Annotated in this window: 52 protein-coding genes, 2 tRNA genes and 1 pseudogene (2 of these 55 cut by a window edge); 40 read left to right on the top strand and 15 right to left on the bottom strand. The window is 70.0% G+C overall.

Annotated features, from left to right (window positions below; all coding sequences use genetic code 11):
* The 3 genes in view from yidD to rpmH are tightly spaced (at most 59 nt apart) and all read right to left on the bottom strand, a layout consistent with a single transcriptional unit that may run on beyond the window.
* Positions 1–90 carry the 5' end (the start) of a membrane protein insertion efficiency factor YidD gene (gene yidD / locus KME78_RS48295; protein ID WP_246653492.1) on the bottom strand. Its footprint begins 168 nt before the window's first position, so the window shows 90 of its 258 coding nt (coding positions 1–90); the start codon lies at positions 88–90; its stop codon lies off the left edge, out of view.
* A 17-nt stretch (positions 91–107) separates the two neighbouring features.
* Positions 108–473 carry a ribonuclease P protein component gene (gene rnpA, locus KME78_RS48290; RefSeq protein ID WP_281429083.1) on the bottom strand — a complete coding sequence of 122 codons (366 nt, stop codon included), beginning with the start codon at positions 471–473 and terminating at the stop codon, positions 108–110.
* A gap of 59 nt (positions 474–532) precedes the next feature.
* On the bottom strand, positions 533–670 hold the full coding sequence (rpmH, locus tag KME78_RS48285) for a 50S ribosomal protein L34 (RefSeq protein ID WP_093172456.1): 138 nt from the start codon (positions 668–670) through the stop codon (positions 533–535).
* A 585-nt stretch (positions 671–1,255) separates the two neighbouring features.
* On the opposite strand from rpmH, the gene dnaA reads away from it, so the two are divergent.
* The 22 genes from dnaA to KME78_RS48175 all read left to right on the top strand — a co-directional run bounded on the left by dnaA (position 1,256) and on the right by KME78_RS48175 (position 25,830).
* A complete protein-coding gene (dnaA, locus tag KME78_RS48280; RefSeq protein ID WP_219536725.1) occupies positions 1,256–2,827 on the top strand; it encodes a chromosomal replication initiator protein DnaA in 1,572 nt (523 codons plus the stop codon).
* Positions 2,828–3,349: 522 nt separating this feature from the next.
* Positions 3,350–4,489 carry a DNA polymerase III subunit beta gene (gene dnaN, locus KME78_RS48275; protein WP_219536736.1) on the top strand — a complete coding sequence of 380 codons (1,140 nt, stop codon included), beginning with the start codon at positions 3,350–3,352 and terminating at the stop codon, positions 4,487–4,489.
* 48 nt (positions 4,490–4,537) lie between these two features.
* Entirely contained in the window at positions 4,538–5,476 is a 939-nt protein-coding gene (gnd, locus tag KME78_RS48270) for a phosphogluconate dehydrogenase (NAD(+)-dependent, decarboxylating) (RefSeq protein ID WP_219536724.1), read from the top strand.
* Between the two features lie 71 nt (positions 5,477–5,547).
* Entirely contained in the window at positions 5,548–6,780 is a 1,233-nt protein-coding gene (gene recF, locus KME78_RS48265; RefSeq protein WP_219536723.1) for a DNA replication/repair protein RecF, read from the top strand.
* Entirely contained in the window at positions 6,770–7,267 is a 498-nt protein-coding gene (locus tag KME78_RS48260) for a DciA family protein (RefSeq protein ID WP_308127408.1), read from the top strand. Before recF ends, KME78_RS48260 begins: the two co-directional genes overlap by 11 nt.
* A gap of 321 nt (positions 7,268–7,588) precedes the next feature.
* The gene (gene gyrB / locus KME78_RS48255) at positions 7,589–9,532 is read left to right on the top strand and encodes a DNA topoisomerase (ATP-hydrolyzing) subunit B (RefSeq protein ID WP_219536722.1); all 1,944 of its coding nucleotides are present in this window, start codon (positions 7,589–7,591) and stop codon (positions 9,530–9,532) included.
* A gap of 34 nt (positions 9,533–9,566) precedes the next feature.
* A complete protein-coding gene (gene gyrA / locus KME78_RS48250) occupies positions 9,567–12,074 on the top strand; it encodes a DNA gyrase subunit A (RefSeq protein WP_219536721.1) in 2,508 nt (835 codons plus the stop codon).
* 309 nt (positions 12,075–12,383) lie between these two features.
* Positions 12,384–12,803, top strand: a complete 420-nt coding sequence (locus KME78_RS68265; RefSeq protein ID WP_372455105.1) for a DUF3566 domain-containing protein — start codon at positions 12,384–12,386, stop codon at positions 12,801–12,803.
* Between the two features lie 146 nt (positions 12,804–12,949).
* Positions 12,950–13,026 (top strand) — tRNA-Ile (locus tag KME78_RS48240).
* Between the two features lie 208 nt (positions 13,027–13,234).
* The gene (locus KME78_RS48235; protein ID WP_219536719.1) at positions 13,235–13,741 is read left to right on the top strand and encodes a hypothetical protein; all 507 of its coding nucleotides are present in this window, start codon (positions 13,235–13,237) and stop codon (positions 13,739–13,741) included.
* 361 nt (positions 13,742–14,102) lie between these two features.
* On the top strand, positions 14,103–15,149 hold the full coding sequence (locus tag KME78_RS48230; RefSeq protein WP_246653473.1) for a ketoacyl-ACP synthase III family protein: 1,047 nt from the start codon (positions 14,103–14,105) through the stop codon (positions 15,147–15,149).
* A 237-nt stretch (positions 15,150–15,386) separates the two neighbouring features.
* Positions 15,387–15,824: an RrF2 family transcriptional regulator gene (locus tag KME78_RS48225; protein WP_219536718.1), complete on the top strand. Its 438-nt coding sequence runs from the start codon at positions 15,387–15,389 to the stop codon at positions 15,822–15,824.
* A 109-nt stretch (positions 15,825–15,933) separates the two neighbouring features.
* The gene (locus KME78_RS48220; protein WP_219536717.1) at positions 15,934–17,124 is read left to right on the top strand and encodes a globin domain-containing protein; all 1,191 of its coding nucleotides are present in this window, start codon (positions 15,934–15,936) and stop codon (positions 17,122–17,124) included.
* A gap of 79 nt (positions 17,125–17,203) precedes the next feature.
* Complete coding sequence (locus KME78_RS48215) at positions 17,204–17,761, top strand: CGNR zinc finger domain-containing protein (RefSeq protein ID WP_219536716.1); 558 nt, start codon at positions 17,204–17,206, stop codon at positions 17,759–17,761.
* A 137-nt stretch (positions 17,762–17,898) separates the two neighbouring features.
* Complete coding sequence (locus KME78_RS48210; protein ID WP_219536715.1) at positions 17,899–18,327, top strand: organic hydroperoxide resistance protein; 429 nt, start codon at positions 17,899–17,901, stop codon at positions 18,325–18,327.
* Positions 18,328–18,424: 97 nt separating this feature from the next.
* On the top strand, positions 18,425–19,126 hold the full coding sequence (locus tag KME78_RS48205; protein WP_219536714.1) for a molybdopterin-dependent oxidoreductase: 702 nt from the start codon (positions 18,425–18,427) through the stop codon (positions 19,124–19,126).
* Positions 19,083–19,724: a cytochrome b/b6 domain-containing protein gene (locus tag KME78_RS48200; protein ID WP_219536713.1), complete on the top strand. Its 642-nt coding sequence runs from the start codon at positions 19,083–19,085 to the stop codon at positions 19,722–19,724. Before KME78_RS48205 ends, KME78_RS48200 begins: the two co-directional genes overlap by 44 nt.
* Before the next feature lie 41 nt (positions 19,725–19,765).
* The gene (locus tag KME78_RS48195; protein ID WP_219536712.1) at positions 19,766–20,293 is read left to right on the top strand and encodes a PadR family transcriptional regulator; all 528 of its coding nucleotides are present in this window, start codon (positions 19,766–19,768) and stop codon (positions 20,291–20,293) included.
* Positions 20,290–20,982: an ABC transporter ATP-binding protein gene (locus KME78_RS48190; RefSeq protein ID WP_219536711.1), complete on the top strand. Its 693-nt coding sequence runs from the start codon at positions 20,290–20,292 to the stop codon at positions 20,980–20,982. Before KME78_RS48195 ends, KME78_RS48190 begins: the two co-directional genes overlap by 4 nt.
* Entirely contained in the window at positions 20,979–23,198 is a 2,220-nt protein-coding gene (locus KME78_RS48185) for an FtsX-like permease family protein (protein ID WP_219536710.1), read from the top strand. Before KME78_RS48190 ends, KME78_RS48185 begins: the two co-directional genes overlap by 4 nt.
* A gap of 7 nt (positions 23,199–23,205) precedes the next feature.
* The gene (locus KME78_RS48180; RefSeq protein WP_219536709.1) at positions 23,206–25,530 is read left to right on the top strand and encodes a penicillin acylase family protein; all 2,325 of its coding nucleotides are present in this window, start codon (positions 23,206–23,208) and stop codon (positions 25,528–25,530) included.
* Between the two features lie 36 nt (positions 25,531–25,566).
* A complete protein-coding gene (locus tag KME78_RS48175) occupies positions 25,567–25,830 on the top strand; it encodes a hypothetical protein (protein WP_219536708.1) in 264 nt (87 codons plus the stop codon).
* Here KME78_RS48175 and KME78_RS48170 read toward each other — a convergent pair.
* Genes KME78_RS48170 through KME78_RS67615 form a run of 3 tightly spaced genes read right to left on the bottom strand, consistent with a single transcriptional unit; the run spans position 25,812 to position 27,885 of the window.
* A complete protein-coding gene (locus KME78_RS48170; protein WP_219536707.1) occupies positions 25,812–26,096 on the bottom strand; it encodes a DUF3303 domain-containing protein in 285 nt (94 codons plus the stop codon). The two genes, KME78_RS48175 and KME78_RS48170, sit on opposite strands and share 19 nt — an antisense overlap.
* Positions 26,081–26,758 carry a response regulator gene (locus KME78_RS48165; protein ID WP_219536706.1) on the bottom strand — a complete coding sequence of 226 codons (678 nt, stop codon included), beginning with the start codon at positions 26,756–26,758 and terminating at the stop codon, positions 26,081–26,083. Before KME78_RS48165 ends, KME78_RS48170 begins: the two co-directional genes overlap by 16 nt.
* Positions 26,755–27,885, bottom strand: coding sequence for a sensor histidine kinase (locus KME78_RS67615; protein ID WP_219536705.1), 1,131 nt, complete (start codon positions 27,883–27,885; stop codon positions 26,755–26,757). The genes KME78_RS48165 and KME78_RS67615 overlap by 4 nt, the downstream gene beginning before the upstream one ends.
* A 178-nt stretch (positions 27,886–28,063) precedes the next feature.
* Here KME78_RS67615 and KME78_RS48155 point away from each other — a divergent pair, with 178 nt between their 5' ends.
* The 7 genes from KME78_RS48155 to KME78_RS48125 all read left to right on the top strand — a co-directional run bounded on the left by KME78_RS48155 (position 28,064) and on the right by KME78_RS48125 (position 37,234).
* The gene (locus KME78_RS48155; RefSeq protein WP_246653471.1) at positions 28,064–28,471 is read left to right on the top strand and encodes a hypothetical protein; all 408 of its coding nucleotides are present in this window, start codon (positions 28,064–28,066) and stop codon (positions 28,469–28,471) included.
* On the top strand, positions 28,468–29,982 hold the full coding sequence (locus KME78_RS48150; protein WP_219536703.1) for a multicopper oxidase family protein: 1,515 nt from the start codon (positions 28,468–28,470) through the stop codon (positions 29,980–29,982). The genes KME78_RS48155 and KME78_RS48150 overlap by 4 nt, the downstream gene beginning before the upstream one ends.
* Positions 29,983–30,167: 185 nt before the next feature.
* On the top strand, positions 30,168–30,614 hold the full coding sequence (locus KME78_RS48145; protein WP_219536702.1) for a hypothetical protein: 447 nt from the start codon (positions 30,168–30,170) through the stop codon (positions 30,612–30,614).
* Complete coding sequence (locus KME78_RS48140) at positions 30,614–32,008, top strand: hypothetical protein (protein ID WP_219536701.1); 1,395 nt, start codon at positions 30,614–30,616, stop codon at positions 32,006–32,008. Before KME78_RS48145 ends, KME78_RS48140 begins: the two co-directional genes overlap by 1 nt.
* Complete coding sequence (locus KME78_RS48135; RefSeq protein WP_219536700.1) at positions 32,005–33,351, top strand: VWA domain-containing protein; 1,347 nt, start codon at positions 32,005–32,007, stop codon at positions 33,349–33,351. Before KME78_RS48140 ends, KME78_RS48135 begins: the two co-directional genes overlap by 4 nt.
* 11 nt (positions 33,352–33,362) lie before the next feature.
* Positions 33,363–34,478 carry an ATP-binding protein gene (locus KME78_RS48130; protein ID WP_219536699.1) on the top strand — a complete coding sequence of 372 codons (1,116 nt, stop codon included), beginning with the start codon at positions 33,363–33,365 and terminating at the stop codon, positions 34,476–34,478.
* On the top strand, positions 34,475–37,234 hold the full coding sequence (locus KME78_RS48125; RefSeq protein ID WP_219536698.1) for a DUF5682 family protein: 2,760 nt from the start codon (positions 34,475–34,477) through the stop codon (positions 37,232–37,234). The genes KME78_RS48130 and KME78_RS48125 overlap by 4 nt, the downstream gene beginning before the upstream one ends.
* A gap of 35 nt (positions 37,235–37,269) precedes the next feature.
* Here the strand turns inward: KME78_RS48125 and KME78_RS48120 are convergent, their stop codons facing one another.
* On the bottom strand, positions 37,270–38,046 hold the full coding sequence (locus tag KME78_RS48120) for an SGNH/GDSL hydrolase family protein (protein WP_219536697.1): 777 nt from the start codon (positions 38,044–38,046) through the stop codon (positions 37,270–37,272).
* The gene (locus KME78_RS48115; RefSeq protein WP_219536696.1) at positions 38,043–40,325 is read right to left on the bottom strand and encodes a xanthine dehydrogenase family protein molybdopterin-binding subunit; all 2,283 of its coding nucleotides are present in this window, start codon (positions 40,323–40,325) and stop codon (positions 38,043–38,045) included. The genes KME78_RS48120 and KME78_RS48115 overlap by 4 nt, the downstream gene beginning before the upstream one ends.
* A 164-nt stretch (positions 40,326–40,489) precedes the next feature.
* On the opposite strand from KME78_RS48115, the gene KME78_RS48110 reads away from it, so the two are divergent.
* Complete coding sequence (locus tag KME78_RS48110; RefSeq protein ID WP_219536695.1) at positions 40,490–42,763, top strand: hypothetical protein; 2,274 nt, start codon at positions 40,490–40,492, stop codon at positions 42,761–42,763.
* On the opposite strand, the gene KME78_RS48105 is transcribed toward KME78_RS48110, so the two are convergent.
* On the bottom strand, positions 42,753–43,049 hold the full coding sequence (locus tag KME78_RS48105; RefSeq protein WP_219536694.1) for a hypothetical protein: 297 nt from the start codon (positions 43,047–43,049) through the stop codon (positions 42,753–42,755). The two genes, KME78_RS48110 and KME78_RS48105, sit on opposite strands and share 11 nt — an antisense overlap.
* 57 nt (positions 43,050–43,106) lie before the next feature.
* Between KME78_RS48105 and KME78_RS48100 the strand changes: the two genes are divergently transcribed.
* The gene (locus KME78_RS48100) at positions 43,107–43,601 is read left to right on the top strand and encodes an MSMEG_6728 family protein (protein WP_219536693.1); all 495 of its coding nucleotides are present in this window, start codon (positions 43,107–43,109) and stop codon (positions 43,599–43,601) included.
* On the opposite strand, the pseudogene KME78_RS48095 reads toward KME78_RS48100, so the two are convergent.
* A pseudogene (locus KME78_RS48095) lies at positions 43,594–44,079 on the bottom strand (Dyp-type peroxidase); the annotation flags it as partial. The gene KME78_RS48100 and the pseudogene KME78_RS48095 overlap by 8 nt on opposite strands.
* Positions 44,080–44,213: 134 nt before the next feature.
* Here KME78_RS48095 and KME78_RS48090 point away from each other — a divergent pair.
* The 3 genes from KME78_RS48090 to KME78_RS48080 are packed head-to-tail and all read left to right on the top strand — an operon-like array spanning position 44,214 to position 45,950.
* Positions 44,214–44,813 carry a TetR/AcrR family transcriptional regulator gene (locus tag KME78_RS48090; RefSeq protein WP_246653470.1) on the top strand — a complete coding sequence of 200 codons (600 nt, stop codon included), beginning with the start codon at positions 44,214–44,216 and terminating at the stop codon, positions 44,811–44,813.
* Positions 44,810–45,184 carry a VOC family protein gene (locus KME78_RS48085; RefSeq protein WP_219536692.1) on the top strand — a complete coding sequence of 125 codons (375 nt, stop codon included), beginning with the start codon at positions 44,810–44,812 and terminating at the stop codon, positions 45,182–45,184. Before KME78_RS48090 ends, KME78_RS48085 begins: the two co-directional genes overlap by 4 nt.
* A gap of 43 nt (positions 45,185–45,227) precedes the next feature.
* Complete coding sequence (locus KME78_RS48080; protein WP_219536691.1) at positions 45,228–45,950, top strand: hypothetical protein; 723 nt, start codon at positions 45,228–45,230, stop codon at positions 45,948–45,950.
* A gap of 20 nt (positions 45,951–45,970) precedes the next feature.
* Here KME78_RS48080 and KME78_RS48075 read toward each other — a convergent pair whose 3' ends face one another.
* Genes KME78_RS48075 through KME78_RS67610 form a run of 3 tightly spaced genes read right to left on the bottom strand, consistent with a single transcriptional unit; the run spans position 45,971 to position 52,050 of the window.
* A complete protein-coding gene (locus tag KME78_RS48075) occupies positions 45,971–48,562 on the bottom strand; it encodes an ATP-binding protein (protein WP_219536690.1) in 2,592 nt (863 codons plus the stop codon).
* A 48-nt stretch (positions 48,563–48,610) separates the two neighbouring features.
* Positions 48,611–48,772, bottom strand: a complete 162-nt coding sequence (locus KME78_RS48070) for a hypothetical protein (RefSeq protein ID WP_219536689.1) — start codon at positions 48,770–48,772, stop codon at positions 48,611–48,613.
* A 35-nt stretch (positions 48,773–48,807) separates the two neighbouring features.
* The gene (locus KME78_RS67610; protein WP_219536688.1) at positions 48,808–52,050 is read right to left on the bottom strand and encodes an ATP-binding protein; all 3,243 of its coding nucleotides are present in this window, start codon (positions 52,048–52,050) and stop codon (positions 48,808–48,810) included.
* A gap of 113 nt (positions 52,051–52,163) precedes the next feature.
* On the opposite strand from KME78_RS67610, the gene KME78_RS48060 reads away from it, so the two are divergent.
* A complete protein-coding gene (locus KME78_RS48060) occupies positions 52,164–52,682 on the top strand; it encodes a universal stress protein (RefSeq protein ID WP_219536687.1) in 519 nt (172 codons plus the stop codon).
* Here KME78_RS48060 and pdxR read toward each other — a convergent pair.
* Positions 52,679–54,037, bottom strand: coding sequence for a MocR-like pyridoxine biosynthesis transcription factor PdxR (gene pdxR / locus KME78_RS48055; RefSeq protein WP_219536686.1), 1,359 nt, complete (start codon positions 54,035–54,037; stop codon positions 52,679–52,681). The genes KME78_RS48060 and pdxR overlap by 4 nt on opposite strands.
* A 68-nt stretch (positions 54,038–54,105) precedes the next feature.
* On the opposite strand from pdxR, the gene KME78_RS48050 reads away from it, so the two are divergent.
* The 5 genes from KME78_RS48050 to KME78_RS48030 all read left to right on the top strand — a co-directional run bounded on the left by KME78_RS48050 (position 54,106) and on the right by KME78_RS48030 (position 56,898).
* Complete coding sequence (locus KME78_RS48050; RefSeq protein WP_219536685.1) at positions 54,106–54,555, top strand: carboxymuconolactone decarboxylase family protein; 450 nt, start codon at positions 54,106–54,108, stop codon at positions 54,553–54,555.
* On the top strand, positions 54,555–55,754 hold the full coding sequence (locus tag KME78_RS48045) for an MFS transporter (RefSeq protein ID WP_219536684.1): 1,200 nt from the start codon (positions 54,555–54,557) through the stop codon (positions 55,752–55,754). The genes KME78_RS48050 and KME78_RS48045 overlap by 1 nt, the downstream gene beginning before the upstream one ends.
* Positions 55,755–55,946: 192 nt before the next feature.
* Positions 55,947–56,066 (top strand): DLW-39 family protein, encoded by a 120-nt coding sequence (locus KME78_RS66730; protein WP_214635294.1) that lies wholly within the window; start codon positions 55,947–55,949, stop codon positions 56,064–56,066.
* A gap of 16 nt (positions 56,067–56,082) precedes the next feature.
* On the top strand, positions 56,083–56,811 hold the full coding sequence (locus KME78_RS48035) for an HAD-IA family hydrolase (protein ID WP_219536683.1): 729 nt from the start codon (positions 56,083–56,085) through the stop codon (positions 56,809–56,811).
* A gap of 14 nt (positions 56,812–56,825) precedes the next feature.
* Positions 56,826–56,898 (top strand) — tRNA-Ala (locus KME78_RS48030).
* An 89-nt stretch (positions 56,899–56,987) separates the two neighbouring features.
* On the opposite strand, the gene KME78_RS48025 is transcribed toward KME78_RS48030, so the two are convergent.
* A protein-coding gene (locus KME78_RS48025) for a site-specific integrase (protein WP_219536682.1) crosses the window boundary here: on the bottom strand, positions 56,988–57,056 show its end. The gene runs 1,488 nt beyond the window's last position; only the last 69 of its 1,557 coding nucleotides appear in the window; the start codon falls outside the window, past its right edge; the stop codon is at positions 56,988–56,990.

Genomic DNA, 57,056 nt, shown 5'->3' with positions numbered 1-57,056 from the left:
GAAACGACAGCGCGGACCGAGCATCGGGCTGATGAAGGCCCGGTAGAACCGGATCGGGATGATCAACGCCCGAGCGGCGAGGCTCGGCATCCCTTGCGGCTGCTCGGTCATCTGTGTCCATCCATCGCGGACTCGCGCCGCCTGAGCAAACGATCCAACGCGAGATCGAGCTCGGCGGCTAGGTGCTCGTATCGCGCTGACGCGGCCGGTGGATTGGCGCGTACCACCAGCAGGCTACCTCGCGGGAGCCGGTCGAGACGGTCCCGCATCAGGTGTCGGAGCCGTCGCTTGACCTTGTTCCTGACGGCGGCGCCGCCGACGGCTCGGCTCACCACGAAACCAACCAGAGGCGTCGAATCCCCAGAAATGCCGAGATGCACTACAAGAGTGGGACGACCCGCGCGCTTGCCACGCTTGACGGCCGCCTCGAACTCCTCCCCGCGTCGCATGCGGGAATGACGGGAAAGCACCATATACGCCTATCGCCCGCCGGCGGACTTCACCGGCGGGCGGACTATCGGACGCGAGTCGATCAGGCCGACAGCGTTTCGCGGCCCTTACGGCGGCGAGCGGCCAGGATGGCGCGACCGGCCCGGGTGCGCATCCGCAGCCGGAAGCCGTGGGTCTTCGCGCGGCGACGGTTGTTCGGCTGGAAAGTACGCTTGCTCACGGGTGGGCTCCAGGCTTGAAGGTGCGCCGCAAGGGCGCTGATACACACATGGCTGGCTTGCCAAGAGAGCGAGGGCACGCGAAATAGCCGTCGCGTGACAAGCCGACCATGGCACGTTACGGGGCAAGCATGCCTCAGGTCAAACTGGCGACCGGCCCCAACGAGTTATCCACTAATCCACATGCGGGTTTTCCACCGCCCCGGCCGCGTCCACAGTATGTGGGTCCAGGTGCCACTAGGCTGTGGACAACGCTTGAACACAGCTGTGCACAGGGCTAGTGTCGGCCCTTCCCGGAGCCGCTCAGGGCCTGTGCACAACCTGTGGATCCCCTGTGGATGATCTGGGTGTCCAGCTCGGACACCACGCTGTGGACGAAGGCGCCGGCCGCCCCACGGGGCGGGAGCTCCATGTGGATAACCGACTGCGGTGGACAACCGGCCACGGCGCACCGACAACCTAGACGTACGTGCGCGAATCAACCAGCAGCTCAATCAGCGACAGGCCGCAGCGGACCGATGGCCGCGGCGGATAAGCGGTGGACGATCGATCGCGGGGGGCCGCGAGAGGAAGGAGGGGTACCGCACATGAACGGTGTCGACCTCGGCACGGTATGGCAGAGGGCCCTGAGCAACTTCCTCAACGAGAACGTCCCCATACAGCAGCGCACCTGGCTGTCCATGGTGCGCCCGATCGCCCTGGCCAACGACACGATCGTGCTGGGCGTCCCCAACGACTTCCTGAAGGACCTCATCGAGGGCAAGCTGCGTTCCCTCGTGGCCCACGCGCTCTCCCAGGAGCTCGGCCGGGCCATGCGCCTGGCCGTGATGATCGACACGACGGCCCCCGAGCAGCAGATGCCGGACCTTCATCCACAGCCTGTGGCTCAAAATTATCCCCAGGGCCCGGATCAGCAGCCACGTTATGCACAGCCCCCATCGGTGCAGCACTACCAGGCTTCCGAGCCTCCGCAGTTCTATTCTCCACAGCCGGACGCGGCCCAGATATCCACCGAATATCCACAGCCCACGTTCTCTTTTGAACAGGCGCAGTCCCCTGTGGAGAAACTGCCGGAGCCGACGCAGAACCGCTGGGAAGCGAAGAGCAACAAGCCCAGCGAACCCGCCCGGCTCAACCAGAAGTACACCTTCGAGACATTCGTCATCGGGGCCAGCAACCGATTCGCCCACGCGGCCGCGGTGGCCGTAGCCGAATCCCCCGCAAAGGCGTACAACCCACTCTTCATTTACGGCGACTCCGGCCTGGGGAAGACCCACCTCCTGCACGCGATCGGGCATTACGCCCAGAGCCTGTACGACGGCGCGCGGGTGAGGTACGTGAGCTCGGAGGAGTTCACCAACGACTTCATCAACAGCATCCGCGACCACAAGGCCGACGGCTTCCGCGGCCGCTACCGGGCGATCGACATCCTGCTCGTGGACGACATCCAGTTCCTGGAGGGCAAGGAGCAGACGCAGGAGGAGTTCTTCCACACGTTCAACACCCTCCACAACGCCAACAAGCAGATCGTGATCTCCAGCGACCGGGCGCCGAAGCAGCTGATCACGCTGGAGGACCGGCTGCGCAACCGGTTCGAGTGGGGCCTGATCACCGACGTCCAGCCCCCTGAGCTGGAGACTCGCATCGCGATCCTCCGGAAGAAGGCCATCCAGGAGGGCCTGGCCGCGCCGCCCGAGGTCCTGGAGTACATCGCCAGCCGCATCTCCACCAACATCCGCGAGCTGGAGGGCGCCCTGATCAGGGTGACCGCGTTCGCCAGCCTCAACAGGCAGGGTGTGGACCTCCAGCTGGCCGAGGTGGTGCTGAAGGACCTGATCACCTCCGACGGCGGGGGCGAGATCACGATCGCCACGATCATGGCCAAGACCGCCGAATACTTCGGCATCAGCATCGACGACCTGTGCGGCAGCTCGCGCAGCAGGGCTCTGGTCAACGCCCGGCAGATCGCGATGTACCTCGTTCGGGAGCTGACGGAGCTGTCGCTGCCGAAGATCGGGCAGCAGTTCGGCGGCCGCGATCACACGACCGTCATGCACGCCGAGCGCAAGATCCGCTCGCTCATCGCGGAGCGCAGGTCGATGTACAACCAGGTCAACGAGCTAACAATGCGTATCAAACAGACGTCGCGTGGATCCTGACCGTCATGCACAGCCTGTGGATAACACTGTGGATCAGGGGAAACGCCGGAACGCGGCGGCCGTACGTCCTATCTTCGCCAGAAAAATCCCGCACAGAGCCTGGGGATAAATCTGGGGACATCCTGAGGACAACTTGGGGACGACCTGTTGATGACTTGTGGACGGCCTGTGCACAGTCTTTTGAGGGGTCGCCGCGAGGCCGTTTACCCCGTGGACAACCTGTGGAAACCTCGTGGATAGCCGGTGGATGAACGCACCATGATCTGGGGACGAGCTGTGGGCAACGAACGTTCATCCCCAGGCAGCGAAGTTTCCCCCAGGCTCCACCCACATCCTCAGTGGATGACGCCACGCACATTGACCTGCGGAAACGCTGGTTGTCCACACTATCCACACCCCCTAGTGTGAAGACCACCTATCTCTCTAACTAAGAAACTCAAGACCCATAGAGGGGTTCTCCCGGAACTCAGGTGCGGGAGAGGCGACACTTGGGTCAACGACGAAATCAGGAGGCTGATGACCGTGATGTTCCGAATCGAGCGAGACGTCCTCGCTGAGGCGGTGGCATGGACGGCACGCAGCCTCCCCGCGCGGCCGTCGGTGCCCGTCCTCGCGGGCATGCGCATGGAGGTCACCGAGGACCAGCAGCTGAAGCTGTCGGGCTTCGACTACGAGGTCTCCGCGGAGGTGACGCTCGAACTCCACACCGGTGAGGCCGGCGTCGTCCTGGTCTCCGGCAAGCTGCTCGCCGAGATCACCCGCGCGCTTCCCGCACAGCCTGTGGACTTCGTCGTGGAGGGAGCCAAGGCGGTCGTCACGTGTGGCAGCGCCCGGTTCACCCTGTTGACCATGCCTGTGGAGGACTACCCGTCGCTCCCGGCCATGCCGCCGGCCGCCGGCCGGGTGGGCAGCGACGTCTTCGCCTCCGCCGTCGGCCAGGTCGCCGTCGCCGCCGGCCGGGACGACACGCTGCCCATGCTCACCGGCGTACGGATGGAGATCGAGGGCGACACCGTCACCCTCGCCGCCACCGACCGCTACCGCCTGGCCGTACGCGAACTGAAGTGGCAGCCGGACCAGCCCGACTTCGCGGCGATCGCGATGATCCCCGGCAAGACACTCGCCGACTCGGCCAAGGCGCTCGGCGCGACCGGCGCCGAGGTGGAGATCGCGCTCAGCTCGGCGGGCGGCACCGGAGAGGGCATGATCGGCTTCTCCAGCGCCGGACGGCGGACCACCACGCGGCTGCTCGACCCGGAGTTCCCCAAGTACCGCTCGCTGCTGCCGACGGAGTTCTCGGCGCGCGCGGACTTGTCCACAGCCTCGTTCGTCGAGGCGGTCAAGCGCGTGGCGCTGGTCGCCGAGCGCAACACGCCGGTACGCCTGGCGTTCAAGAGCGGCGAGGTCGTGCTGGAGGCGGGCAGCGGCGACGAGGCGCAGGCCGTCGAGGCGCTGCCTGTGGATTACGAGGGCGAGGAGATGAACATCGCCTTCAACCACCAGTTCCTGCTGGAGGGCCTGGGCGCGATCGACTCCGACGTCGCCCGGCTGCAGATGACCACGTCCACCAAACCCGCCATCCTCACCGGCGGCAAGCCTGTGGATGACGGCGGGGTTCCGGACTACCGCTACCTGATCATGCCGATCCGCCTGTCGAGCTGAAAATCCCATCGGGGATTATTGAGCTCTGACTAGGGGAGTTGGTACATCATGCAGATCGGGATGGTCGGACTTGGCAAGATGGGCGGCAACATGGCCGAAAGGCTGCGCCGCGGGGGTCACGAGGTGGTCGGCTACGACCACCATCGGGAGGCCAGTGACGTCGGCAGCCTGAAAGAGCTGGTCGACAGGCTGGAGACCCCGCGCGCGGTCTGGGTCATGGTCCCGGCCGGCGCGCCCACCCAGCAGACGGTCGACGAGCTCGGCAAGCTCCTCTCCGAGGGCGACGTCGTCATCGACGGCGGTAATTCCCACTATGTGGATGACCAGAAGCACGCCGCCGAGCTGGCCGAGAAGGGCATCCGCTTCGTCGACTGCGGCGTGAGCGGTGGCGTCTGGGGCCTGCAGAACGGCTACGCGCTGATGTGCGGCGGCGACGACAGCGTCGTCCAGCACATGATGCCGATCTTCGAGACGCTCAAGCCGGAAGGCGAGGACGGCTTCGTCCACGCGGGCGCCGTCGGGGCGGGCCACTTCGCCAAGATGGTCCACAACGGCATCGAGTACGGCATGATGCAGTCCTTCGCCGAGGGCTGGGAGCTCCTGGAAGCCTCCGACATCGTCACGGACGTCAAGGGCTGCTTCAGCAGCTGGCGCACCGGCACCGTGATCCGCTCCTGGCTGCTCGACCTGCTGGTTCGGGCGCTCGACAGCGATGAGCACCTCGAGGAGCTGCGCGGTTACGCACAGGACTCCGGCGAGGGCCGGTGGACCGTCCAGGCGGCGGTGGACCACGCCGTGCCGCTGCCGGTGATCACCGCCGCGCTGTACGCCAGGTTCGCCTCGCGCCAGGAGGACCCGCCCGCGATGAAGGTCGTGGCCGCGCTGCGCAACCAGTTCGGCGGCCACGCGATCGCCTCGGCGGAGGGCTCGGTGGGCATGGGCGCCGACTCCCCCGGCGCCGACGTGACACCGCCGAAGGTGCGGTGATCCCCCACCGGTTTTCCACAGGCGCAAGCCGGTGACCCCAGTGACGGGCGCGGCGCACTAACCTTCTTGGGGTGCACGTCGCCCACCTGTCGCTGACCGACTTCCGGTCCTACGCATCCGTGGAGCTCGGCCTGGAGCCGGGCGTCACGGCGTTCGTGGGACCCAACGGCCAGGGCAAGACCAACCTGGTCGAAGCCCTCGGCTACGTCGCGACGCACTCCAGTCACCGGGTGGCCTCCGACGCGCCACTCGTACGGCAGGGCGCGAGCAGGGCGATCGTGCGCTGCGCCATCCAGCGGGACGACCGGCGCGCGCTGGTCGAGCTGGAGATCAATCCGGGGCGGGCCAACCGCGCGCGGCTCAACCGCTCCCCCGTGTCCAGGCCGCGTGACGTCATCGGCCTGCTGCGCACGGTGCTGTTCGCCCCCGAGGATCTGTCGATGGTCAAGGGCGACCCCTCCGAGCGGCGGCGTTTCCTCGATGAGCTGCTGGTGAGCCGCACCCCGCGGTTCGCCGGCGTACGCGCCGACTACGACCGGGTGCTGAAGCAGCGAGGGGCGCTGCTCCGTGCGGCCTCGCAGGCCCGCAGAGGGGCCAGGAGCGCCCGAAGGGCCGAGAGTGACACCGGATTCTCGGCGGCGGGCGCCGGCGACGTCCTGAGCACTCTGGAGGTCTGGGACGCGCATCTGGCGCGGCACGGCGCGGAGCTGCTTCAGGCGCGGCTCGATCTCATCGACGCGCTGCGTCCGCTGGTCGCCGGAGCCTATGCCGCGCTGGCCCCCACGAGCGCCCCCGCGACCCTGGCCTATCGCAGTACTTTGTCCACAGGCACCGACGCGGCTGAGGATGAAATCCCCGGTGAGACGGGATCTTCCGATACACAGACGTTATCCACAGACTTGGGGAAAACCCTTGAACAACGGCTCCGCGAGCGGCTATTGGAGGTCCGCGCGGCCGAGCTGGAGCGGGGTGTCACGCTCGTCGGCCCGCACCGCGACGACCTGATCCTCGGCCTCGGCGAGCTGCCCGCGCGCGGCTACGCGAGTCACGGGGAGTCGTGGTCGTTCGCCCTGGCGCTGCGGCTGGCCGCCTACGACCTGCTCCGCGCCGAGGGCGGCGACCCGGTGCTGATTCTCGACGACGTCTTCGCCGAGCTCGACAGCCAGCGCAGACGCCGTCTGTCCGAGATCGTCGCCCCCGCCGAGCAGGTGCTCATCACCGCGGCGGTGGCCGACGACGTGCCCGCCGAGTTGATCGGATCCAGGTTCGATGTCGCCGAGGGGAGCGTGACGCGTGTCCGCTGAGGACAACCCCACCACCAGGGGCGCCGCGATGGCCAGGGAGAAGCTCGCCCAGGCCAAGGCCGACGCCGCCAAGCGCGGCCAGCTCCCCCGCCGCGCGCCCAGACGCAAGGCGGGCCCGAGCAGGGACGCCGGCGATCCACAGCTTTTCGGACGCGCGATCATGGACTTGCTCGCCGAGCGGGGCTGGGAGCGGTCGGCGGCCGTCGGCGGGGTGTTCGGCCGGTGGCCCGACATCGTCGGTCCCGATCTGGCTGCGCACACCAAACCGGACTCGTTCGAGGACGGTGAGGTGCTGATCATCGCCGACTCCACCGCGTGGGCGACCCAGGTGCGCCTGCTCGCGCGCACTCTCGTACGCCGGCTCAACGAGGAGCTCGGCCACGGGACGGTCACGAAGGTGAAGGTCAGAGGCCCGCAGAACGCACCGCGCACGTCCGGTGGGCTCAGAGTGACCGGCAGCAAGGGTCCCGGAGACACGTACGGCTGAGCCATATCGGCGAGAAAACCCATCAGAGAGCCGCAGGCGCGATGACCCCCCTTCCTGTGGGGGGATGCTTGAAGCGGGGGAAATCGAGCGACAGGCCGTTACAGGCGCGTTCAATGCCACCTTGGGCCCTCAGAGCCGGTAGAATGAAACTGGATTCCGGACACGTCCGTTTGCGTGTCACCCCCGGCACGTATACGGCGCCGATTCCCCCGGGTGACCATCGCAACGGGGCACTCACGACGGTGACGGGCACGGCAGGGGCAGCAAGCTTGGCAAGTGTCGCCTCCCCAGCCGCGTGTCCGCGGCAGGAGGATTTGGCACTTGTCCTACGACGCTAGCTCAATCACCGTACTCGAAGGGCTTGAGGCGGTTCGCAAGCGCCCGGGTATGTATATCGGCTCGACCGGTGAGCGCGGTCTGCATCACCTGGTCTACGAGATCGTCGACAACGCGGTGGACGAGGCCCTCGCGGGTCACGCCGACCGCATCGACGTCACACTGCTCGCCGACAACGGCGTGCGGGTCATCGACAACGGCCGTGGCATCCCGACCGGTATCCACCCGGTCGAGAAGCGTTCCGCCGTCGAGGTCGTACTGACGACCCTGCACGCCGGCGGCAAGTTCGACAGCAAGTCGTACGCCGTCTCCGGCGGTCTGCACGGCGTCGGCTCGGCCGTGGTCAACGCGCTGTCCACCGCCTTGGAGGTGGAGGTCAAGCAGAACGGCCACATCTGGCGGCAGCGCTACGAGCACTCCAAGCCGACCGCGCCCCTGGCACAGGACGGGGAGACCGCCGAGACCGGCACCACGATCACCTTCTGGGCCGACGAGGACATCTTCGAGACCACCACCTGGAACTTCGAGACGCTCTCGCGGCGCTTCCAGGAGATGGCCTTCCTCAACAAGGGCCTCACGATCGTGCTGCGCGACGAGCGCCCCGACCACGTCAACGGCGAGGCCGTGAAGGTCGAATACTGCTACCAGGGCGGTCTGTCCGACTTCGTGACGCACCTCAACTCCAAGAAGGAGGCCGCGCACGCGTCGGTCATCGACTTCGAGGAGCACGGCGACGGCGTCTCCGTCGAGATCGCCATGCAGTGGAACAACTCCTACAGCGAGTCCGTCTACACCTTCGCCAACACCATCAACACGGCTGAGGGCGGCACCCATGAGGAGGGCTTCCGCGCGGCGCTGACGTCGATCGTCAACCGCTACGCGCGCGAGCAGAAGTTCCTCAAGGAGGGCAAGGACGACAACCTCTCCGGCGAGGACGTCCGCGAGGGCCTGACCGCGATCGTCTCGATCAAGCTGGCCGACCCGCAGTTCGAGGGGCAGACCAAGACGAAGCTCGGCAACACCGAGGCCAAGTCGTTCGTCCAGAAGGCCTGCAACGACCATCTGCGCGCCTGGTTCGAGCGCAATCCCGGCGAGGCCAAGGACATCATCAACAAGTCGCTGCAGGCCGCCAGGGCCCGCCTCGCGGCTCGCCAGGCGCGCGACCTCACGCGGCGCAAGTCGCTGCTGGAGTCGGGCAGCGGCCTGCCGGGCAAGCTGGCCGACTGCCAGTGGAACGACCCGGACAAGTGCGAGCTGTTCATCGTCGAGGGCAACTCGGCCGGCGGCTCGGCCAAGGGCGGCCGCGACTCCCGATTCCAGGCCATCCTGCCGATCCGCGGCAAGATCCTCAACGTCGAGAAGGCCCGGGTCGACAAGGTCCTGCAGAACACCGAGGTCCTGTCGCTGATCACGGCCATGGGCACCGGCGTGCACGACGAGTTCGACATCAGCAAGCTGCGCTACAACAAGCTGATCCTGATGGCCGACGCCGACGTCGACGGCCAGCACATCACCACGCTGCTGCTGACCCTGCTGTTCAGGTTCATGCGCCCGCTGATCGAGGGCGGTCACGTCTACCTGTCGCAGCCGCCCCTGTACAAGATCAAGTGGGACCGCAAGGGCGACGACGCTTCCTACGCCTACTCCGACCGCGAGCGCGACGCGATCATCGAGGACGGCATCAGCCGCGGCAAGCGCGACCCCCGCGCCCACGACGGCGTCCAGCGGTTCAAGGGTCTCGGCGAGATGAACGCCAACCAGCTGTGGGAAACCACCATGAACCCTGACAGCCGCATCCTCCTGCAGGCCACGCTCGACGATGCCGCCCAGGCCGACGAGATGTTCAGCGTGCTCATGGGTGAGGACGTCGAGGCGCGCAGGGCCTTCATCATCCGCAACGCGCGCGATGTCCGTTTCCTAGACGTGTAGCGCTCGGCCGTACAGTAGAAAAGGATCTTCACACGTGACGGAAGTGAACACTCCGCCTCCACCGTCTTCGGACCGCATCGAACCGGTCGACATCCAGACCGAGATGCAGCGCAGCTACATGGACTACGCGATGTCGGTCATCGTCTCGCGTGCCCTGCCGGACGTGCGTGACGGTCTCAAGCCGGTGCACCGCCGCGTGCTCTACGCGATGTACGACGGCGGCTACCGCCCTGACCGCGGTTACTTCAAGTGCTCGCGCGTCGTCGGTGACGTCATGGGTTCCTACCACCCCCACGGCGACACCTCGATCTACGACGCCCTCGTCCGGCTGGCGCAGCCATGGTCGCTGCGCCATCCGCTGGTCGACGGGCAGGGCAACTTCGGCTCTCCGGGCAACGACGCGCCCGCGGCGATGCGCTACACCGAGTGCAAGCTCGCGCCCATCGCCATGGAGATGCTGCGCGACATCGACAAGGACACCGTCGACTTCCAGCCCAACTACGACGGCCGCTCGCAGGAGCCCGTCGTACTCCCGGCGCGCTTCCCCAACCTGCTGGTCAACGGCTCGGGTGGCATCGCGGTCGGCATGGCGACCAACATCCCGCCGCACAACCTGCGCGAGGTGGCCGAGGCCGTCAAGTGGGCGCTGGAAAACCCCGAGGCCACCGACGAGGAGCTGCTCGAGGCGGCCATCGCCCGGGTGAAGGGCCCCGACTTCCCGACCAAGGCCCTGATCGTCGGCCGCCGGGGCATCGAGGACGCCTACCGCACCGGCCGCGGCTCGATCACGATGCGAGCCGTCGTCGAGGTCGAGGAGGACAACAAGGGCCGCCAAGCCCTCGTCATCACCGAACTCCCCTACCAGGTCAACCCGGACAACCTCTCCTACAAGATCGCTGAGCTGGTCAAGCAGGGCAAGGTCACCGGCATCGCCGACGTCCGCGAGGAGTCGTCGTCCCGGGTCGGCCAGCGGCTGGTCATCGTGCTCAAGCGCGACGCCGTCGCCAAGGTCGTCCTGAACAACCTGTACAAGCACACCCAGCTCCAGGACACCTTCGGCGCCAACATGCTGGCCCTGGTCGACGGGGTGCCGCGTACGCTGCGGCTCGACCAGTTCATCACGTACTACGTGGCGCACCAGATCGAGGTCATCGTCCGCCGGACGCGCTACCTCCTGCGCAAGGCCGAGGAGCGGGCCCACATCCTGCGCGCGCTGCTCAAGGCGCTCGACCGGATGGACGAGGTCATCGCGCTGATCAGGCGCTCGCCGTCGGCCGCGGAGGCCCAGGGCGGCCTGATGACGCTGCTGGACATCGACGAGATCCAGGCCCAGGCCATCCTCGACATGCAGCTGCGCAAGCTCGCCGCACTGGAGCGCCAGGCGATCCAGGACGAGTACGACGCGCTGATGACGGCGATCGCCGACTACCAGGACATCCTGGGCTCGGAGTCGCGGCAGCGGCAGATCGTCGGTGACGAGCTGACCGAGATCGTCGCCCGCTTCGGCAACGACCGGCAGACCGAGATCGTCGCGTACGACGGCGACATGTCGATCGAAGACCTCATCGCCGAGGAAGAGATCGTCGTCACCATCACCCGCGGCGGCTACGCCAAGCGCACCCGTACCGACCTTTACCGGGCGCAGAAGCGTGGCGGCAAGGGCGTCAGGGGCGCGCAACTGCGCCAGGACGACATCGTCGACCACTTCTTCGTGACGACGACCCATCATTGGTTGCTGTTCTTCACGAACAAAGGCCGCGTTTACCGCGTCAAAGCGTACGAACTGCCCGACGCCGCGCGTGACGCGCGGGGCATGCACCTGGCGAACCTGCTGGCAATGCAGCCCGACGAGACCGTTATGGAGGTCCTCGACCTGCGTGACTACGACGTCGCTCCCTACCTCGTCCTGGCCACCCGCAGTGGTCTGGTGAAGAAGACTCGCCTGTCCGAGTACGACTCCCCCAGGTCCGGCGGTCTGATCGCGATCAACATCCGCGACGACGACGAGGTCATCGGGGCTCGCCTGGTCTCCGAGGAGGACGATCTGCTGCTCGTCTCCAAGGGCGCGCAGTCCGTCCGGTTCACCGCCTCGGACGAGGCGCTGCGCCCGATGGGCCGGGCGACGAGCGGCGTTATCGGCATGAGGTTCCTGGAGGGTGACGAACTTCTCGCCATGAATAGAATTGCCGATGGTCAACATGTGCTTATCGCGACCAAGGCTGGGTACGCAAAGCGGACACCCGTCGAGCAGTATCCAGTTCAAGGACGTGGCGGTAGGGGCGTGCTGACTGCGAAAATCGTCAGTTCCCGTGGCAAGCTGGTCGGAGCAGTCATGGTCAACCCAGAGGATGAGGTCTTCGCGATCACGTCCGCCGGCGGGGTGATCCGGACGAGTGCCGGCGAGATCAAGCAGTCCGGCCGCCAGACCATGGGAGTGCGTTTGATGAATCTCGCTGAAGGCGACAGCGTGGTGGCCCTCGCCCGGAACGCGGAGTCCATGGAGACTTCGGTGGAGAGTGAGGAAGACGGGGGAGGAGAGTAGGTCATGAGCGCCCAGGGTGGTGGCTCCGCCAGGACCAAGGCGGCCCGGGACAACGGCCAGCAGCCGAAGAAGCCCAACGAAACCGAGATCCTTGACGCGGTCGACGAGAAGGCCACGCCTCCGCAAGGAGTCACGCCTCCACAGGGACCCGCGCCTTCACAGGGTCCTGCGCCTGCGCAAGGTTCTGCGCCTGCGCAGGGACCGGTGTTGCCGCTCACGGGTCAGCCAGGAGGGGAGCAGCAGTCGGAGGGCAACGAGACGGTCCGACTGCGTCCGTCGCTCACCTCCGAGGCCCCTCCGCTTGTCGAGATGCCTAAGAAGAAGTCCTCCAACTCCTCGGGGGCCCGTCTCCCCCGTAAGGCCCATTTGGTGCTGCGTCGCGTCGAGCCGTGGTCGGCCATGAAGTTCAGCTTCGTGGTCTCCCTCGTCTGTTTCGTGGTGCTGTTCGTGGCGGTGGCCGTGCTGTACGGCGTGCTGTCTGGCTTGGGCGTTTTTGACTCCCTGGTGGACCTGGTCAACCAGCTCGGCAAGGGGGAGCAGGGGCAAAACTCGATCCCGATCGACATCGCCTCCTGGTTCGAGCCGGTCCGCATCCTCGGCTACACCGCCCTCATCGGCGCGGTGAACGTGGTGCTCATCACGGCACTGTCCACGCTGGGGGCGGTCATCTACAACGTCGCCTCCGATCTGGTGGGCGGCGTCGAGGTGACGTTCAGCGAGGCCGAGTAGCTTTCCGGTTTATGGCATTCTGAGCTCGCGTCGCCGCCGATCTTTCGGGGGCGGCGCGAGCAACGCGGGAGAGGCGGTAAGCTTTTCCTCGTCCGAACAACTGGTTCGCCTTCCCTTGTGGGGATGCGATACCGTTCGTGGTGCGCGGGGCTATAGCTCAGACGGTTAGAGCGCTTCCCTGATAAGGAAGAGGTCCCAGGTTCAAGTCCTGGTAGCCCCACCAACGAAAGCCTCGAAGCGATCAAGCTTCGGGGCTTCTTTGCTGCAACGGCCCTGCTTGAACTTGGATCGCGTCCAGGGGCAGGGCGCGCGGGCCGGGTGCCGCTACGCGGTCTCGCTGGATGGTTGTGCACGGCCGCTGTCGCACCCGCAACCTGGCCGGTGCATCACCGCGGTGGAGGCAGGCTCGTACCATCTGCACAATGGTCGCCATGGACGAGAACGTAGCGGACGAAGCGTGGTGGAGGCGGCAAGCTGCCGCACAAGGGGAATGGTGGAGGAAACGGGCTGCGGGACAGCAGGAGGAGACCCTCCGGCAGAACAACCTGATGTACGGCGGCTTGATCGCTATCGGAGTCGTCTTGGTGCAGCCGTTCCTGACCCCGGGAGGCGCTGCCCTTGATCTGTCCGCCCAGATCTGCGTGGTCGCTTTCTCCTTGGCCATCCCGCTCTTGTCTGCTCTCATCATGTTGAACCGGCACGAAACCTATCGTCGGCGCATGACGAGTTCCGTTGTCGTGCTGGTGGCGCAGCAGGCTGCGCTCGGACTCGGGTATGTCGGGGTGGTCGCCGGTTTCTGGCACATCATGACGATCGCCGGGATCGCGATCCTGGTTGGCACGATCTTGGGTCTGGCCGTTCATTCCGCGGGTTATGTGCGGGTGGAGGAAGACGACGCCCAAGCCACACCAGGTGCGGAGCAACCACCTCCACTGTGAAGCCGGTGTGCTTCTGGCCGGTGGCCGGAACCTGGTTTTGGGACATGGATGGGCTGCTTTCCGGCGTGCGGTCGTCGGCTCCGCTTCAGTACGCCGATGATCAACGGCGGTGAAGATTATGCATGGTTCGACCGAAGAATGACACCACTAGTCATGGATAATTCATTCGATTAGCATCGGCCCGACCGCCCCCGGACATATCCGTCACGTTCAGGTTGCGAGGGCCTGCCGTACGTATCGCCGGTCTGTGCTTGGCAACCTGACAGCTCTTCCAGCAGGCTCGCTTTTCCCTAGCAGTGGGTTATTCGTTCCACCACGCCCCGCGCCGCGGCATGCCGCGCTGCTTCAGCAAGGAGGACGGTTGCACACACCTGACATTTACCTGCGCAGTATCGGCGTTCATCTGCCGCCGGTGGTCAGCATCGAGACGGCGGTAGCGGAGGGCCGTTATCCGGCCGACGACGTGGAGTACTTCCGGCTCGGCGGTGCGGCGGTAGCCGGCGACGTACCGGCTCCGGAGCTGGCGCTACGTGCGGCGCGGCACGCGTTCGAGCGCTCGGGCGGGATGTCGCCGCGTGAGCTGGACGTCATGCTGTACGCCGATGTCTGGCATCAGGGGCCGGAGGGCTGGCAGCCGCAGTACTACCTGCAGCAGCACCTGGTCGGCGGCGACGTCCTGTCCGTCGAGGTGCGGCAGGGGTGCTGCGGGCTGTTCAGCGCGCTGCAGCTTGCCGCCGGCTACCTGCGGCCGGGTGGCGCGGCGCTACTGGTCGGTGCCGACAATCATGGCACCCCGATGGTCGACCGGTGGCGCATGATCGAGGGCAACGTGGTAGGTGACGCCGGGTGCGCGCTGCTGCTCACTACGGACACGGGCTTCGCGCAGGTGCGGTCGGTCAACGTGGTCGTGCTGCCGGAGGCCGAGTCGGTCAACGACGGTGGTGTGCCGCTGTTCCCGCCGGACGCGACCGTGGGGCGGCCGCTCGACTTCGCCTCCCGTCACCGAGGGTTCCGCAACCGGCTGCTGGCCGGCGACGGTGCCGGTGTCATGCTGTCGATCCAGTCGACGCTGATGGGGCTGGTCGAGCGCACGCTCAAGGAGGCGGGGATCACGCTCGACGAGGTGGCGCGCGTCGCCTTCCCGCACGGGCGCTGGGACAACCTGGAGGAGCGGCTGAGCTGGCTGGGGCTGACCATGGCCGACACCACCTGGGAGTACGGTGCCGGGATCGGGCATCTCGGGGTCAGTGACCAGTTCGTCGCCCTGGACCACCTGCTGGCCGGCGGGGAGCTGGCTGCCGGCGACTACGTGCTGCTCGTGGGGGTGGGTGCCGGCAAGACCTTGGCCTGCGCCGTCCTGCGGATCCTCGACATCCCGGGGGAGTACGCCTCCGACGGGGCCGCCTGAGCGCGTGCGCTACGACGATGTGCTCGGTTCCCTTCGAACGGCCTACGACGGCAGCGGCAAGCAGCCGTGGAAGCCGGCTGAGCGGGCAGCGTTCCTGAGCCGGGTGCAGGAAGGCGGCTGTTGGAGATCGGTGCCGGGACCGGCCAGGACAGGAGGGTCGGATGAACTTCGGTTTCAGTCTCTGACGCTGCGTGCTGGCGTGCACGAGCGCTGCCTGGAAGCGCCTACCGTATGCACATGCGCCTGACCGCCTTCACCGACATCTCGCTACGTGTCGTGATGCGGCTGGCCGTGGCGCGCCAGGATGAGCTGCTGACCACTCGTAAGGTGGCCGAGATGCTCGTCGTGCCGTACACCCACGCGGCCAAGGCAGTGGCCCGACTGAGTGAGCTGGGTCTTGTGGAGACCCGACGCGGGCGTGGTGGCGGGTTGCAGATCACCGAGGCGGGGCGCCGGGCGCCGGTCGGCGCCATCGTACGCAGTCTGGAGTCGGACGGCGACGTGGTGGGGTGCGAGGACGACCCGCCCTGTCCGCTGCGGGCGGCCTGCCGGCTGCGTACGGCGCTGCGCCAGGCGCAGGAGGCCTTCTACGCCTCGCTCGACACGGTCACGGTCGCTTCGCTGGTGGCGTCGCCGACCGGTCCGACGCTGTTGTCGCTCACCGCGCCTGAGTAGTGCCCGACCGCCCCCGGTGGAGGGGCGATCTGCGCGTCGTTTAATATGTATTTAAGATTCATATTATAGCGGCGCCGGGTCTTGCGCTGCCCTTGACCAGGAGGTTCACATGCTGTCCGCAGAAACCGCCGCGATCGTCCGCGATACCCTGCCCGTCGTCGGTGCGTCGCTCGACACGATCACCGCGCGGTTCTACGAGACGATGTTCGCCGATCGGCCCGAGCTGCTCGACGGGCTGTTCAACCGCGGCAACCAGCACAGCGGTGAGCAGCGCAAGGCTCTGGCGGGTTCGATCGCCGCCTTCGCCGGGGCGCTGCTGGAGCACCCCGATGTGCGGCCCGACGCGTTGCTCGCCCGTATCGCGCACAAGCACGCGGCGGTCGGCGTCACCGATGACCAGTACGTCATCGTGCACAAGTATCTCTTCGGCGCGATCGTGGAGGTGCTCGGCGACGCGGTGACCCCAGAGGTCGCGGCGGCCTGGGACGAGGTCTACTGGCTGATGGCTGGTGCCCTGATCTCCCTGGAGGCCCGGATCTACGCCGAGGCGGGGGCGCGTGACGGCAGCACCTGGAGGTCCTGGCAGGTCGTCGAGCGGCGCGAGGAGACGGCGGACGCGATGTCGCTGGTGCTGCGGCCCGTGGGGGACGAACCCGCCCCGCCCGCGCGGCCCGGCCAGTACGTCAGCGTCCGGATGCCGATGCCCGACGGTGTGCACCAGCTCCGTCAGTACACGCTGTCGGGTTGCGGCCAAGACGGACTTCGCCGAATCACCGTCAAGCGGGTGCGCGGCGGCGACACCCCCGAGGGTGAGGTCTCCGCACTGCTGCACGCCACCGTCAAGGAAGGCGACGAGCTGACTCTGTCGGCGTCCTTCGGCGACGTGTCGCTCGACGACGGTGATGCGCCCCTCGTGCTCGTCTCCGCCGGCATCGGCTGCACGCCCATCACCGCGATGCTGCAGCACCTGGCCGAGACCGGGTCCTCGCGGCGGGTCCTGCTCGTGCACGCCGACCGCGCCAAGTCCGACCACGCGCTCCGGCAGGACATGGTGAGACTGGCCGACGCGCTGCCCGGTGGCGAGCGGATCTTCTGGTACGAGGACGGCGGCTGCGGCTGCGCCCGCACCGGCCGCATGGACCTGGCCGATGTCGAGATCCCCGAAGGCTCGGTCGTCTACATGTGCGGCCCGCTGCCGTTCATGCGTGACGCGCGTGCCCAGCTCATCGGGGCAGGAGTCGCGCCGCGCGACATCCACTACGAGGTGTTCGGGCCCGACCTGTGGCTGGCCGCCGCCTGAGCCGAGCGGGACAGGGAAGTCACCGGTTGAAGCGGTGATGAATATTGCACGCATCAGAGTCACCCGTCAAGCTGGTGATGTGAGACATGTTTTCCTGTGCGGCAACCCCGCGCTCGACCTGGCCTGCACGCTCCGCGCCCGTCGTACGGCGCCCTTCGAGACGCTCGACGCGCCTGCCCGGCTAGACGCCTGGTACGTGGAGTCCGGCATCGTCGACACCGTCACCGCCTGCCAGGAGGGCGACGTCGCCCAGGCGGTGGCGGTGCGGGAGGCGATCTACGCCCTGGTCACCGCCCGGCTCGCGGGCGAGGGGTACGACGGCGGGGCGCTCGCGCTGGTGAACGAGGCGGCACGCACTCCGTGCGCGATTCCGCAGCTCGCCGCCGAGGGCCGGTGGACCGAGGCGACCCCGGCGCAGGCGCTGTCCACCGTGGCGAGGCACGCCATCGAGCTGCTCACCGGGCCGGACGTGCCGCTCATGAAGGAGTGCGCCAACCCCGAATGCACCAAGATCTTCATCGATCGGTCCCGTGGGGGGCGCCGCGAGTGGTGCGGCATGGAGTCGTGCGGCAACAAGATCAAGGCGGCGGCCTACCGCGCCCGTAAGCGACAGACACAGGCGGCCACCGCGCGATAGCCGATCGGCCGAGCCCCTGCCCTGCGCTGCCCTCCCTTGTGCTCGAAGGCGTCACCGCCTTGACAGGTGACGAGCGATGCTGCAGCATCGTCACCAGTTAGACGGGTGACGCACACCGAATCGGGAAGGGAAGTGCCATGGCTGTCAGCTACACCGCGGTCGTCACCGCGACGGGCGAAGGTCGTAACGGAGGTCGGGTGGCGGCCGACGACGGTCTCCTCGACTCCGGCCTCGCCATTCCGAAGGACCTGGGCGGGGCCGGTGGCGCCACCAACCCCGAGCAGTTGTTCGCGGCGGGCTGGGCCGCCTGCTTCCTCGGCGCGGTCAGAAGGGCGGCGGCACAGCGCAAGGTCGCGCTGAAGAGCACGACCATCACCGCTGAAGTGACCCTGAACCACGGCGACGACGACGAGTTCGGCTTGAGCGCCGTGCTCAACCTCGAGCTCGGTGGCGTGGACCGGCAGACCGTCGAGGAGCTCGGCGCCGCCGCCCACCAGATCTGCCCCTACTCCAAGGCCACCCGCGGCAACATCCCGGTCACCATCCGGGCGTCAGTGGCCGCCTGACATGTCGCGCGTACTGAATTCTGCGAAGGCGCTGTCGGTGGCCGTGCTCGTCGTGGCTGTCGCTCTTGCCTGCTTCGCCCAGGTCTTCTGAAGCACCATGACTGATCCACGGAATGAAGCCGAGAGCGGTCCGCCCCTGGCGCGGCGGGTGATGCTGTCGATGCTCGGCGCCGGCGCTCTCGGCCTCTTCGCCGCGCCGTACGTGCAGAGCGCTTGGGAGAAGGTCTCCCAGGGCGACCCCACGGGACTCACCGGGCTGCTGCCCAATCCCGGTGGCTTCCGTTATTTCAGCGTGGCGGCCTCCGTGCCCCGGAAGCAGGAGTCGGATTACCGGCTGAAAATCGACGGTCTCGTCGACCGCCCTGGGACGTACACGCTCGACGCGTTGCACGCGCTGCCGCAGACGCGGGTCGTCGGTGACGTGCAGTGCACCGACGGCTGGCGGGTCCCGAAGACGCCCTTCGAAGGGGTACTGCTCTCGCACCTCCTCGACGCGGCAGGCGTACGGCCGGAAGGCAAGGCGGTCCGCTTCACCTGCTTCGACGGCGTGTACAGCGAAAGTCTCACGCTCGCCCAGGCACGCCGTTCCGACGTACTCGTGGCCCTCAAGATGCTCGACGAACCGATGACCCACGATCACGGCGGCCCCGTACGGCTCTATGTGGCGCCGATGTACTTCTACAAGTCGGCCAAGTGGCTTTCCGGCATCACCGTCACCGACCAGGTCATACCTGGTTACTGGGAGGAGTACGGCTATGACGTCGACGGCTGGCTGGACGGGGCCGACAGGTCGGTCTGAGCGGCGCGTACCGCGGTTCACCCGCGCGGAGCGCCTGGTCCACCGGGCCACGGCCGGGCTCATGCTGCTGTGTGTGGGAGGAGCGGCCTGCCTGTATTTCTCGCCGCTCGCCCAATTGGTCGGCCGCCGTCACCTGGTGGTCGTCGTCCACGAGTGGTCGGGGATCCTGCTGCCGGTGCCGTTCCTCCTCGGCCTCGCCTCGTCCGCGTTCCGCGCTGATCTCCGCAGACTGAACCGATTGGCACAGTACGACAAGGAGTGGCTGCGGGCCGTCCGCAAGCGCTGGACCGCGCCTGGTCTACGGCCGGCCGGCAAGTTCAACGCCGGGCAGAAGATCTACTCGGGATGGATCGCCGGGGCAGTGCCGATCATGATGTTCACGGGGCTGCTGATGTGGTTCAGCGGGCTCCTGCCGGTGATCTCCAGGACGAGTGCCATCTTCGTGCACGACGTGACGGCCTTGGCGATCAGCCTTGTCGTGCTCGGGCACATCCGGCTGGCGTACCGGGATTCGCAGGCGCGGCGTGGGATGCGTACGGGGTTCGTGGAGCTCGCCTGGGCGAAGAGAGAGCACTCCAAGTGGGTCCAGGAGGACTAATTACTTCCGGCGTATATACCCTCAGGGTATAGTCGCCTGGCATGAGTGTCCCCCTCGCACTGCTCGGTCTGCTGGAACGGGAGCCGAGCCACGGATACGACCTGAAACGCGACTACGACGCCTTCTTCAGCCGGGGCAAGCCCCTGCCCTTCGGGCAGGTCTATTCCACGCTCGGCCGCCTGGCCAGAGACGGCAAGGTCACCGCCGGGCAGAGCGAGCCGGGCGACGGGCCCGACCGCAAGCGCTACGCCATCACCCCCGTGGGCAAGGACGAGGTCGAGGCGTGGCTGGCCGAGCCGGTCGCGGCCGAGCCGTACCTGCACACGGTGCTGTTCACCAAGGTCGTGCTCGCGCTGATGCTGGGGCGCGACGCGGCGGGTTACCTCGATGCCCAGCGGGCGACGCACCTCGGACGCATGCGCGAACTCACCGAGATCAAGCGCGCGGGCAACCTGGTCGACGCGCTCCTGGCCGATCACGGCCTGTTCCGCCTTGAGGCCGACCTGCGGTGGATCGACGTCACCCAGGCCCGGCTGGGGGCGCTGGCGGAGGCGGTGCGCGAGCGATGATCGTCAACGCGCTGCTGCGGGCCGAGGCGGTCAGCCGCTCGTACGGCAACACGCCCGCGCTGCGGGAGGCCAGCCTGTCGGTGATCGCGGGCGAGGTGCTGGCCGTCATGGGACCCAGCGGTTCGGGCAAGTCGACGCTGCTGCACTGCCTGGCCGGGATCTTCACCCCGGACAGCGGCGAGGTGTGGTTCGACGGGCGGCGGCTGGACACGCTGAACGACCGCCGCCGCAGTGAGCTGCGGCGCACCGCCTTCGGCTTCGTCTTCCAGTTCGGCCAGCTCGTGCCGGAGCTGACCGTGGCCGACAACGTGGCGCTGCCGCTGCTGCTCGGCCGTACCAGGCGCAAGCGTGCCTACGCGCGGGCCGCCTCCTGGCTGGAGCGGCTGGAGCTGGCCGACCTGGGCGGCCGGCGCACCGGGGAGCTGTCCGGCGGGCAGGCGCAGCGGGTGGCCATCGCCAGAGCGCTGGTGACCGGGCCGCAGGTCGTCTTCGCCGACGAGCCGACCGGCGCGCTCGACTCGCTCACCGGCGAGCTCGTGATGGAGCTGCTGGTGGGCCTGGCCCGCGCGGAAGGCACCACCGTGATCGTGGTGACCCACGACGCCCGGGTGGCCGCCTGCGCCGACCGGGAGATCGTCGTGCGCGACGGCCGGGTCACCGATCCGTACGCGAGCGGGATCGTCCGATGATCGCGCTCGGCCTGCGGTTGTCGCTGCGCGGCGGCAGGGAGGTGGCGGCCAGGCTGGCGCTGATCGTCGCCGGGGTGGCCGTCGGCGTCGCGGTGCTGCTGGCCACGCTGTCGCTGTTCAACGCCTTCCAGGCCACCAATGACCGCCTGTGCTGGGAGTGCACGCGCGGTTCCGCGCCCAATGGCTGGGCGCTGGACGCCACCAACGACGGCGCGCTGTGGAACCGCCACGAGGACTACTACGCGGGCCGGCTGATCAAAAGGCTGGACGCCGCCGCGCTCGGCACTCGGGCGCCGGTCATCCCCGGTCTGTCCCGCATGCCCGGCCCCGGCCAGTACTACGCCTCGCCCGCGCTGACCAGACTGCTGGACTCGGTGCCGCGCGAGCAGCTCGCCGACCGCTTCCCCGGCACTCGCGCCGGGTTGATCGGCCAGGCCGCGCTGTCCGGGCCCGACGAGCTGGCCATCGTGGTGGGGCTGACGCCGCGGCAGGTCGCCGCGATGCCGGGTGCCCAGCAGGTCGACGCGGTGGCCACCGAGCCCGCGGTCGACGACAGCGCCGACATCTACCGGTTCGGATTCGTCGTCGCCGCCATCGGGCTGATCGTCCCGCTGCTGGTGCTGGTGGGCACCGCCACCCGGCTGGCGGCCGCGCGGCGCGAGACGCGCCTGGCGGCGATCCGGCTGGTGGGGGCCACCTCCCGGCAGGTCAACGTGCTCGCCGCGGTGGACGCCGCCCTTGGCGCGCTGCTCGGCGCGCTGGCCGGCCTCGCGCTCTTCCAGGTGGTACGGCCCGCGCTGGCCGGGGCGCGGATCACCGGTGCCCGCTTCTTCCCCGACCTGATCGCCCCGCACTCCTGGCAGTACGCGGCCGTGCTCGTCTGCGTGCCGGTCGTCGCGGCGGGCGCCGCGCTGTGGTCGCTGCGCCGGGTGCGGATCTCACCGCTCGGCGTGGCCAGGAAGGCCGCGCCGCCCCCGCCGCGGGCGTGGCGGGTGATCCCGCTGCTGGCCGGGCTGGGGCTGTTCGCGGGCCCGGTGTTCCGGAAAGTCAAGGAGCCCGACGCCCTGCTGGCCGGCGCGGGGCTCGCCCTGATCATGGTCGGGCTGGTCCTGGCCGGGCCCTGGCTGACGATGCGGGTCGCGCGCCTGGCCGCCGGGCTGACCCGGAGCGCGACGACGCTGCTGGCCGCGCAGCGGATGGCCGCGGACTCCAGGGCCGCCTTCCGCGCGGTGAGCGGGCTCGTGCTGGCGGTGTTCATCGGCACGGCGATGGCTGCCCTCGTGCCCGCGGTGCTCTCCGGTCAGCAGGCCGTGGCCGACGGCGCGCTGAACCACGTGCTGCGCGCCCAGTTCGCCCGGCCCGGCGTCACGGGCCTGTCCCCACGGGTGCGGGCGGACCTGCTCGCCCGCCTGCGCGGCTTCCCGGGCGTGGAGGTGCTGCCCATCTACGCCAGGGCCGACAAAGAGAAGATCCCCATGCCCGCTGACGATTCACCGCCCGCGGCGACCGTCGTCGAATGCGCGAGCCTGGCCCGCTTCCCCGTGCTCGGGAGGTGCCCGTCGGCCGCGCACGCCGTGGCGGGAGCCTTCTTCCGCGTGGTCAACGTCGACAACCCGCTCACCATCGACAAGATCCTGCCCCTCGCGGGACCCGCCAGCGAATCCGTCTCCACCACCACCGGCCTGGACATGGAGTCGATCCTGATCAGCACGACCGACACGGCGGCGGTGGAGCGGATCCGTACGCTGCTGTCGGCGCACACCGCCCAAGCCCCGATGACCTTCGCCGAGGTCGCCCAGGCCAGAGCGACCCTGTACACCCAGGGCGAGAACATCGCGCTGGCCATCGTCGCGCTGACCCTGATCGTCGGCGGCTGCAGCCTCGTGGTGGCGGTCGGCGGCGGGCTGGTGGAGCGCAGACAGCCGTTCACCCTGCTGCGGCTGGCCGGTACCCCCACCCGCACGCTGGCCGGGGTGGTGCTGCTGGAGTCCGCGCTGCCGCTCGTCCTGTCCGCCGTGCTCGCCGCCGGCGCCGGGTTCGGCGTGGCCGAGCCGCTCATCGACCAGCTCGCGATGAAGGGCGCCTCCCTGGCGATGCCCGGGCCCGCCTACTTCGCGACCGTCGGCGGCGGTCTCGCCGCCTCCCTGCTGGTGATTCTCATGGGCATGCCGCTGCTCAGGCAGCTGACCGCGCCGGACAACGCCCGCTTCGAATAGGAGCCCCATGAAGCTCAGACCGCGACTGGCCGTACTGATCGCGCTGGTCCTGCTCGCCTCCGCCGTGGTGGTCGTGCGCACCGGCGCGCCCGCCGCGGCCGGCGACGCGCGCTACTCAGCCACGATCCGGCGCACCGAGTACGGCATCCCGCACGTCTCCGCCAAGGACTACGGCGGCCTCGGATTCGGGTACGGCTACGCCTTCGCGCAGGACAACCTGTGCGTCATGGCCTCGTGGGTGGTGACGCTGCGGGGCGAGCGATCCAGGCACTTCGGCGCCGCGGCCATGTCCGACGACCCGGTCAGCCCGATCAACAACCTCGCCAGCGACGTCTACTACAAGAGCGTCGCGGACTCGGGCGTCGTGCGGCGGCTGCTGGCCCGGCCCGCGCCGGTGGGGCCGAGCGACGAGCTGCGCCGCCTGGTCGACGGCTATGCCGCGGGATACAACCGCTACCTCCAGGAGACCGGGGTGGCGAACCTGCCCGATCCCACCTGCCGGGGCAAGGCCTGGGTCGGCGACGTCACCGCCATGGACATCTGGAACAACCTGCTCGACCTCAACCGCATGGTCGGCAGCTCCGCGCTCAAGGAGGCCATCACCGGGATCGAGGAGCCCGAGGCCGACGGCCCGGCCAAGAGGCCCACCGCGGGCAGCAACGGCTGGGCGCTGGGCCGCCAGGCGACCCGCGACGGCCATGGCATGGTGCTGGCCGACCCGCACTTCCCGTGGAACGGGATCCGCCGCTTCTACCAGGTACAGCTCACCATCCCCGGTGTGCTCGACGTCTCCGGCGGCAGCCTGTACGGCACGCCGGTCGTCCAGATCGGGCACAACGCGAGCGTGGCCTGGACCCACACCGTCTCCCACGCCCAGCGCTTCACCGTCTACCAGCTGCAGCTCGCGGGCGACCGGACCAGCTACCTGGTGGACGGCCAGGCGGAGCCGGTGGGCCTTCAGGAGGTGGAGGTCGCCCTGCCGGACGGCACCATGACCAGCCACACCCTCTACACCTCGCGCTACGGCCCGGTGCTCGCCGTCGGGCAGACCGACAAGGTCGCCTACGCGCTGGCCGACGCCAACGCCGCCAACCTGCGCGCGGCCGACGAATGGCTGGCGATGGCCAGAGCGACGAACCTCGCCCAGCTACGCGCGGCCCAGAACACCTATCAGGGCCTGGCATTCGTCCACACGCTCGCCACCGACATCGGCGGAACCGCCTACTTCGCCGACGCCTCGATCGTCCCGCACGTCACCGACGCGAAGGCGCGCCGCTGCGCCAAGCCCTCGCCCATGCAGGGGCTGGACGCATACGTGCTGGACGGCTCGACCTCCGCGTGCCTGTGGGGCAAGGACCCCGACGCCGTCGTGCCCGGCATCTTCGGGCCGGGCAACCAGCCCAGGCTGACCCGCGCCGACTACGTGGCCAACTCCAACAACACCTTCTGGATGACGAACCCGTCGAAGCCGCTGACCGGCTACCAGCACGCGTGGGGCGAGGCGCGCACCGACGTGGAGCCGCGACCCCGGGTCAGCCTGGACATGATCGCCCAGCGGCTGTCCGGCGCCGACGGGCTCGGGGCGCCCGGCTTCACCCTGGAAACGCTGCGGGCCACCGCGCGCACCAAGCGCAACTACAGCTTCGAGCTCATGCGTTCGGACCTGCTGACGCTGTGCCGTACGCACCCCGAGCTGACCTCGTCCGACGGTAAGCGGGTGAACGTGCGCGAGGCCTGCGCGACGCTGCGGAAGTGGGACGGTCGCGCCACCCTGGACAGCCAGGGCGCGATCTTGTGGCGCGAGTTCTACACCCGGCTGATGGGTCCCCACAAGCCGGGAGAGGTTTTCAGTCCGTGGCGGGTGGCGTTCGATCCCGCACAACCGCTGACCACGCCTCGGGGACTCAAGTACGACGCCCCGGAGGTGTGGCGGTCCCTGGCCGATGCCGTGCTCTTCTTCCAGACCAACCGCATCGCCCTGACGCTGACCGCGGGCCAGGCGCAGCGCTACTCCTCGATCCCGATTCCCGGCTGCACCGAGGGGGAGGGCTGTTTCGACCGGGTGCGCATGCGCGCCGCCGCGCTCGGCACGGATGGGCGCTACCCGGAGGTGGACACCGGGTCCAGCTTCATGATGGCCGTCGAGCTCACTCCGGACGGCCCGCGTACCCGCACCATCCTCACCTACTCCCTCTCCGCCAACCCCGCCTCGCCCCACCACACCGACCAGACGGTCCTGTTCTCGCGCGGCCAGTGGGTCACCGAGCGCTTCACCGAGGCCGAGATCGCTGCCGATCCGCAACTGAGGACCACCGCGGTTCACCAGGGGTAGAGACTAGGAGGACAGCGATCATGAGGAGACTCCGCGATGACCCAGCCCCCCGTACCCCAGCGCACCCCGCTCAGCGCGGAGGAGAAGGCCCGGGGAGAGGCGAACTTCACGCCCCTCGTCGCCGACAAGCTCGTCAGCGAAGGGCGGTTCAGGGTGAGCGCCGACACCCCGGAGATGGTGGAGCTGTTCCAGAACGTCGCTCGCCGGGTGGGGGACATGCTCCAGCGGCCGGTGGTCAGCTACGCCAACGGCCGGTATATCGTGATCACGTTCGGGCAGGCTCAGGGCTCGTCGAGATAAGGCGCCACGACGTCGCGGGTGTCCTCGCTGGTGACCACGGGGACGATCTCGAAGGTCGTGCCGGAGCCGCGCCACTCCAGGATCCATCGCTGGAGGAGGCGCAGGTCATCGCATTCCATGAGCTGGAAGCAGCGGCTGAAGTCGGGCTCGACCCAGCTGTTGAGGTAGGTCAGCCCCTCGGGCATCAGCCGGCCCCTGTCACGGACCTCCCGGTAGATCGGGACCATGTCGTTGTCGCGGAACCGCTCGATCACCATGAAGAGCATGATTCGCCTCCTGGGGTGACCAGACCGGACTCGTAGGCGTGGACGACCAGCTGCGCGCGGTCACGAGCGCCCAGTTTGGTCATCGTCCTGCTCACGTGGGTCTTGGCCGTGGCGTGGCTGATCGTCAGGTGGGCGGCGATCTCCTCATTGGACATCCCGGTCGCGACCAGGGACAAGACCTCGCGCTCCCGGTCGGTCAGCCGGTCCAGGCCAGGTCGCGGCACCGGTCTGGGTGGGGTGGAGACGTACTCCTCGATCAGCCGTCTGGTGACCGAGGGGGAGAGCAGCGCATCGCCCTTGGCCACCACGCGCACCGACTGCAGGAGGTCGGCCGGTTCGATGTCCTTGACCAGGAAGCCGCTGGCCCCCGCACGCAACGCGGCGAAGACGTACTCGTCGAGGGCGTAGTTGGTCAGGATCACCACGCGCACCGGGTCGAGCTCGGCGTCGGCGCCGATCCTTCTGGTGGCCTGGATGCCGTCGAGCAGCGGCATGCGGACGTCCAGCAACGCCACATCCGGCAGCAGCGCGCGGCACAGCTCGACGGCCTCGCCGCCGTTGCCGGCCTCGCCGACGACGGTGATGTCGTCGGTCATCTCCAGCAGTGCCTTGAAGCCGGCGCGGATCAGCGGCTGGTCGTCGGCCAGGAGCACGCGGATCACGGCAGCATCCCCGTCGGGAGCTCGGCTCGTACGGCGAAACCGCCCCGCGCGCCCGGCCCGGCGGTGAGGGAGCCGCCGAGGGCGACCGCGCGCTCGCGCATGCCGATCAGCCCCATGCCGTGCTTGGCCGTGCTCGCATCCGTTTCCCCGTTGTCCTCGACGCTGAGCACGATCGTCTCAGGCCCGTATTCGATCGTCAGCGTGATCGAAGCGGCCCCGGCGTGCCGCAGCACGTTGGTGAAGGCCTCCTGCGCGATGCGGTAGGCGGCCCTGTCGACCTCGGGGGACAGCTCCCCGCGCGTGCCGATGACGGCCGTCTTCACCGGGAGCCCGGCCGCTTCGGCCCGGTCCACCAGCCGGGGCAGCCTGGCCAGCCCCACCTCGGGGCCGTCGAGGTCGGCCTGGCGCAGCACACCCAGCGTGGCGCGTAACTCGTGCATGGCCTCGTGTCCTGACTCTTTGACCGCGACCAGTGCGCGGCGGGTCAGCGTCGGGTCGCGTTCCAGCGCCTGCAAGGCGACCGAGGTCTGGACGTTGATGACGGAGATGGTGTGGGTGAGCGTGTCGTGCAGCTCTTGGGCGATCCACAACCGTTCCTCGCCGGCCCTGCGCAGGGCCGCCTCCTCCTTGGTGCGTTCGGCCGCGATCGCCCGTTGCTCGACCTCGCTCAGGTGGGCGCGGCGGTTCTTCATCACCTCGCCCAGCACCACCATCGCCACCAGCCAGCCGCTGAGCAGGCTGAGGCCACCGGGGTCGGGATCGTCGGCGGCCAGCGCGACGAAGACGCCGACACCCACCGCCAACGCCGTCGCCAGCACGATCGCCAGGCGCCGCCGGCCGAGCGTGGCGGCCGTGTAGATCGCGACCAGGGAGGGTGCGGCGGCGAAGACTCCCGGATAAAGCGCGGCGTAATAGGCGATGCCACACCCGACCGCGACCATCCCGACCAGGACGGGGGCGGTGCGTCGCCAGACGAGTGCCAGCGACGACACCATGATCAGCGTGAGGCCGAACGGGTCCAGGTCTCGCTCTGCCAGGCCCGAGCTGGACAATCGCGCGTAGGTGCCGACGACGCCCAGACACAGCATGGCTGTGGCGAACAGCGCGTCGGTCCTCCTGGGGGTCACGCCTGAAACGTTAGGCCACGGGATCGGGCCGCGCCGACCTGCCAGGGGATGAGTTCGGGCGTGCGACCCCGGTCGGACTCGCGCCCTGTTTTCGGCGTGTCGTACATCCCGGGATGTACGACGAAGCCCAGACCCCGGTCTGACGATTCTCCGGTCGTGGCCCGTCAGCATGGCGGCCATGAGCGTTTCACCTGGTCCGGCCGGAGCCGGTCGTGGTCGTGCACCCGCCTGGATCGTCTGGTCGCTGCGGTCGACCGCCGTGCTGCACCTGCTCGGGGTGCTCGGGCAGGCGATCCTGGCCGGGTTGTTCGTCACCGGCGATGTGGACATGCTCGGCTGGCACCGCGACAACGCCGGGTTCACCCACGTCGTGCTCTACCTCCAGTTGGTGGCCTCGATCCTCCTGTGGCGGCCGGGTCGTGGGCCGGCCTGGCCCTCCTGGGCCGCCGCCGCGCTCGTGGCCGCCGAGACGATCCAGGTCGCGATGGGGCAGGACCGCGTTCTGGCGGTGCACTTCCCGCTCGGCATGGCCGTCTTCGGCGCGACGTCCTTACTGACCGTCCTGGTGTGGCGGGTGACGCGATGATCTCCCGCCGTGGCTTCCTCGGGCTGCTGGGTGGCGCCGGGCTCGCGGTCGCCGGGTGCGGCACGGGCATGGCGGAGATCGCCGGTGAGGGCCTGACGAGCGCGAGGCCGCTGCCCACGCGGTTCGCCGTGCCGCTGCCGATCCCGAAGACGGCTGTTCCGGTACGGCCGGGGCACTATGAAGTCGTCCAGCGGGCGGCCAAGGTGGAGATCATCCCAGGCACGACGACCGAGATATGGGGATATGACGGGATATTTCCCGGCCCGACCTTTGAGCTGCGGCGCGGTGGCCGTACCGTCATCCGGGTCCGCAACGAGCTGCCCGTGCCCACATCGACGCACCTGCACGGAGGGGTCAACCCGCCGGACTCCGACGGCTACCCCACCGACCTGGTGGTGGCGGAAGGGCGGGCGTTCCATCCCGCGCACAGTGATCACCATGACCTGTCGCAGTGGACCCTTCACCAAGGGGCCAAGGACTACGTCTATCCGCTGGAGCAGCGGGCGGCCACGCTCTGGTATCACGACCACCGGATGGACTTCACCGCACCGCAGGTATGGCGTGGCCTGGCCGGTTTCGTGCTGGTCCGTGACGACGAGGACGACGCGCTGCCGCTGCCGAAGGGGGGACGGGATCTCCCGGTGATGATCTGCGACAGAGCCTTCGAGGAGGACGGCTCATTCCGTTATCCGGCGCTGGACCCGAGTCTGCTGGTGCGTCCCGGGGTGGAGGAGGACTTCATGGAAGGAGTCGAAGGCGATGTCATCCTGGTCAACGGCGCCCCCTGGCCCTTCCTCGACGTCGACGCGGCCAGATATCGGCTGCGACTGCTCAACGCCTCCAACGCCCGCCGCTACCGGCTGCGGTTGACGCCCGGTGGCCGGTTCGTCCAGGTCGGCAGCGATCAAGGGCTGCTGGCCGCTCCCGTGGTCCACGACGCGATCACGGTCGCTCCGGGCGAGCGCTTCGACGTGATCGTGGACTTCTCCGCCTACCCCATCGGCACTGAGGTGACCATGGTCAACGCCCTGGGCGTGGGTGGCGCGGGCGACGTGATGCGGTTCCGCGTACGGCGCCGGGCGGCCGACGACAGCGCGATCCCGAGACGACTGTCCTCCGTGGAACCGGTCGCGGCGGCCGTCGCCACGCGCGCCTTCGACTTTCGCCGCACGGGTCAGGGCGGAGCGGACTCCTGGACGATCAACGGACAGCCGTTCCGGCCCGGTCACCCGCTGGCGAGGCCGCGCCTGGGCACGACCGAGGTCTGGCGGCTCACCAGCGACTTCCATCATCCGGTGCATGTCCACCTGGCCGCCTTCCAGGTGCTCTCGCGCAACGGCAGGCCACCCGCGCCGACCGACGCGGGCTGGAAGGACACCGTGGACGTGCGCCCGTACGAGGTGGTGGACGTCCTGGTCCGTTTCGCGGGCTACCGAGGGCGCTACCTGATGCACTGCCACAACCTTGAGCACGAGGACATGGCGATGATGGCCGAGTTCGAGCTGATCTAAGTACCGCTCTGCGGTAGATCGAAACGCCCTCGGAGTTTGCCGCTAATGGGGTAAATTACGCGATCACTGATCGGCCGTTCGCACAGGTGCCGCCGCACCGGCTGGCGTCCGCGAGCCGCTGGACTGGAGGTCGAAGAGGCGTGACCGCGGACCGAACCGCGTGGGAGCAACGCAGCGTGGCACGGGTGGTTTCCCCCGTTCGCCCGCGCAAGCTGGCGAAGGTCCCCTTCGTCGAGATGGCCGACGGGCGGCTGCAGGGAGTCGTGTCGAGCGGCTCCGACATCGGGCGGGTGTACGTCTCGTCGATCACCGCCGGCACCCATACCTTCAACTGCAGCACCAACAACAACCGGCCGTGCGGCGGCTTGTACGGCTCTTTGTGCAAGCACTTGCGGTCCCTGGTCGATGAAGCCGTGCTGCAGTACGGCGTCGAACGGGTCGCCGGCTACCTGCGGGTGGAGCTCGCCGAGGGCGACCGGCTGGCGGACTGCCTGCAGGGTGGTGTCGAGCGCACGCAGGGAGCCGCGGTGTTCAGCCGGTTCCTGCGCCACCTGTCCTACCTGGAGCTGCCCGTGACCACCGAGCCCATCGCCGAGCTGCACTGGTTCCCCGCGACAGGGGCGGTGAGCTGATGCTGAGCGTGCAGTTGGCGGGATTGATCGACGAGCCCCCGGCGGGCGTCGACGAGGCGCTGGACCTGGTGACGGGCTTCGACGAGGCCCTGACGAACGGCTTCGCCCGGCTGGGCGAGGATCGCGCCTCGGCGCTGACCGCCCTGGCCGGCGCGGTGGCGGCCACGCCGCTCGGTGACCGGGTGGGGGAGGCGGCCGGGAAGGTCGCCGCGGGCTCGGTCGCGGAAGAGCATGTCACGGCCCTGGCCGCCGGTCGCACCGCGCTGCTCGGCGCCGTCCACGACGCTCTGCTCGAACGGCTCGACGCCGCCCTGGGACGTACGCGGGCCGGGTGGGAAGAGCCGCACTCGACGGCGCAGAGCGACAACCTGCTCAGTGGGTGCCGTTCCTGGCTCAACGAACTGGCGATCACCGGCTGGCGGGGCGTCGACCACGACCTCGTCTCCGCCGTCGACCAGACGATGGAGGCGCTGCTGGAGGAGCCGCGGCTGCGCCGGCTGGCCGTGCTGCTCGACGGCTTGGCGGCGGAGCTGCGCGCGTCGTGCCCGGTCGCGACGATGGTGGCCGTGCCCGCACGGCGTTGGGCCGACATGTGGGCGCGGGCGCTGGTCCTCACACAGGCGGGTGGCCTGCCGGCGGGCGCCGGCGAGCCGGTCTCCGGGCGGCTGCTGGTGCTCGGTGTGGACGTGCACGAGCACGCCACCGCCGTGCAGGCTCAGGTCCACGCGATCCTGGAGCCCGCGGACGGCGGTCAGTGCCGCCTGGTACGTACGAGCGTCGCCGCCACCAAGGTGGACACGATCGTCGGCACGGCCGTGTGGCGGCTGTTGACGGGGGTCCCGGTGCTGCTCAACGCACTGGCGAAGCGCCGCAGCCTGGACATCAAGGACATGCCGCTGCTCGGCAGCGGCGACCTGGTGTGGCACGACGACCGGGCCACGGCGGGGGAGCCCGCGGACCCGTTCACCACGGCGAGAGTCCAGCTGGGGAGCGCGCTCGCCCCCGCGGTGCCACCGCTGGAGCGCCACCCGGTGCGCGTCGCGGAGCCGGTGCTCATCGAGGGCTACACCGTGCCCAAGCGCGGTGAGATGGTGCTCGACCTCGACGGCATGAAGATCACGGTGGACACCGACCGGCTGCCGTCGTGCGGCCCGCTCACCCCCGAGATCGTGCGCGGCTCCGAGTCGTGCATCGGGCTGGTGCGCTGGGACGCCGGCCAGTGGCTGCTGCAGCCGCTCGCGGTCCAGGGGACGGTCAAGAAGCTGCCTGTCACCGCGCACACCGGCGACTGGGCGCAGGGCCCCACGGATCCCAAGATCGCCAAGGCTGAGGCCAGGAACGGCGACGCGGTCGCCGTACTGCGCGAGCGGGCGGGACGGTTGCTCCGGAAATGACCGATCACGAGAACAGGCGCCAGGTGCTGTACTGGCGCCTGCTGGCCCGGGTGTTCAACACCGAGGAGCAGCCCGCCCTGGAGTCGGCCAGCGTGGCCGTCGTCGACGACCTCGGCCTGCCGACGGCCCTGCTGGACCCATCGGTGTCGGTGGACAACCTGGTCCAGCGCTTTCCCGACCTGGGACCCGAGTTCGAGAGCCTGCTCGACCCGGACAACGAGGACTCCGGCCAGCAGGTGCGCAGGGCCGCCCTGATCTCCAAGCTCCTGCTCAGCGTCTTCGCCACCGGGACGGGCGACGTCTCGGCCACCCAGCTCGCCGCCTGGCAGAAGGACGCCGGGTGGTTCAAGCAAGCACTCGGACGCCGCGGCGGCCAGGGCGAGGGAGAACAAGGCGACGGGCAGGGGGGATCCGGCCGCGGGCTCGGCACCGGCGGTGGCGGTCGCGGCATCGACGACGCCGAGCTGAACAAGGTCCTGGCCGACGTGGAAGGCGACCTGGTCCGCCGCATGCGGCTGCGCGAGGTGCTGTCCAACTCCTCCCTGGCCGCCCAGCTCAACCCCAGCATGTCGCTCATCGAGCAGCTCCTGCGCGACAAGGACAACCTCTCCGGAGTCGCGCTGGCCAACGCCAAGGCGTTGATCCGCCGGTTCGTCGACGAGGTCGCCGAGGTGCTGCGTACACAGGTGGAGAAGACCAGCGTCGGCAAGATCGACCGGTCGGTGCCGCCGAAGCGGGTGTTCCGCAACCTCGACGTCGAACGGACGATCTGGAAGAACCTCACCAACTGGAGCCCGGAGGACGAGCGGCTGTACGTCGACCGCCTCTTCTACCGGCACACGGCCAGGCGGACCACCCCGGCCCGGCTGATCGTGGTGGTGGACCAGTCCGGCTCGATGGTCGACGCGATGGTCAACTGCACCATCCTGGCGTCGATCTTCGCCGGGCTGCCCAAGGTGGACGTGCACCTGATCGCGTACGACACCCGCGCGCTCGACCTGACGCCGTGGGTGAAGGACCCGTTCGAGGTGCTGCTGCGCACGACGCTCGGCGGCGGCACGGACGGCACCGTCGCGATGGCCCTGGCCCGGCCGAAGATCGTCGACCCGCGCAACACCGTGATGGTCTGGATCTCCGACTTCTACGACAACCGGTCGCTGATCGACGACTTCACGTCGCTGCACCGCTCAGGGGTGAAGTTCATCCCGGTCGGCTCCGTGAACAGCTCGGGGTACGCCAGCGTGGACCAGTGGTTCCGCGAGAAGCTGAAGGACCTGGGCACCCCCGTGATCTCTGGCCACATCCGCAAGCTCGTGCTCGAGCTCAAGAACTTCCTCACCTAGGAGACCCGCGAATGACCGACGAGATGCTGCGTGCCCCCGCCGAGGTCAAGTACGCCGAGGAGCTCGACTGGCTGGAGTCCGTGGACGACGGCCCCAAGCCGTTCTCGTGGCGGCTCAGCCCCCGGATGGTCCGCCTGTTCGTGCTCGGCTCCGAGCGTTCGGACGGGCTCGACCGGGAGATCCCGCAGAAGTGGTTCGGTGACCGCAGCTTCGTCGAGCGCAGCATCGTGACGCTGGCCTCCGACCGCGGCCTGCTGCTGATCGGCGACCCGGGCACCGGCAAGAGCTGGCTCGCCGAGCTGCTCTCGGCCGCGATCAGCCGCAACTCCACCCTGGTCGTCCAGGGCACGGCCGGCACCACGGAAGACCACATCAAATACTCGTGGAACGTCTCCATGGTGATCGCCAAGGGGCAGTCGCGCCAGTCGATGATCCCCTCGCCCATCATGACGGCGATGGAGCGGGGCGTGATCGGCCGCTTCGAGGAGCTGACCAGGTCGACCAGTGACGTCCAGGACGCCCTGATCTCCATCCTGTCCGAGAAGTACGTCTCCATCCCCGAGCTCGACGACGACAACATCGTCTTCGCCCAGCCCGGGTTCTCGATCATCGCCACGGCCAACAGCCGGGACCGAGGCGTCAACGACCTGTCGTCGGCGCTGAAGCGGCGCTTCAACTTCGTCCGCATCCCGGTGGTGACCAGCAAGACCAGCGAGGCGGAGATCGTCCGCTTCCGCACCACGGAGCTGTTGCGCCGGCACCGCATCGAGCTGGAGCTGCCGCCCACGCTGCTCGACATCCTGCTGCAGAGCTTCGCCGACCTGCGGACCGCGGCTGCCTCGGCCAAGAGCGACGACGACAAGCTCGAATCGGCGCTGTCCACGGCCGAGCAGATCGGCGTGCTCGAGGACGCCATCCTGCACAGCCAGTTCTTCGGCGACCGCACGCTGCGGGCGGAGACGCTCGGCGGCTCGCTGGTGGGCTCGCTGGCCCGCCGCCAACCGGAGGACCTGGCCATCCTGAACAAGTACTGGCACGGCATCGTCGAACCCCGCAGCAAGAGAGACGGCGGGCCGTGGACGGACTTCCTCGAAGGTGGCCGCCAGGCCATCAAGACGCTCTCATGAGCCCGTTCGGCGCACTCCGCGAGCAGCTGCTGGACGCCGCCGCCGCGTTCGCCGGCGAGCCGGACACCCTGGCCGGGATCCTGTCAGGCCTGGTCGACGACGTCGACCGGGCACTGAGCGAGGAGCTCGAGATCTTCCCGGTGTGCCACCACTCGCCGGCCTCGGCGCTGGCCATGGTGCGGCGCCTGCGCGAGAAGCAGCCCAAGGTCATCTACCTGGAACTCTGCGAGGACCTGCGGCCGCTGCTCGACGAGCTGCGCAACTGCCGCCTGCCGGTGGCGTTGCAGGCGTTCGCCACGGACGTCGACGGCTTCCCGGCGAGCTGGGAGCCGCTCAGCGTGGTGGCGCCCATCACGGAGGCGTCGGCCGAATACCAGGCCATCTCGTACGCGCTGGAAACGCCCGGCGTCGAGCTGGTGCTGGTGGACCGCTCGTCGGACCACGTCTTCCAGTGGCTGCCCCGCGAACCGGCCGAGGCCAAGCAGGGCGGAGAGGACGCGGGCCTGCACGGCGACGCCGTGGGCGTCGAGATCGGCGACCTGCGGCCCCGCTTCGCCGAGCTGGAAGAGCACCTGCTGCACCACGGCAAGGTCCGCCACTGGTCGGAGTGGTGGGACCAGTACGTCGAACAGCCGCTGACCGGCGCGGACTACGAGTCGTACCGGCAGGTCATGGTCCTGATCGGCAGCCTGTTCCGGCGCCTGCGCCCCGAGGGGGACCAGCGGACGGACCGCGACGAGGACCGCGAGCGCCACATGTGGACGCGGATGCGCGAGCACCTCGCCGCGACGGGTGCCGACCCGGCCGAGTGCCTGTACGTCTGCGGCGCGTTCCACGCGGCCAGCCGGGTGGAACAGTTCGGGCTGGCGTCGGACGCGCCCTTCGAGATCAGCCCCCGTACGGCCACGCGCTGGCTGTACGGGCTCATCCCGTCGAGCAACTCCGCCATCGAGGCCCAGTTCGGCCTGGCCTCCGGCTCGATCTCGATCGCCGCGGCCACCTGGGAGAAGGCGTTGCAGCGTGGCAACGTCAAGCCGTTCCAGATCGCGGGCCAGAAGGCCGGAAAAAAGAAGGCGAGCAAGAAGCCGGTGGCACCGGCCGCGCCGGGACCGGTCACCGACCGGTTGTCCGGCTTCCTGGCCAAGCCGCCGGTCCTGGACGGCCTCGACGAGGCCGAACTGCTCGGCTGGTCCGTCGACATCGTCCGGCTGGCCCGGCGCAACGGCTACCAGTCCAGCACGGCCGACGCCATCGCCGTGTTCGAGACGGCCATCCTGCTCGCGGGGCTGCGCAACCGGGGCCGTCCCACGCCGTACGACTTCCAGGACGCCGCGGTCACCTGCATCGAGAAGGACACCGTGCCGGGGCGCCGGGACGTGCGCCGCCTGTGCGAGATCCTGCTCGGCGGCGACCGGATCGGCCAGGTGGGCTACCACGCGATGCCGCCGCTGGCCCAGGACGTGTTCGACCGGCTGGAGCCGCTGGGACTCGACCTGAGCAAGCGCACGGTGCAGCGGGCGCTCATGGACCTCAGGGCGGATCCGGATCTGGTGCCCTGCTCCGACCTGCTGTGGATCCTGCATCACCTGCTGCCCGACGACGCCGTCCGGCCCATCATGGGCGCGCGGCGGCTGGGCGAGCGGTCGATCCAGGAGAGCTGGGACCTGACGATCGGCAAGCACCAGCGCTCGATCATCGAGCTGGGCTACGAGGGCGTCACTGTCGAGCAGGTGCTCGAACAGCGGCTGCGGCGCCGCGTGCACGACCCCAAGACGACCGCGGCCGACGCGCTCGCGGCCGTCGAGGACTCGATCCTCTACCTGCGCAGCCGGCGGTTCACCGACGAGCTCGGCGCGCGGGCCGTGGAGCTGCTGGCCGCCGAGCGGTCCGTGGACGACGCGCCGGAGGTGCTGCGCCGGATCAGGCGGCTGCTGGCCCACTACCGCTCGACCGAGCCGGAGCTGCCGGCCTGGTGCGAGGCGTTCGTCACGGCGGGGTTCGCGCATTACTGCACGCTGCTGCCGACCGCCTTCGTGGACGAGGCCACCGGGGTTCGCCAGGTGTCGGCCATGCTCGGCTTCCTGTTCACCATGGAGAGTCTGGCGCTGGCGCTGGGCTGCGAACGGGCCCAGCTGGAGATCGCCGTACGGCAGTCGCACCCGGAGCAGCCGGCCAAGGTGGCCCTGGTGTGGGCCGCCCAGTACCTGCTCGGCACGCTGCCGCTGGCCGAGCTGCGGGCGCGCTGTGACGAGCTGCTGGACAACCCGCTGGTCGTTCCGGCGTTTCCGGAGTACATGAGCGGGTTCGCGCAGGCGATGGAGCCGGCGCCCGCGCTGGCGTCGTTCGTGGTCGAGCTGATGTCGAAGGCTTTCGGCCGGTTGCCCGACTCCGTCCTGCTGCCGTGGCTGCCCGGTCTGATCACGACTCTGCGCGAGCAGGCCGGCGAGATGGTGCCCGTACTGGTGCGGGAGGCGGGCCGTACGTTCCCCGGCGCTCTGTCCGCGCTCGACCAGTGGACGCCGCCCTGGTCACCGAAGGCGGCGACGTCAGTCGCGGCGGTGCCCGTGCCGGCGGGGCCGGTAACGGACCTGCTGTCCGGACATCCGGCCGCGACCGACGCCATGGCCGCGCTGCTCGGCTGCGACGGCGGCTGGCAACAGCCCGCCGATGGCCCGTCCCCCGGCGAAGCGGGCGCCCTCCTGGCCCGCCACCCCGAAACCGCCACCGCCGTATCAGAGCTGCTCGTCCACGCATGACCCCGACCGGCCGCGCCGATCGACCACGCGGCCGGTTATTGCGGTGGCAGACCGATCGGGCCGAGGTCGGGGCGTTTGGCGACGCGGCCGTCTCCTGAGGAGCGGCCGCGTAGGCGGCGGTAGATCCACGGGCCGGCGAAGGTGGCGACCCAGCGCACCTCCGCGCCCGCCACCCGCCAGCCCGCCCGCCGGGGCACCGGCGCGAGCGGGACCGACCAGGTGTCGTCGCTGCCAGGCAGCCCGATCGCGTGGGCGATGGCGGCGGCGATCCTGGCGTGACCCAGCGGGCTGGCGTGCAGCCGGTCGCTGGTCCACATCCTGGGGTCGGTGGTGAAGGAGTGCGGAAAGGTGTCGACGACGATGACACCGTGGCGGGCGCCGGCCGCCCGGATCCGGGCGTTGAGGTCGATCACCCGGGGGAGCAGCCGCCGGGCCAGCGGAGCGATCTTGCCGATGTCGGGGAAGGTCACGGTCACCACGCACGCGCCCGACGCCGTGAGCTGCTCGAACATCTCCTCCAGCGCCGAGGCGACCGCGCCGGCGTCGAAGCCGGGCCTGATGAGGTCGTTCATCCCGGCCATCACCGTGGCCAGGTCGGGCCGCAGCTTCAGCGCCGGGCCGAGCTGCTCGTCGCGGATCTGCCCGGCCAGGCGCCCGCGTACGCCCAGATTGGCGTACAGGGCGTCGGGGTTCGCCGCAGCCAGGTGCTCGGCGAGCCGGTCGGCCCAGCCGCGGTGGCCCCGGACGTCGTCGCCGTCGCCGAGCCCCTCGGTCTGGCTGTCACCGAGGGCGACATATCGGGCATAGGTCATTCAGAGAGTAGAGCCCATAGGACCGCCGGGGTCAACGGCGTCTGGGTGATGCGGCCGGCGATCTCCGGCAGGGCGGCGGCGATGGCGTTGCCGATGGCCGCCGGCGGGCCGATCGTCCCCGATTCCCCGGCGCCCTTCATGCCGCCCGGCGTACGCGGCGAGGGCACCTCCAGCATCGCGATCCGGATGTCGGGGACCTCACGCGTGGTCGGCAGCAGGTACTCGGAGACCGGCTGCCCCTCCTCGGTGTAGACGATCTCCTCCGTCAGCGCCATGCCGATGCCCTGCGCGATCCCGCCGCGGACCTGGCCCTCCACGATCGCCGGGTTCACCAGCACACCGGAGTCGTTGACGGCCCAGTAGCCCTCCACCTCGACCGCTCCGGTCTCCGGGTCGACCGCGACCGCCGCCGCGTGCGCCCCGTAGGCGTACGTCATGTCGGCCGGATCGTAGGAGACCCGCTCCTCCAGCCCGGGTGCGGCCCCCTCGGGCAGGTCCCATCCGCGCCACGCCGACGTGGCGATCTCCCGCAGCGTCAGCGACACCCGCGGATCCCCCTTGACGCGTACGGCGGAGTCCACGATCTCCAGGTCGGCCGGTGCCGCTTCGAGCCGGTGGGCGGCGAGGGCCACGATCTTCTCCCGCAGCCGGTCCCCGGCCAGGGCCAGCGCGCCACCGCCCACCGTGAGCGAGCGGCTGGCGATCGAGCCGATCGAGGAGTACGGCGTGGCCGAGGTGTCGCCCAGCACCACGCGTACCCGGTCGATCGGCACCCCCACCCGGTCCGCCGCGATCTGGGACAGCGCCGTCTCGATGCCCTGCCCGACCCCCGACACGCCCGCCGAGACGATGACCGAGGCGTCCTGCTCCATGCGGACGATCGCGGTCTCGAAGCCGCCGGCCAGCATGCCCATGGCCTTCATACCCATCGACGACCCCAGTCCGGTGGCCTCCACATGGCAGGAGTAGCCCACGCCGCGCCTGCGCCCGTCGTCGCGGGCCGGGGGAGTGACCAGGTCGCGCAGGGTACGCAGGGCCAGGGGGTAGTCGCCGGAGTCGTACGACTGGCCGAGCCGCGACGTACAGGGGAGCTCGCCGGGTCCGAGCATGTTGCGCAGCCGCAGCTCCACCGGGTCGGCGCCGAGCCGCCTGGCCGCCTCGTCGATCAGCCGCTCCCTGGTCCAGGTGGCCTCGGGCTGGCCGAAGCCGCGGTAGGAGCCGGTCGGGGTGGTCGTCGTGACCACGGCGCGCAGCCGTACCCCGGCCCGGTCGAAGCGGTAGGGGCCGGGCAGCATCGTGGCGGTGACCGCGAACGGTGAGATGCCGACGTTCGACGGGTGGCCGCCGAGGTCGCCGACGACGTCGGCGTGCAGCGCGACGAAGCGCCCGTCCGCGTCGAACGCCAGGCGGGCGTGGTGCACGGCGGCCCGCGACGGCAGGGTCGAGGCGAGGCGGTCGGTGGGCGACTCCGTCCAGCTCACCGGGCGGCCCAGGCGCATGGCGGCGAGGCAGATGAGCGCCTCGTCCGGATACAGGTGCTCCTTCCCGCCGAAACCGCCGCCCGCGTCGCCGGTCACGACGCGTACCCGGTCGTGCGTGAGCCCTAGCGCGTCCGCGGCCTGCTCGCGTACGTGGTGCGGAGCCTGCGTCGAGGTACGCACGGTCAGCTCGCCGTCGGCGTAGTCGGCGACGATCCCGCGCGGCTCCAGCGGGTACGGTGTGGCCCGGCCGAAGGTGAACGTCATCTCGACCACGTGCGCGGCCCCCGCGATGGCCGCCTCGCAGTCCTGGTCGCCGAGGGTGAAGTCGGTCAGCACATTGCCGCCCCAGTCGGGATAGAGCAGCGGGGCGTCACCGGCCAGCGCCCGCTCGATCCCGATCACCGGAGGCAGCGGTTCGTAGTCGAGGTCGATCAGGTCGGCCGCGTCCCTGGCGGCCTCGGGCGTCCGCGCGACCACCACGGCGAGCGGCTGGCCCACGTAGCGGATCGCCTCGTCGAGCGCCGGATAGGAGGTGATGGGCTGGCCGGGGCTCATGGTCACGCAGGGCAGCCGGACCGCGGCCGCGTCGCCCGGTGTGATGACGTCGAGCACCCCGTCGACCGTCCACGCCTCCTTGGCGCCGCAGCTCACCAGCCGTCCGTGGGCGATGGGGCTGCGGACGACGATGGCGTACGCCATCCCGGGCAGCCGGACATTCGCGATGTACCGGGCGCGCCCGGTCAGCAGCCGGGCATCCTCGCGGCGGGGCGTCCTGGCACCCACGTAACCATCAGCCATAGCCCGATTGTGAGCGCGGTTACGCGCCCGGTCCATCAGCATCGGGGCGCGTCACAGGGCGGCCCCCCAGATGGTCCGGATATGGCGCTGCTTCGGCAAACGATGCGTACGGGCCCTGGTCTGACCGAAAGGCTTCAGCGACCTACCTTCCGTCTAGGAGACACATGCTTGAGGTCCGGTCTCCGGCCGTCGTCCCTTCCGTGCCCGCTCGCCGATGGCGGCTGCTCCGATCCGGCCGGCTACCGGTCGCGTTCGTCGTCCTTCTGGCGGTCGTGACCCTCAACGTCTATGCGGTGCCTCTGCCCGAGATCGGGGTGTTCGGCGCCTACATCCTCCTCGGCGTGACGCTGCCCGGGATGCTCTGGTGGCGAGCCCTCTCCGGTACGCCGCGGTCGCCGGTCGCCGACGTGGCGGCGGGAACGGCTCTGGGCTACGCGCTGGAAGTGCTGACCTACATCCCCGCGCGCTGGCTGGACGTGCCGCTGGCGTTCCTCGCCTGGGCCGGGGTGACCTATCTGCTGTTCGCCACGATGCCTTCGTTGCGACGGCACTGGCCGGCTCGCGGCAATCCAGGCGAGGTGCCGGTGGGGTGGTCGTGGGGGATGGCGGGCCTGGTCGGGTACGCGATCCTGTACAGCGCCGCCACGTTCTTCCGGACCCAGGGGCTGAGCTGGCCGGGCAACGGTGCTCCGTACATCGACCTCCCCTACCACCTGGCCATGGCGGGCGACGTCAAGCATCACATCCCGGCGATGTTCGCGAACGTGGTCGGCGAGGCGCTGCACGACCACTGGTTCGTCTACGCCGATCTGGCGGCCACCAGCTGGGCGACCGGCCTGGAGCTCCAGACGCTGCTGTTCCGGCTGTCGCCTCTGCCGATGGCCGCGGTCTTCACCGTTCTCGTCGTCGTGCTGGCCCACCGGCTGAGCGGCCGGTGGTGGACGGGCATCGCGGCCGTGGTGATCACGTTCTTCGTGACCGCGCCGGACCCTTACGCCTGGACGGGCGTGCTGGTGCCGAGCGTCGGCGGCGTGGGCTTGCCCTGGGTGAGCCCCACGCAGACTTTCGGCGCGGTCCTGTTCGTCCCTCTGGCGCTGCTGCTGGTCGACCTGGTGCGTCGCCCCAGTGGGCTGAACGGGCGATGGGTGCTGGTGGCCGTGCTGATGCTCGCGGAAGTCGGGGGGAAGGCGACATTCCTTCCGCTGGCCCTGGCGGGCGTGACGCTCGTCCTCGCCGTCCACCTGATCGTCCACCGCAAGGTGCACAGGGCCGCGGCGGTGCTGACGGGTCTCTGCCTGGCGTACGTGGCCTTCGCCCAGATTGTGGTGTTCCAGGGGGAGAACAAAGGGCTGCGCTTCGCGCCCTTTCACCTCATGCGGTGGCATGAGGACAGGCTCGGCCGGGATGCCGGGCTACCTCTCCAGAGACCGGTTCTGCTGCTGATCGTGGTGGCGATCTACCTGGTGAGCTGGGCGGCGGTATGGGGCGGTGCCGTGGGGTTGCTGCGCCGGCGGCGATGGCGGACGGATCCAGCCGTGGTGTTGCTCGTGGGCGTCGGCATGGCGGGGGTGGGCGCCGTGTGCGTGTTCGGGCATCCGGGGCTCAGTCAGGGGTACTTTCTCGGGTCGGCCGCGCCGTACCTGACGATCCTCGCCACCACGGGTCTCGCCGCCACGCTGCCCGAGAAGCGGCCATGGCGGGTGGCTCTGCCCGCATTGGCGGCAGGGGCCGTCGCGATCTGGGCCATCGAGTCGTGGGTCGCCATCGCGCGGCCGCATGGCGGGAACGTCGTGATCGAGCGGGTGATCCCGTACGCGCTGCTGGCGGGGGCGGCGGCCGCCGTCGCGCTGGTGCTCGTCCTGACCGGACGGCGTGGCCTGACCTGGTGCGCGGTGCCGGTCTTCGCGCTGGGCTGCTGCCTGTACTCGGGATACGCGCCGCGGTTGACTCCCCTGTGGAGCATCGCGGAGGCGGCGCCGGTGACAGATCCCGAGCGGCTGCATGTCGCGGAGGGCGGGGTGACCGCGGCGCGCTGGCTGAGAGATCACTCCTCTCCTGACGATCTCGTCGCGGTCAACGCGCACTGCCGCAGGTCGGCGGGCAGGTGCGACAACCGGCACTTCTGGATCTCCGCGTACGCGGAACGCCGGATCCTCGTCGAGGGCTGGGGATACATCAATGGCGCGAACAGCCGGGCAGCCCTGATAGGCCAGCCCACCATGGGCACCCTCGAGTTCCGCGACCCGAAACGGCTGGCGGACAACGACGCAGCCTTCCTCCGCCCCACCACCGAGACGGTCGGTGGGCTGCGAGACACGTATGGGGTCCGCTGGCTGTTCGTCGACGACAGATATCCCGCTCTGACCTCCGAACTAGGCCGGTTCGCCGCCTTGAGGTTCCGAGCGGGGCACTGCTGGGTCTACGAGGTCACGTCGTAGACCCAGCAGCCTCCCACACGGCCTCGAAGGCCGCTCCGGTGATCTCGGTCATGTCCCAGATCTCCACCGCCTGCTCGGTGAGAAAGCCGTGCTCGTCGTGCAGGTGGCGCCACCAGTAGCGGTGGGCGGTGCGGTCCGGGCCGATCTCGACCTGCCGGACCGCCCAGTGCTCGCCGTCGCCCTCGACGGTCTCGAACAGCCAGATGCCACCACGCTCGTCGTCGCCGCGCCAGTGGTGGCGTGGCAGGTCCGACTCGGTGAGCTGCTTGATCAGGTCGGGAAGCACGGGTCCACTCTAGGTTGGTCGCGAGCCGCCCTGGGTAGCCGGTGGTCATGAGGCGCTGTGCAGACGTTCCTGCCTTATCCGGACTTCGCGCGTACGGCGGCGGTCCTCGACCCGCTGCGGCTGGGTAAGCAGCGGGTCGAGACCCTGCAGATCCTGCGCGCCCTCACGATCCCCGGCTACGGCTGGCGGCACCACCCGGCCGTGCGCATGTGGGCGGGCTACGAGGAGGCCCTGGTGCGTTACGGGCTCGACGTGTGCGGCCGGTGGTGCGCCATCGGCCGCGCCGACACCTGTGCCGGCACCCTGGCGAGGGAGTTCGCCGAACACTGCGGCGGCACAGACGTCCGCTGCCAGGCACGCCTGGCGGCGGACGGTGAGCTGCCGCCGTGGCTGGGTGACGCCGGCTTCCATCTCAGTCACCGCTCCGCCCTGCTGCGCAAGGCGCCCGGCTTCTACCGGCCGCTGTTCGGCGACGAGCCCGACGACCTGGCCTATGTCTGGCCCGCCTCCGGGCGCCCGCCTTCGTGCCTGCCCGGCCGGGAGTTCAGCTGAGCAGCGTGTCTCCGATCCAGCCCTCCGGTGTGCAGCCCGGCGGGATGGCGAAGACGGCCGAGCCGATCGGCGTGATCCACTCGTTCAGCAGGTCGCCCTTGGCCAGGTTCCGCTGGATGGGCACGAACTGGCGGTCGATGTCCGCCTGGTAGGAGGCGAACAGCAGCCCGGAGTCCGACTTGCCGTCCGGGGTGAGACCCTCGTCGTAGTTGTAGGGACGGCGCAGGATACGCAGCCCCGGGTCCGTGACGTGGGCCCGCCTGATGTGGGCGTACTCGGAGATGATCGGGAAGCCGAGCCGGTTCACCTGGCTGTAGTCCGGCTCGTCGCGTTCCGCCCGGCCGGTCAGCGGGGCGCCCGTGTCGAGGCGGCGGCCGATGGTGAACTCCCTGGCCACCCGGTCGGCGGCGTCCCACGTCTCCAGCTTCATGCGGATGCGGCGCAGCACCAGGGTGGTGCCGCCGCGAACAGCCCCGGGTCGAAGCCGAAAGTGATCGTCAGCCGGGCGGCCGTCATCATGCCACGGTCATCGGCCGCCCCGCGATCAAGCATCGGAGTGAATACTCACTCTGATATTGACGGAGTGAGTGCTCACTCCGTACTGTGATCCGCATGAGTGAGAAACAAGTCCGGCGCAGGGCGCCGGGAATGAGCCCCGAGGAGCGCCGCGCGATGATCGTCGCCGCCGCCCTCCCCCTGGTGGCCGAGTACGGCACCGCGGTCACCACCAGCCAGATCGCCAGAGCGGCGGGCATCGGAGAGGCCACCATCTTCCGGGTGTTCGCCGACAAGGACGAACTGCTCGACGCCTGCATGATCGAGGCGATGCGGCCCGACCACGCCGTCACGGAGATCGCCTCCATCCCGCTCGACCAGCCGCTGGCCGAGCGGCTCGCCGAGGCCGCCGACGCGCTCTCCGCCCACCTGGCGCGCATGGGCACCGTGGCCGGCGTCCTGCACTCCACCGGTCACCGGCGCGGCGAGCCGGGCGTCCGCCCGCAGCCGCAGCCGGGCAGCCGCGAGGCGTCCATGCAGCTGATCGGCGACGCGATCGCCGACCTGCTCGAACCGGATGAGGCGTCGCTGCGGCTGCCCGCCGAGACGGTCGGCAAGGTCTTCCTGGGCCTGCTGTTCGCCCGGCCGGCCGTCCTGTCCACGAGCGAGCTCGTCGAGGTGTTCCTGCACGGAGCCGTCAAGGAGGAGCCGGCATGACTGTTTCCCTCAACCACACGATCGTTCCGGCGGCCGACAACAACAGGGAGGCGGACTTCTTCGCCGAGATCATGGGGCTGGAGCGCCTGCCGCCTTCGGGGGCCCGCGGGCACTTCGCCCCTGTGCGGGTCGGCGAGAGCCTCACGTTGGACTACATGGTCGTCGAGAATCCCGTGGGGCATCACTTGGCGTTCGACGTCGATCCCGCCACGTTCGACGCGATCCTGGCCCGCATCCAGGAGCGCGGCGTGCCGTACGGGAACCACCCCGCGACCCCCGGCAACGGGCGGATCGACCACCCGCTCTGCCCGCGCGGGCTGTTCTTCACCGACGCGGTCGGCAACCTCTACGAGGTCATGTCGCCCGAATGAGTTGATCAACACTGCCGCTTTTTCACCGGCATAATGACGCTCAATGCCGAAATTTCATGACCTGTCGGAGTATGCGGAGACCATCGGTCCCGTGATCGCCGCGGTCCACGTGAACGTGCACGCCTCGGCCCGCAAGGAGGTGGCCGGGCTGCTGCCCGGCTTCCTGATCGATCTGCGCTTCACGCTCCCTGTTCGCCCGCTGACCCGGCGCGCGCTCGCCACCATCTACCGGTACGGCGACGCGGCCGAGCTCGACGCCGAGATCCGGGACCACCTGGAGCGGGGCACGCTGGAGGAGGACGGCGATGGTGCGCTGCGGCCGACGGCCAAGGCGCTGGCGTTCATCGACGGGCTCTATGCCGTGCACGCCGCCACCACCGAGCGGATCTGGGCGGGCCGTGACCTCCAGACGCTCGCCGACCTGGCCGGACGGGTGCTGGACGCGGCCGGTGCTTCAAGTACCGATTCCGGTGGCGAGCCCGGTGGTGCTTTCGCCGCGATGGCGCCGCCGTACGAGCCGGTGGGGACGCCCGCGGGTGTGCTGCTGTTCAACCGGCTCGCCGCGCTGCGCTACCACCGCGCCGACGCGCACGCCGCCGCCTGGCGGGCCGCCGGTCTCACCGCCGCCGAGATCGTCGCGCTCGGGCCGGGGCCCCTGCGCGACCGGATCGAGCGGGAGACCAACCAGCGGGCCGCCGCCCCGTACGGCGCGCTCACCGAGCACGAGCGCGCGCTCTTCCACGACGGCCTGCTGGCACTGGTCTAGAGGTCTAGGGGTCTAGAGGTCTAGGGGGACGTCAGCAACCGCCCCACCTCCGCCCGGTCGTTGACGCCGAGCTTCTCGTACACGGCCTGCAGGTGGTTCGCGGCCGTCCGGGTGGAGACCGTGAGCCGGTCGGCGATCTGCCGGTTGGTCAGGCCGGCCGCCGCGAGCTGGACGATCTCCCGCTGCCGCGGCGTCAGCTCGGGCGTGGCCAGCTCGACCAGCGCGGGCGTCGACACCCCCGGGCAGCGCCTGGCCAGCGCCCACGCCCGGGTCTGCGCCCCCTTGGCCAGGGCGCCCCGGCCCAGAGCACGGTAGGCGGCGGACTCCTGGGCGGTGGCCTCGGCGGCGTACAGGATCATCCCGAGCCGCTCGAACTCCGCCGCCACCGCCCGCAGCCCCTCAGGGTCGCGGGTGGCCCGCGCGTGCCTGGCCAGCACCCCGACGAGGGGCCCGTCCACCCGTTCGGCCAGCGCCGACAGCCGGTCGGCGGCCGGCTCGGGAACACCCAGCCGCACCAGATCGTGCAGCGCGAACATCAGGTGCCCGAACTGCTCGTGCTTCTCCGCGACATCGGCCGCCGACAGGCACAGGCGTACCGCCCCGTCCAGGTCACCGCAGCCCGCCGCCACCCACACCGCGGCCTGCAGCGTCGGATGCCGGGTGAACGCCCATCGGGAGGCGAGCTCCTCGGCCTCGGGCAGCAGCTCGCGCGCCTCCGCCGTCCTGCCCAGCAGCGCCAGAGCGTGCGCCTGCTCGGCCAGGCACCGCCCCCGGTATGGTGAGCGGTCGTGCAGCCCGGCGGCGTCGTCGCGGCTCCAGCGTACGGCGCCCTCGGCATCGCCCCGCAGCCTGCTGACCAGCGCCCGAAAGGCCCCGAACCCGGAGACGGACAGCTCGGCCACCGCCAGCTCCATGCCGTAGTCGGCGGTGCGTTCCGCCGCGTCCAGCCGCCCGGCGAACGTCTCGGCGGCGCAGCGCGCGTCGAGCATGGTCGGCAGCGCGTGCGGCGTCTCGTCCCCCCAGCCGTCCGCCCCGGCCAGGGCCTGCTCGACGACCGCGATGGTGTGCTCGGTCCGCCCCGAGTAGGCGCTGGACCAGGCGTCGAGCGCGGCCACGTGCGCCGCGCCGCGTACCGTGATCGGCGTGCACGCGCGGGCCCGGTCCAGCGACTCGACGGCTCTGGTGGTCCGGCCCGCCCAGAACTCGGCCACACCGAGGTAGATGTACGCCTCCTGCCGCCAGGCCGGGTCGGTGAGGGTACGCGCCGCCTCGCCGAGCACCCGACACGCCTCGGCGAGCGCGCCCGCCCAAGCGTGGTTGAGGCCCAGGCTGATGGCGTATTGCGCGCGTTCGCTCTCGGTGACGACCGCCCGCGCCGTCTGCCGCAGCGCCGTCAGCGCGGCGTCGGCGTCACCCAGCACCATGAGCGCCTGGCCGAGCAGCGCGACCGCGGCCACGCTCGCCCCCGCCTCCATCGCGGCCCTGGCCAGCCGGGCGGCCAGGCGGGGATCCTGCCTGGCCCAGGCCAGGCCCGCGGCGACGAGCAGCATGTCCGGCTCGGCCGTCGAGCCGCTGTCCAGCCGCCACACGGCCGCGCGCAGCACGTCCTCGCGCCGCCGCAGCCCGCTCGCCTCCAGCGCCTCGGCCAGCATCCGCAGCCGCCGTCGCGTCCGCAGCGTGCCGCAGCCGCCGCGTACCACCTCGCCGTAGAGCGGGTGGCCGAGCCGCAGGTGCTCCCGCTGCCCGTCGCGCACGGCCACGATCAGCCCGCGGTCCTCCACCCGCTCGGTCGCGCTCGGCGAGGTGAGCGAGACCAGCAGCTCGGTGCCGAGCGGCTCGCCGAACGCCACCAGTTCCAGCACCTCGCGCTCGTCCTGGTCGAGGTGCCCGATCCTGGCGTCGACCAGCTCGCGCAGCCGGGTGGTCATCGACAGCTCGCCCTGCCAGCGCCACTGACCGTCGGTCTCGGTCAGGCAGCCGGCGGCACGGCCGGCGTGTACGAGTTCGCGCAGGTAGAGCACGTTCCCCTCGCTGACTCTGGCCAGGTGCCTGACGGTCGGTCCGGCCACCTCCCCGCCGAGCGCCCCGGCCAGCGCCTCCCCGACCTCGGCCACGGTCAGGGGCGGCAGCTCGATCCGGCAGAGCAGCTCGTCCTTCCACAGCGCGGCGACCGGCGCGGGCAGCGGCTCACCGCTGCGCACCGTGACCAGCAGCCTGGCGGCGCCGCTCTCCGCCAGGTGGTGCACCAACGCCGCCGAGGCCGGGTCGAGCCGGTGCGCGTCGTCCACGCTCACCAGCAGCTCGCCCCGCCCCGCGCTGACCCGCAGGTGCCGCGCGGCCCACCGCAGCAGGTTCTCGCCGCTGCCGGGCGGCCCGGTCAGCGCGTGCGCGAACGCGCCGAACGGGATCACCGCCGCCGTCTCCGTGCCCAGTGCACGGACCACCCCGTACCCCTTCAGACCGGACAGCGCCTGTGCCGCCAGCCTGCTCTTGCCCACCCCCGCGTCCCCGGCGATCATCACGCCAGCCCTCGACCGCAGCGTCTCCCGTACGGTCGCCAGCTGGCCCCCTCGCCCGACGAACGGCCATGCGCTCCCCAGCTGCTCGCTCATCGTGCCTCCTCTCACCCTTGATGGTGGTGAGGAAGGTTCGCGGGAGGTTCAGGGCTGATCCGGCTTCAGCCCGGCGGCGGAGAGTAGCAGGTCGACCACCGCCTCGCTCCCGCTGAACGGCACCGGATCGCCCCCGACCTCTTCGAGCAGCCCGCGAAGCTGGCCGCCGGACTGCTCCGGCTCGACCAGCCGTACGATGACCGTCCTCATTTCGGCACCATCTCGCCGAACGGTTCAGGTCAGGTTCAGGTGGGGTAGGGCGCGGGCTCCACTTCCAGCTCACGCATCCGTTCGGCGTACAGGGCGTAGCGCCGGCGCGCGTCGCCGCGCCGCCCCGCCGAGTCGAGCACCCGCACCAGCCCGAGGTGGGCGCGCTCGTCGTAGCGGTCGCGTTCGAGCAGCCGCAGCCAGTAGCGGGCCGCCTCGTCGTGCCGCCCCTCGGCCGCCCGCGCCGTCGCGAGCCTGGCGGCCGCCTGCACGTACGCCAGCCTGGCCTCCTCACGCAGCCCCACGGCCCAGTCGGCATACGGATCCTCCTCGCAGAAGTCGCCCCCGTAGGACGCCTCGGCCTCCGCCCACCGCGCCAGCGCCTCCACCGGCCTCCCCGCCTGATCCAGCTGTACGGCCGAGCCCACCAGGCCGAGGAAAGCCTCCACGTCGACGTCCACGTTGGCCAGGTCGAGCCGGAGCGCGCCTTCGTCGGAGACGACGAACTCGTCCGCAGGACGTACATGCTCCGGGTCGAGCACGGCCCGCAGCGTGGACACCATCACGTTCAGCCGCTTCAGCCCGACCGTGTCGCCCTCCTGCTCCGGCCAGAGGATCTCCACCAGCCGCTCCCTGCTGATCGCCGCGCCCCGGCGGCTGACCAGGATCTTCAGCAGGTCGCGGGCCTTGCGCGACTGCCAGGCGGTACGCGCGACGGGCACCGCGCCCCGCAGCACTCGGAACGTTCCCATGGTCTCGACCAGCACCCGAGCCTCCGCCGCTGGCGTGAACCGGCCGACCAGCGCGTCGATCCTGGCATCGAGCGCCCGGCAGCCGATCGCGTGCATGCGGCTCCTGACCCGGTGCGCGACCTCCCTGCCGGTCACCGCGTCGCCCAGCGTGGCCCTGATCAGCTCGGCCCTGGCCCGGCCGACCGGATCGCCGAGCGCCGACCACCGGCGTACGGCCTCGTCGGCCAGCAGGGAGTCGCCGTCGAGCTCGGCGCGCAGCTCCACCATCGCGGCCTGGGCCGCGTGGTCCCTGCGGCGCACCGCGACGGGCTCGGCCTCGGCCAGCAGCGCCCTGGCCTCGTCATACCGTCTGGCGGCCAGCGCGACGCGGGCCGCGACCAGCCTGGCGTTCACCCCGGCGATGCCCTCCGCGTGCTTCAGCGCCCGCGCGGCCACGCGGCCCGCCTCGTCGGGATCGTCGTCCGCGAGCAGCACGGCCAGCTTGTTCAGCGCGTTGGACAGCTCCTGGACCTCGCCGGACGCGCCGGCGTCCGCGATGATCCGCCGGTAGATGGCCATCGCCGACCTGCGGTCGCCACGCAGCACCTGTACGTCGGCCAGCCGGATCAGCCCGTAGCCGACGAACCGCGACCCCATCGCCTCCCACCTGGCCGCCGCGTCCGCGGCGTCGATCGCCGCCTCCTCCAGCCGGCCGAGGCCGATGAGCGCCTTGGCCCGGTTGGCGATGTTCAGCGCGGCGTACGGGGCGAACGACACCAGATCCGACAGCCTGGCCGCGATCTCGACCTCCGCCAGCGCTCTGGCGTAGGCGCCCTCGTCGAGGTGGCAGGAGGCGCGGTTGGCCCGGATACGGATGAGCTGGACGACGTCCCCGGCCCGCTCGGCGTACTCCAGTGCCCGCAGGTAATAGGCGTCGTTGGCCCGCCGGTCGCCGTCGAGCGAGGCGAGCATGGCCTGCACGGTGCAGGCCGCGGCCATGGCACCCGGATCGCCCAGCGCGCTGGCCAGTTCCAGCGCCCGGTCCGCCAGCTCGGCGCAGCCCGCCCGATCCCCCTTCAGCCAGAGCACCGACGCGGTGGAGGCCGCGCACATCGCCGCGTCGGCGGGCGGCAGGCCGTACTCGAAGCCCTTGGTGTAGATGGCGATGGCCGAGTCGAGGTCGCCGCGCAGGTGGTCGATGAGGCCGAGCCGCCTGGCCAGGAACGCGTCGAACACCGAGGTCGCCGCCGCGCGGGCGAGCAGGTCCCGGGCCCGGTTCCAGGCGCCGCGGTTCTGCTCCGCGATGCCCGCCAGGCGGAGCATCGCGGGCGCCTGCCTGGTCGGCTCCGGCAGCAAGCCGAGCGCCGCCACCACGTCGTCGCCGCGCTCGGCCAGGTGCGGGCCGTGCGTGCCGAGCAGCGAGGTGACGAGCGTGGTGTGCCGGGTGGCCACCGCGGCGCGCAGGGCCAGCTCGGGCTGGTCGTGTTCGACGTACCAGCGGGCGGCGACGGCGGCCGTGTCGTGCGCCTCGTGCCGGTCGAGCGGCGCGTGCGCGGCCAGTACGTGGGCGCTGGTGGCGGTTAACCGATAGCCGTGGGTCAGGGCCGGTCCGTGCACGCCGGCCGGTCCGTGCCCGTCGTGGCCGGCCTCCAGGAACAGGCCCCGGCTGGTCAGCGAGGCCAGCGTGTCGGGCGGGGCGCCCAGCGCGGTGGCGAGGTCGTCGGTGAGCACGGGCAGTACGGTCGCCGCCCGCAGCAGCTCGCGCATCGTCGCGGGCAAGTCGTCGAACGCGGACAGCGTGAGCCGCTCCAGCGTGGCGGAGGTGGCGGCCAGGCCCGCGGCGGTGCCCGGCCAGGCGGCGGGATCGGTGCGGGCCAGCGCGTCGAGCGCGGCCCGTACGGCGGCGGGCCAGCCGCCGCAGGCGTCGTGCAGCGTGGCGGCGATCGCGGCCCCCGGCTCGCCCAGCCGGTCGTGCGCCCAGGCCGTGGTCTCGTCGATCGTGAGCGCGAGGTCGGTCGCGTCGAGGTCGAGCACCTCGTGGTCCTGGCGCAGCCGGGCGGTGGGGAACGGCAGCGGCGCCCGCGAGGCCGTGACCACGTGCAGATGGCGAGGGGCCGCCCGGATCAGCGTCTCGACATAGCGTACGGAGCCGGCCGCGCCGATGATCGTCTCGATGCCGTCGAAGACCAGGGCGAGCCCCCGTCGCAGCCGCCCGGCCAGCGCCTCGGCCAGCGCGCCCGCCAGCGCCGCCGCTCTGGACAGCTCGTCGGCGTCGGGCCCGAGCGGGGACTCGGCGGCGGCCACGAGCTCGGCGGGCAGGTCGGGAACCGCCTCCGACAGGGCCGCGACCAGGGCGCCGGCCAGCGTGGTCAGGTCGCGATCGGCGGGCCCGAGCCGGTGGAGCACCGCCCCGACATCCTCGCTCCAACTCGTCAGGGCGATCGACTTGCCGTAGCCCGTGGTGGCCACCAAAGTGGTGAGCCTGTGCGTCAGCGCCCCGTCGAGCCGCCGGTCGAGGGCGGGACGGGGTTGCACCCACCCACGTTCCACCCACGCATGCTACGCCGGGGATCGCGAACGACTCCAGAGTTCGCAAAGTGCCACCTCCCGGTAACCAGTGGGGAGGCGCACTATGGTCGAGTACTTCTTCGAGGAGGGTCGCGGTGGATCAGGACCTGCCCGGCGGAGCGAGGCTGATCGTGGGAGTGGACGAGTCTCCGGCTTCGCGTTGGGCGCTGGCATGGGCCATCGGGGCGGCACGGCTGCACCGGATGGCGCTGATCGCCGTGCACGTGAGCCGGGCGCCCATGCACCCCTTCCCCGAGGCGCTGCCCGTGCAGCACGCCATCAGGGCAGGGGAGGAGGCGCGGTGCAACGAGGTGATCGCGGGGGTGTTCGACGACGTGGCCGGTGGGCTGCCCGCCGACCTCACCACGGCGGTGGTCGGACGGGTCGGCGATCCCGGCTATCACCTCGTCGATCTGGCGCGTGAGGGCGATCTGCTGGTGCTCGGGCGGGGCAAGCGGGGGGTGTTGAGCCGGTTGTTCCTGCCTTCGACGAGCATGTACTGCGCGCGGCACGCCAAGACGACGGTGGTGATCGTCCGCCAGCCGACGCCGCCGGACGAGCCGCAACTGCCGGGGGAGCGGACGCGGCGGTTCTGGAGCCGGAAGCACTTTTAGTTTCTCAGCAGGCGGAGACCCTCTGGGATCTGGGACTGCTGGATCGCGCCGTAGCCCAGGACCAGGCCGTTCTGGGCGGGCGTCTCGCCGCAGTAGGAGTCGAGGCGTTCCACGGCGAGGCGGGGCGACGGCCGTACGGACACCCCTGGGGCGAAGCGGGCGCAGAGGTGCAGGCCCGCGACCGAGGGGACCAAGCGCAGCCGGTCGTCGCCGGCGAGGGCGTCGACGATGAGGGCGTGCCGGGCGGCGTACTCGCGGGTTGCCTTCCTGATGTGTCTGGCCAGCAGGCCCTCGTCGATGAAGCGGGCCAGCGCGGCCTGTGTGGGCAGCTCGCCGTGCCAGTCGGTCAGCTGCCGGGCGGCGCGCAGGGCGGGCATGAGCGAGGCGGGGGCGACCAGGAAGCCGAGCCGCAACATGGGCAGCAGCGTCTTGGAGAACGAGCCGACATAGATGACCCGGCCCGCCCGGTCCAGGCTCTGGAGCGGCTCCAGCGGCCGGTCGCCGAAGCGGAACTCGCTGTCGTAGTCGTCCTCGACGATCACCGCGCGCCGCCGTTCGGCCCAGGCCAGCAGGGCGGCGCGGCGGGCCAGCGACATCGGGGTGCCGAGCGGGAACTGGTGGGACGGGGTGACGTAGGCCATCCGGGCGGCGTTCGGGATGGCGGCCACATCGATACCCTCGCCGTCCACCGGGACTCCGGCCACCCGGGCGCCCTGCGAGCGGAACAGCAGGCGCGCGGGCGGGTAGCCCGGCTCCTCGACCGCCACGCAGGCGCCGGGGTCGATGAGCACCCGGCCGATGAGGTCGAGCGCCTGCTGGGCGCCGTTGGTGATCAGGACGTCGTCGGCGCTCGCGCGTACGGAACGGCTGATGCCTATATGTCGCGAAATAGCGTCTCTTAGACCTTCATGGCCGGAGGGGTCGGCATATCCGGCGAGGCTGGTGCGGAGCTCGCGGGCCACCAGCCTGCGCCAGGTCTCCATCGGGAACAGCCGCGCGTCCGGCATACCGACGCCGAAGTCGTACTCGGGAGTGGGGGTTGGTGGCCGGGTGGGCATGGAGCGCCAGAGGGCGCGGGGGCGTACGACGCCCTGGGGTGCCGACCTGGCGCGTACGCGCTCCGCGGAGACGAACGTGCCCGCGCCCGCCCGGCCGACGAGGAAGCCGTCGGCCACCAGGCGGTCGTACGCGACCGCGACCGTGTTCCTGGAGATCTCCAGCCGCTTGGCCAGCTCGCGGGTCGGCGGCAGGCGTTCGCCCGATCGAAGGCGGCCGTCGAGGATCGCGTCCAGCAGTTGCCGGTAGACCTGTGCGGCCAGGTCACCCCGGCCGTGGAGACTTACATGGACATCCATCTTGGCCCAATCATTTAACCGGAAATTGGAGCTTATGTCGGGACAAGGTGGGCCCTAGATTTGGGGCTATGACAGAGCGCATGAATATCGGCGAACTCGCCGGAGAAGCCTACAAAGCCATGGCCGGCCTGGAGCGGTACGTCAAGCACAGCACGCTGCCCGCGCCCCTGCTGGAGCTGGTACGACTACGCGCTTCGCAGATCAACGGCTGCGTCTACTGCGTGGACCTGCACAGCAGCGATGCCAAGCAGGCGGGCGAGTCCGATGCCAGGCTGCACGCCGTGGCCGTGTGGCAGGAGGCCCCCTTCTTCACCGACCAGGAACGGGCCGCCCTGGCCTTCACCGAGGCCGCCACCAGGCTCTCGACCGACGACATCACCGACGAGATCTGGCAGCAGGCCGCCGAACACTTCGACGACCAGGAACTCGCCGCACTCGTGGTGGCCGTCGCCACGATCAACGCCTGGAACCGGATCGGCGTGGCCACCCGCATGACCCCCGAGTCGTACAAAGCCTGATGACAGTCCGCAGGCGGCTCCTCGCCCAGGCGCAGTTGGCGAACTCGATCGGCGACGGTGCCTACCTGGTCACCTCGGCTCTCTATTTCGCCAGGATCGTCGGTCTGTCGGCGACGGAGATCGGCTTCGGGCTCACGCTGGGCTGGGCGGTCGGCACGGTCGCGGGCGTCCCGCTCGGGCACTTGGCCGACCGGCGCGGGCCGCGCGGCGTGGCCGTCCTCCTCGCCCTGATGACCGCCGTCGCGGTCGCGTCGTTCCTGTTCGTGCGGTCGTTCGCGCTGTTCACGCTGGTCGCCTGCCTGTACGGCACCGCGCAGACCGGCCTGTCCGCGGCCCGGCAGGCGCTGCTCGCCGGACTGATCGAACCGGACAAGCGCACCGAGGTCCGGGCCGTGCTCCAGTCCACGCTCAACGGCGGTCTGGCGGTGGGCGCCGCGCTGGGCGGGCTGGCGCTGCACTTCGGCACCCGGGAGGCGTATCTGGCGGTGTTCGCGGTCGACGCGGTCAGCTTCCTGGCCGCCGCCGCACTGCTGCTGAGGCTGCCCGCCGTCGCCCCCGTCCCGGCCGTCGCCGGACCGAAGCTGGCCGTGCTCAGGGACCGGCCGTACGCGGTGATCACGCTGATCAACGCGGTCATGCTCTTCTACATGCCGCTGCTCAGCCTGATCGTCCCCCTCTGGATCGTCCAGCGCACCACGGCACCGACCTGGCTGGTTTCGGCTCTGCTCCTGGTGAACACGGTGAGCGTGCTGCTGTTCCAGGTGCGCCTCGCGCGGCGGGTCAGGGGCCTCGCCGACGCGTCCCGGTCGGTACGGCACGCGGGCCTGGTCATGCTGGCGGCCTGCGCGGTGTTCGCGATGTCGTCCATCGGCTCGTCGGCCTGGCTCGCCGGGCTGATCCTGCTGGCCGCGGCCGGGCTCCAGGTGTACGGCGAGATGCTGCTGGGGGCGGGCGCCTGGGAGATCGGGTTCGCGCTGGCTCCGGCTGACAAACAGGGGCAGTACCAGGGGTTCTTCGGGACCGGGGTGGCGGTGGCCAGGATGCTCGGGCCCGTCGTCCTCACCACGCTCGTCATCGGCGGGGGAACGCTGGGATGGCTGCTGGTCGGCGGGGTCTTCGTGGCGGCCGGCGCCGCGATGGGCCCGGCCGTAAACTGGGCTTCGCGGACCCCCGGTGTACGTACCCCTGACCGGGTTTGACATGATCCACCCGGTGTCCAAAATGGGACGGATATAACCGGTCCTACCTGGGTATGTTCCCTCGCTCTTTGCACATCCGGTACATCTGGTTCGTGCACAACACAGGGACCGCAGCCATCCCTTGCTAGGCTGCATGTCAACCGTTGGGTCTCACCCCGGCAGGTGAGGCCGTCGAAGAAGTGGGGTCACACCGTGAAGAAGCTTGTCGTTCTGGCGCTGATCGCCCTTGGGGGGCTGCTGGTCTGGCGCAAAGTGCAGGCTGACCGCGCCGAGCTCGATCTCTGGACCGAGGCCACCGGCAGCGAGAACTGATCGACCTGGCGAGGCGATGAGTGACGTCGTCCCCATCAAGCTGGCGTGCCTGGACCTGGCCGGCACAACAGTCGGTGACATCGCCATGGTCGAGCGTGCTTTCGCCGAAGCGATAGCCACTCAAGGCATCGTCCCCGGGACCGGAGCGTACGCGCGCGCCATGGTGCACGTGCACCGGTCCCGGGGCTGCCCCAAGATCGATGTCTTCCGAGGGATCTTCCCTGACAACGAGGCCCAGGCCCAGGCGGCGAACCTGACGTTCGAGCGCTCGTACGAGGGTGCGCTCGACCGAGCAGGTCTCGTTCCCATGCCCGGCGTCATCGAAGTCCTCGACAAACTCCGCGGCTCCGGCCTGCGCCTGGCCCTGATCACCGGCTTCAGCCGCGTCACCCTGAGCCGCGTCCTCAGCGTGCTCGGCTGGCACGACAAGATCGACCTCGCCATCTGCCCCGAGGACGCCGGCGGCCGCGGCCGCCCCTGGCCCGACATGATCCTGCACGCCATACTCCGCCTCGGCATCGAGGACGTACGACAGGTGGCGGTCATCGGCGACTCGGAAAGCGACATGCTCTGCGGGCGTCGAGCGGGTGCTTCTGTGGTGGCTGGGGTGATGACGGGGGTGCACAGCCGGGAGCGGCTGCTCAAGGGCGGCGCCACGCACATTCTGGACTCGATCGCGGACTTCCCTGGCTTGATCTTGAGCGAAGATCTGAGCAGGCAGCAGATGGGTGCCACGGACCGGTAAGCTATCTTCGTCGAGGGGCCTTAGCTCAGTTGGCAGAGCGCCTGCTTTGCAAGCAGGAAGTCAGGAGTTCGAATCTCCTAGGCTCCACACAGGTCAGAACATGGAAGCGCCCCGCTCCGGAAGATCCGGAAGCGGGGCGTTCTCGGTTTTCGCGATGGATTCGCGATGAGGATCCATTAACCTGCACGGAAGGTAGGGAATTCGAGGACCTCTCCGCGCGCCTCATACGGGGCGATCGGCTTCCG

The sequence above is a fragment of the Nonomuraea guangzhouensis genome (assembly GCF_019396345.1).
In the GTDB taxonomy this organism is placed as follows: Bacteria; Actinomycetota; Actinomycetes; order Streptosporangiales; family Streptosporangiaceae; genus Nonomuraea; species Nonomuraea guangzhouensis.
This window is presented reverse-complemented; position numbering and strand designations above follow the sequence as displayed.

Excerpts from the sequence above, each read along its gene's own strand:
- rnpA (WP_281429083.1), bottom strand. The coding sequence starts at position 473 with ATGGTGCTTTCCCGTCATTCCCGCATGCGACGCGGGGAGGAGTTCGAG.
- dnaA (WP_219536725.1), top strand. The coding sequence starts at position 1,256 with ATGAACGGTGTCGACCTCGGCACGGTATGGCAGAGGGCCCTGAGCAAC.
- gnd (WP_219536724.1), top strand. The coding sequence starts at position 4,538 with ATGCAGATCGGGATGGTCGGACTTGGCAAGATGGGCGGCAACATGGCC.
- KME78_RS68265 (WP_372455105.1), top strand. The coding sequence starts at position 12,384 with ATGCCTAAGAAGAAGTCCTCCAACTCCTCGGGGGCCCGTCTCCCCCGT.
- KME78_RS48235 (WP_219536719.1), top strand. The coding sequence starts at position 13,235 with ATGGACGAGAACGTAGCGGACGAAGCGTGGTGGAGGCGGCAAGCTGCC.
- KME78_RS48225 (WP_219536718.1), top strand. The coding sequence starts at position 15,387 with ATGCGCCTGACCGCCTTCACCGACATCTCGCTACGTGTCGTGATGCGG.
- KME78_RS48220 (WP_219536717.1), top strand. The coding sequence starts at position 15,934 with ATGCTGTCCGCAGAAACCGCCGCGATCGTCCGCGATACCCTGCCCGTC.
- KME78_RS48210 (WP_219536715.1), top strand. The coding sequence starts at position 17,899 with ATGGCTGTCAGCTACACCGCGGTCGTCACCGCGACGGGCGAAGGTCGT.
- KME78_RS48205 (WP_219536714.1), top strand. The coding sequence starts at position 18,425 with ATGACTGATCCACGGAATGAAGCCGAGAGCGGTCCGCCCCTGGCGCGG.
- KME78_RS48200 (WP_219536713.1), top strand. The coding sequence starts at position 19,083 with ATGACGTCGACGGCTGGCTGGACGGGGCCGACAGGTCGGTCTGAGCGG.
- KME78_RS48195 (WP_219536712.1), top strand. The coding sequence starts at position 19,766 with ATGAGTGTCCCCCTCGCACTGCTCGGTCTGCTGGAACGGGAGCCGAGC.
- KME78_RS48190 (WP_219536711.1), top strand. The coding sequence starts at position 20,290 with ATGATCGTCAACGCGCTGCTGCGGGCCGAGGCGGTCAGCCGCTCGTAC.
- KME78_RS48185 (WP_219536710.1), top strand. The coding sequence starts at position 20,979 with ATGATCGCGCTCGGCCTGCGGTTGTCGCTGCGCGGCGGCAGGGAGGTG.
- KME78_RS48180 (WP_219536709.1), top strand. The coding sequence starts at position 23,206 with ATGAAGCTCAGACCGCGACTGGCCGTACTGATCGCGCTGGTCCTGCTC.
- KME78_RS48175 (WP_219536708.1), top strand. The coding sequence starts at position 25,567 with ATGACCCAGCCCCCCGTACCCCAGCGCACCCCGCTCAGCGCGGAGGAG.
- KME78_RS48170 (WP_219536707.1), bottom strand. The coding sequence starts at position 26,096 with ATGCTCTTCATGGTGATCGAGCGGTTCCGCGACAACGACATGGTCCCG.
- KME78_RS48155 (WP_246653471.1), top strand. The coding sequence starts at position 28,064 with ATGAGCGTTTCACCTGGTCCGGCCGGAGCCGGTCGTGGTCGTGCACCC.
- KME78_RS48150 (WP_219536703.1), top strand. The coding sequence starts at position 28,468 with ATGATCTCCCGCCGTGGCTTCCTCGGGCTGCTGGGTGGCGCCGGGCTC.
- KME78_RS48140 (WP_219536701.1), top strand. The coding sequence starts at position 30,614 with ATGCTGAGCGTGCAGTTGGCGGGATTGATCGACGAGCCCCCGGCGGGC.
- KME78_RS48135 (WP_219536700.1), top strand. The coding sequence starts at position 32,005 with ATGACCGATCACGAGAACAGGCGCCAGGTGCTGTACTGGCGCCTGCTG.
- KME78_RS48130 (WP_219536699.1), top strand. The coding sequence starts at position 33,363 with ATGACCGACGAGATGCTGCGTGCCCCCGCCGAGGTCAAGTACGCCGAG.
- KME78_RS48125 (WP_219536698.1), top strand. The coding sequence starts at position 34,475 with ATGAGCCCGTTCGGCGCACTCCGCGAGCAGCTGCTGGACGCCGCCGCC.
- KME78_RS48120 (WP_219536697.1), bottom strand. The coding sequence starts at position 38,046 with ATGACCTATGCCCGATATGTCGCCCTCGGTGACAGCCAGACCGAGGGG.
- KME78_RS48115 (WP_219536696.1), bottom strand. The coding sequence starts at position 40,325 with ATGGCTGATGGTTACGTGGGTGCCAGGACGCCCCGCCGCGAGGATGCC.
- KME78_RS48110 (WP_219536695.1), top strand. The coding sequence starts at position 40,490 with ATGCTTGAGGTCCGGTCTCCGGCCGTCGTCCCTTCCGTGCCCGCTCGC.
- KME78_RS48090 (WP_246653470.1), top strand. The coding sequence starts at position 44,214 with ATGAGTGAGAAACAAGTCCGGCGCAGGGCGCCGGGAATGAGCCCCGAG.
- KME78_RS48085 (WP_219536692.1), top strand. The coding sequence starts at position 44,810 with ATGACTGTTTCCCTCAACCACACGATCGTTCCGGCGGCCGACAACAAC.
- KME78_RS48080 (WP_219536691.1), top strand. The coding sequence starts at position 45,228 with ATGCCGAAATTTCATGACCTGTCGGAGTATGCGGAGACCATCGGTCCC.
- KME78_RS48075 (WP_219536690.1), bottom strand. The coding sequence starts at position 48,562 with ATGAGCGAGCAGCTGGGGAGCGCATGGCCGTTCGTCGGGCGAGGGGGC.
- KME78_RS48070 (WP_219536689.1), bottom strand. The coding sequence starts at position 48,772 with ATGAGGACGGTCATCGTACGGCTGGTCGAGCCGGAGCAGTCCGGCGGC.
- pdxR (WP_219536686.1), bottom strand. The coding sequence starts at position 54,037 with ATGGATGTCCATGTAAGTCTCCACGGCCGGGGTGACCTGGCCGCACAG.
- KME78_RS48050 (WP_219536685.1), top strand. The coding sequence starts at position 54,106 with ATGACAGAGCGCATGAATATCGGCGAACTCGCCGGAGAAGCCTACAAA.
- KME78_RS48045 (WP_219536684.1), top strand. The coding sequence starts at position 54,555 with ATGACAGTCCGCAGGCGGCTCCTCGCCCAGGCGCAGTTGGCGAACTCG.
- KME78_RS48035 (WP_219536683.1), top strand. The coding sequence starts at position 56,083 with ATGAGTGACGTCGTCCCCATCAAGCTGGCGTGCCTGGACCTGGCCGGC.